The sequence below is a fragment of the Streptomyces sp. G45 genome (assembly GCF_049542095.1).
Taxonomy (GTDB): domain Bacteria; phylum Actinomycetota; class Actinomycetes; order Streptomycetales; family Streptomycetaceae; genus Streptomyces.
Genome location: NZ_JBMUZU010000001.1, coordinates 630,195 through 687,865, shown reverse-complemented (window position 1 = coordinate 687,865; position 57,671 = coordinate 630,195). Strand labels below are relative to the sequence as shown.

The following is a 57,671-nucleotide window of genomic DNA, read 5'->3' as shown; positions in this document are numbered from 1 at the left end:
GCCAACGACGCCCTGCTCGCGGCGCTGTCCGCCGCGCTGTGACGCCCATCGCCCGCCTACTCCCGCCCTGCTCGAAGGAGCCGCCCCGTGGGGCACGACCCGCACCCGAACCCGCCGGTGCGCAGCACGGTGGTCGCCGAGAACTACGACCGCTGGAGCCCGCCGCTGCTGAAGGACTTCGAGGACAACGCCCACAACGGCCGCGTCGGCCGGACGCTGGTCGCGGAGACCGACGCGGTGCGCGTCTGGGAGACGACGCTCCAGCCGGGGGAGCGCGTCCCGATGCACCGGCACGTCCTCGACTACTCCTGGACGGCCCTCACCGACGGCCGGGCCCGCCAGCACGCGGGCGACGGCACGTCCCGGGAGATCAGCTACGCGCGCGGGCAGTCCCTGTTCTTCCGCTTCGACGCGGGCGAACACCACCTCCACGACCTGCGGAACATCGGTGACGAGCCGCTGTCGTTCCTGGTGGTGGAGCTGAAGGAGGGCGCGAACAAGCCGCTTGACTTGCCCTGATCTCAGCAGGGGCCGGGATGGCGGGCGGGAGGCGGGACGCGCGTCGAGGGCGCGGCCCGCCTCCCGCCCGCTGTGGCGCTAGGACTTGTACGGCTTGCGCAGCGCGCAGCTCGCCGTGGCGGTCTTGCGCGGGTCACTCTCCGAGCGGGCCTTCAGGACGACCTTGCCGTGGCGGTCCGCGCCGCGGGCGGCGCTGACGGCGACGTCGACCTCGGTGGTGCGGCCCGCCTTGGCCGTGGCCAGCCGGTTGGGCAGCCAGGCGCTCCAGCCGCGGCCGGAGGCCTTGGCGGACAGGCGGTAGACGTCGGAGTCCAGATAGCGGTCCACGTTCTCGGGGTAGCCGGGCTTGGGCGCCGTACCGCGCCCGGTGTTGGTCAGGTCGAAGCTGCACACGGCCCGCCGCAGTGGGCTGCCCTTGGCGTGGCCGCGGTCGAGGTCCACGCCGCGCCGCTGCGGGCCCGCGCCGTCGAGGGACCGCACGGCGACGGTGTACGACAGGACGCCGCTCGGGCCGCGCTGGATGTCGAGGACGTAGAAGTGCAGCCGGTTGGCGCGGTCGGTGTACTCGTAGACGCTGCCGGAGTCGGCGCCCGCGTGCAGCAGGGCGTCGCTCAGCTGGCGGTAGTCACCCATGGTGATCTTCTGGACGCTCCCGTCGGGGCGCTTGAAGTCGACCATGCCGATGTCTTCGGGGTGGGAGTCGATGACCCAGGCGAACGGGGCCTGGTCCTTGTTCTTGGTCTTGGCCAGGAGCACGCCGCTGTCGGGCGTGAAGGAGTCCATGCCCATGCGGTCGACGACCTCGACGGTGTAGTTGTCGTAGCCGCCGCCGTCGCACAGCGGGTCGGTGCGCACGTCGCAGGACGGCGACAGGTCGCGGCCCATGGCGATGTTGACGCCGCTGAGCCCCTTGGCGCCGGGCGGCGCCGAGCGCGCGGTGACCCGGGCGACGACCGTGCCGGAGTCCTTGAGCGCGTCGCGGTCCAGGCGCAGCACGTTCTTCTCGTCGACGATGCCGAGCTTCAGCTTGTCGCGCAGGATGTGCTGGGAGCCCATCGAGCCGCCGCCGGTGGACGGTATCTGCCAGCGGGTGTGGGGTCCGCCGGGGCCGTTGAAGGAGCCGCGCGAGAGCATGCTCCAGATGCCGGTGTAGGCGCGGCGCAGCGGGGTGCCGTAGGGGTTGTTGTAGTTGTCGGCTATGCCCAGGATGTGGCTCAGCTCATGGGCGTACACCCCCATCCCCGAGCTCTCGGCCTGGGTGGAGGAGCCGGATGTGGCGTTGGGCCAGATGCGGGCCGCGGCCGCCCAGGACGTCCACGGCACATAGCGGGTGTTCGCGGCGTTGCCGCCGTTCGCGGTCGGCGCGGGCGGCCCCCAGGCGGCGGGCACGTCCTGGGGCGAGGCGAACTTCATGGAGCCGAACTCCTGCCAGACCCCGGACTCGTCCTGGCCCGCGGTGAGGAAGAAGACGAAGTCGTACTTGCCGGTCTCGCCGCTGCCCACGTCGGCGACCCAGGCGGCCTTGCCGTCGGCGCGGATGTCCTTGCCGCAGGTGCTGCCGCGCGGACACGCGCCGGGGTTCATCCCCGGCTCGATGCCGTACTGGAAGGACTTGTGCGGCATGCGATAGACGCCGAACGCGGTCAGGTCGACACCGATACGGCCGCCGGAGTCCTCCATCCAGTACTCGTTGATGGTGTGACCGCGGTTCAGCTTGCCCGGCTTGTTGAGGAAGTCCCGGTAGAAGGCGGGCAGTTGGCTGCGGGGTATGTCGGACGCGCCGACCTGGGGGTTGCCGAAGAGGCTGGATCCGGCCGGTTTGCTGACCGTGAACTCCTCGTCGGGGTAGTCGAGCAGGACCAGGGCGCCCTTGAAGGTGCGCTGGGTGGGCTTGAGGTCGGGGTCGGCCCAGTTGGTGCCGGGCACCTGGCGGTGGTCGGCCCAGGTCATGTCGTCGGGGTTCTGCCAGCGCTGCGGGTCGATGGGCTGGACGAGGGGCGGCCGACGGGTGGGCTCGGGGGCAGCCCCGGCGGGCCCGGCGGCGAAGGCGGACGCGACCAGGCCGACCAGCGCGGCGGCGATGCCGAGGCGCCGGGCGTGCACGCGTACGGGTCTGGTGGGGTGGGGGTGCGGACGGCGGGGGTGGGTGCGGCGATGGAACAAGGCTCACCTCTTGTCTGACGAGTATGGACAAGGGCATGACAAGCCGTTCACTGGTAACTGTCCGCCGGAGCCGATGGGGAGTCAATATGCTTTTGGGGCGGGTTTGCCGGGAGTGACGGTGGATTGGCCGCACGTGACGGCGGATTGGCCGCTTGTGGCGGTGAGTTCGTCGTAGGTGGCGGCGGATGCGCAGGAAGCGTCGGCGGGTTCGACGCGTGGGGCGGAGCGGGTCCGTGCCGTCGCGCGGTGCGCGCCCGCACCCTGGGGTGGGGCGCACGCTGCCGGTGTGGAGCGGTGACGAGGGGCGAGGGGTGCGAGGGGCGTGCCCGGCTCACGGATGGTGTGCGGGGCGTGGCCTCTCCTGCGGGGCGCTGAGCGGCAGTTCGGCCCAGACCAGGTGCCCGGGGCCGCGCGCGGCGGTCGTGACGCCCCAGGTGCGGGCGAGCGCGTCCACCAGGATCAGCCCGCGCCCGCACTGGCTGTGCGGGTCCGCCGCCCGCTGCTCGGGGACTCTCCCCGCCTGCGACTGGTCCTCGACCTCGATGCGGAATCCGCGTGTGTCGGCCCGCAGTCGGCAGAGCACGTCCTGGCTCGCCGTGTGGGTGATCGCGTTGGTAACCAGCTCGGAGACGATGAGCAGCACGTCATCGCCGACCTCGGCGGATATCCCCCAGGTGTCGAGCACCGAGCGCGCCCGGGCGCGGGCGGCGCTGACGCAGGACGCGGTCGCGGTCAAGCGGAAGACCGCCTGCCGTGCGTGGGCACACCCGGGTGGGGGAGCGGAGGGCGTGGAGGGGGCGGGGAAGCCACGTCGGTCGCCTTTCGTCTGCCGTCGCTTCGCCGCGCGGTGCCGGTCTCGCACCGCGCGGGAGTGACGATGGCGCGCGCCCCGCCGTCGGGGGGCACGAGGTCCGCCGGAAAGCGACGGAGCGTCACCAGGCGGTCACCAGGCGACGGCTGCGCGCGATCGGCGGGATGGTCATGAAGGAACCTCAACTTCCCGCCGTCAGAGGCCACTTGACGTGCGAAGTGGAGGTAGAGCCACTGTGGCACCCGTGACAACCTCTGTGCAACTGCCGAGATGAAAATTGCAAAATGTGCGACGCAATCTGTCCTGATCGGCCGAAGATCGTGACAGACTGCGACCCTGGAGCGCGGCGGCCCCCCTGCGCGGGGTGCCCAACGGCGCTTCGTACGCAGGGGTGTTGGGCCAGTGGTCCGACGGCCCGGGACAGGTGTGGGAGGAGGCGGGCGTGACGGCGGAGACGGCGTGGGGCGGTGCCCCCTCGGTGCTGCGCATGATCCTCGGCAAGCAGTTGGAGGAGCTGCGCACCCGCGCGGGCCTGACCTTCGAGCAGGCGGGCCAGGCGATCGGCGTCAGCCACTCCACCATCAGGCGCCTGGAGTCCGCCAAGGTGGCCCGGCTGCGCCTCGCCGACGTGGAGAAGCTGCTGCGGACGTACGGCGTCGGGGATCAGCACGAGATCGACACGTTCCTGCAGTCGGTCCGCGAGGCCAACAAGCGCGGCTGGTGGCACACCTACCGCGACGTGATGCCGGACTGGTTCGCCGCGTATCTGAGCCTGGAGCAGGCGGCGCTCCACATCCGGGCGTACGAGGCGCAGTTCGTGCACGGCCTGCTCCAGACCGAGGACTACGCCCGCGCCCTGCTCGGTGCGGGCAATCCGCACGCTCCGGCCGACGCCACCGAACGCCGGGTCGCGCTGCGCATGCGGCGCCAGGAGCTGCTGTCGCGGCCCTCGCCACCGCATCTGTGGGTCATCATGGACGAAACGGTTCTGCGGTGGCCGGTCGGCGGCCGGGCGGTGATGCGCGGCCAGATCGACCATCTGATCGAGGTCACCGCGCTGCCCCATGTGACCCTGCAGATCATGCCGTTCGGCAATGGGCCCCACCCGGCGATGCGCGCCGGAGCCTTCCATGTCTTCCGCTTCCGGGCCCCCGAGCTGCCGGACATCGTCTATGTGAACGGCCTGGTCGGGGCCGTCTACCTCGACAAGCCCGGCGACGTCGTGGTGTACCGCGAGGCGCTCGACCGGCTCGGCGCCCAGGCGACACCAGCGAAAAAGACCGAGGACCTGCTCGGCGAGATCCGCAAGGAGCTGTGAGTGCACCACCCCGAGGACGCCAGTGCCTCCCTGGCCACGGACCCCCAGGCCACGGACCCCCTGGCCACCGCCCTGCCCTCCGCCCGCGAGCTGGGCGCCGAGGGCTGGCGCAAGCCCTGGAGCGACGACGTGGGCGGCGCCTGCGTCGAGGCGAAGCGGCTGCCCGACGGCAGCGTCGCGCTGCGCCAGTCCACCGACCCCCACGGCCCCGCCCTGGTCTTCCCGCACGGAGAGATCGCCCGCTTCCTGGCGGGAGTGAAGGCGGGGAAGCCGACTTCCTCTGCTAGCGGGCCGCCGCGTGGGGCCCGCCAGCGGCCCGGCGGCGACCGGAACCGACGCCCTGTCGCGAGCTGATCGCGACCCGACTCGACGACCTGACAGGAGGGGCCGCGTTGCGCGACAACGGATGGCCTGCCGACCGGATCGACACCGAGAACGCGCACTCCGCGCGCATCTACGACTACATCCTCGGCGGCAAGGACTACTACCCCGCGGACCAGGCCGCGGGCGACGCCATGAGCCGCGAGTGGCCCGCGCTGCCGATCCATATGCGGGCCAACCGCGACTTCATGAACCGGGCCGTGCGCTACCTCGCCGAGGAGGCGGGGATACGCCAGTTCCTCGACATCGGAACCGGCATCCCCACCTCGCCGAACCTCCACGAGATCGCCCAGGAGGTCGCCCCCGAGTCACGCGTGGTGTACGTGGACAACGACCCCATCGTGCTCACCCTCTCCCAGGGCCTGCTCGCCAGCACCCCGCAGGGCATGACCTCGTACATCGAGGCCGACATGCTCGACCCCGCGACCATCCTCGGCGCCCCGGAGCTGCGCGAGACCCTCGACCTCGGGCAGCCCGTCGCCCTCACCGTCATCGCGATCGTCCACTTCGTCCTGGACGAGGACGACGCGCCCGGGATCGTCCGCCGCCTCCTGGAGCCGCTGCCGTCGGGCAGCTACCTCGCGATGTCGATCGGCACCGCCGACTTCGCGCCGGACGACGTGGGCCGGGTGGCCCGCGAGTACGCGGCCCGCAACATGCCCATGCGGCTGCGCACTCGCGCCGAGGCCGAGCGCTTCTTCGACGGCCTCGACCTGGTGGAGCCCGGCGTCACCCAGGTCCACAAGTGGCGCCCGGACGGCAAGGGGGAGCAGGGCATCCGGGACGAGGACATCGCCATGTACGGGGCGGTGGCCCGCAAGCCCTAGGAACCCTAGGGTCGCCCCATGACCGAGCACGCCTACCTCGCCGCGATCCGCGAGTCGTACGACACCATCGCCGTCGACTACGCCCAACAGGTAACGAAACCAGCGGAGTTGGACCCCGTGTCCCGCGCGCTGCTCGCGGCGTTCGCGGAGGTCGTGGCCGAGGCGGGACGCGGTCCCGTCGTGGACGTGGGCTGCGGCCCCGGTCATGTGACGGCCCATCTGGCCGCGCTCGGGGTCCCCGTGTCCGGCGTGGACCTGTCCCCGAAGATGGTCGAACAGGCCCGCCGGGCCTACCCGCACCTGGACTTCGCCGTGGGCACCAACACCGCGCTGGACGCCGCCGACGCCACCCTCGGCGGCGTCCTCGCGTACTACTCCACGCACCACACGCCGCCCGACCACCTGCCCGCCGTCTTCCGGGAGTTCCACCGGGTGCTCGCGCCGGGCGGCTGGCTGATGGTGGCCGGATACGTCGGCGACGGCGGGCAGCGGCGGCCGACGCGCGCGTACGGCGGGCATGAGGTGTCGTACGTGTCGTTCCGCCATCCGCCGAGCCGCGTCGCCGACCTCATCGGCGACGCCGGGCTCACCGTCACGGCCCGCCTGGAGGAAGGGGCGGAGCCGGGGGCGCGCCGCTGGACCGCCACGTTCCTGGCCCGCAGGCCCGAGGCGCCCCCGGGCGCCGGTCAGCGGGCCTCGGCGCCCCACGCCGGGCGGTAGCGCACGAAGCTGGTCCGCCCGATGCCGGGGAAGTCGAGGGCCTCGCGCCACCGGTCGTGGATCGGGCGGCTCCCCTGCCGCGCCGACCCCAGGGCGTCGACATGGGCCCGGACGCTGGTCCACTCCGCGACGTTCAGGGCGTGGGTGCCGTCGTGGCTGGTGTGGAAGTGCGCCTGCACCAGGCCCGGCAGGGGCGCGTCGGCGTCCTCGTCGACCGCCACCATCCCGTCGACCCAGGCCCGAAGCCGCGCCACGTCCGGCCCGTCGAACGGGATGCGTACGGCGACGACGGCGCCGACCGGCTCGGCGGAGGCGTTGCGCCCGGTGCTGCGGTAGTGCGCGTACCGGGTCGGGCCGACGCGCTCGATGCCGGGCACCGCCGCGTCGACCTCGTCCACCCGCTCCCGCCGCCCGGCGGCGGCGAACGCCTCGTACGCGGCCTCGTCGGTCCAGTACGAGCCGTGCATGATCGTCTCGCCGTCCTCACCGGCGAACGTGCGGTACGCGAGCAGGTCAGGGGTCGGCCAGGGCTCGCGCTCCCACACCCGGGCGATGGCGTCGACCGTGGCCCGCTGCCGCTCGGGGGTGCCCACGCGCCAGGTGCTGAACAGGGTGACGCCCGCGTCGGTGCGGACGAGAGGGAGGTGGCCATGGTGCGGACTCCTTGTCGACGAGTGCGGGGTGCCGCCGGGCGGCGGCACCCCGCATCCTGGAAGATCAACCTTGATTGAGGTCAACAGGAGTCGCGCGGTCAGTAGTCCCAGACAGCCGGTACGAAGCGGAAGGAGTTCCCGGCGGACGCCACATGGCAGACGGACGGGAACGGCAGGTGGGTGGCGACCAGTCGCTCGCCGCTCGCCGCCAGGTCCGTCAGCAGGCGGACCCGGACGCGGGCTGATTCCTCGGGGTCGTGGTCGAATCCGTTGTGCCACTGGGGGAAGTCGAAGCCGCACTGGAACACGGCGTCGCCAGCGAACGTCAGCGCCTCGCCGCCGGACTCCAGGCGGACGACGCTGTGCCCCGGAGTGTGCCCGCCGGTACGCCGGATGATCACGCCCGGCGCCACCTCGTACTCCTTCTCGAACGGCCGCAGCCGGTCGCGGTACACGTCCAGGAACCGCGCGGCGGTCGTGCGCAGCACATCCGGCACCGGGCCGGGCATGGCCGTGCGGGAGAAGTCGGGCGCCGCCCAGAACTCGGCCTCGGCGGAGGCCAGATGGACCCGCAGGTCCGCGCGCAACCGCCCCCGCAGGCCCTCGACGAGCAGCCCGCCGATGTGGTCCATGTGCAAGTGCGTGAGCACCACGTCGGTCACCGACGAGGGATCGATGCCCGCGGCGTCGAGGCGCAGCGCCAGCTGCCCGGCCCGCGGGAAGTCGGGGAACTCCGTCCCCAGGCCGGAATCGACCAGGACGGTCCGCTCGCCGCTGCGCACCACGGCCACGTTCAGCGGCCAGTCGATCACCTCCGGCGGCAGGAACATGTCCTTGAGCCAGGCCGAGAGCTCGGCCGTGGCGGCGTTGGTGGCCAGCGTCGCCGGAGCGATCGGCAGCACGCCGTCGCTGATCAGCATGACATCGATGGCGCCTACCTTCAGCGCGTAGCGCGACGGAACCAGTTCGTCGTACCCCTGAGCGTCGGGGCGGGCGAAGGTGATCCGGCTCATGGTGTTCTCCTCGTGAGGCGTCGAGCGAAGACAGCGGTGACCTGGGCGGCGCGACGGGCCGCGCCGTGCGGTCACCCGCTCTGACCGGACGGCCCTGGAATCTGTGACAACCGCCCCGCTCCCCGGCGGCGGTCGCCGCCGTCCCGCGGGCACCGCACCGTGAGCGCGTGGTGTCGAAGCCTGACCGGTCCCGATCGCCTCCGGGGCGCCTCCCGGCCGCCTGCGGTCGCTTGGCGACGGGGCGGGGCGCTCCGTGGCGAAGCGCCGGACCCCTGTCCTCAAGGGGGCTACCGTACGCAGCATGCCGCGCTGCATGCTGCGGTCACATGAGGAGGAATCCTGTGTCATCGCCCTGCGACCCCGAGTACGCCCCCGCTGGCGACGTGGGGGCAGCACTCATGCTGATCGATTCCCGGCTCAGGGCCGTTCACGACGGCCGGACCCAACCCGACGGCGAACAAGAGCAGTTGATCGACCAGATCACGGCGTCCATGGGACCCCGCGGAGCGGAATCCGTGCTCGACGGGGCCTGCACCCTCATCTTCATGTACATGAAGTGGCTGCGGACGGCGTACGAGCGCCACGACAAGGACGTCATCGAGTGCGTGGTGCCCCACCTCGTCGCCACGATGCGCATGATGCCGAGGAGCATCCGCCCGGAGACCATCCCCACCATGGCCGGGCTCGTCGTCGCGGCGGGCACCGGACTGAGCCCCAGCCTCTGGCGCAAGCAGTACGGGGACTGGACCAAGGAGGAGATGAACCCCCTGGAAGCGACCGCGTTCCTGCTCGCGGAGCACATCAACCGCATCACCGACGACCGCGAGTTCGCCTCCCGCATGATCACCCAGGCCCTGGCCAGCGCGTACGAGTAGGGGCGCCGCCCCGGCGCGCGGGGTGATGTTGCCAGCACATTGCGGTCGCGTGGCCGGACCCGCCCGGACCTTCCCGGGGGTCCCTCGCTGTCACTACGGTGCGGGCGACCGGAGTGCCGCAGAAGCCAGGAGGCGATGGGCCCGTGTCCGTGACCGACGAGTATCTGGCCAACAACGCCGCGTACGCCGCGTCGTTCCAGGGACCGCTGCCGCTTCCGCCGTCCCGGCAGGTGGCGGTCGTCGCCTGCATGGACGCGCGGCTGAACGTGTACGGGGCGCTGGGGCTCAAGGAAGGCGAGGCCCATGTGATCCGCAACGCGGGCGGGGCGGTCACCGACGACGAGATCCGTTCCCTCGCCATCAGCCAACGCCTGCTCGGCACCCGGGAGATCATCCTCATCCACCACACGGACTGCGGGATGCTCACCTTCACCGACGACGACTTCAAGCGGAGCGTGCAGCAGGACACCGGCATCCGCCCGCCCTGGGCCACCGAAGCCTTCACGGACCTGGACGACGACGTGCGCCAGTCCGTGCGGCGCATCACATCGAGCCCGTTCGTGCCGCACACCGGCTCCGTGCGCGGCTTCGTCTTCGACGTCGCCACCGGGCGGCTGAGGGAGGTCGAGCCGTAGGCGGCGCTTGACCTTGACACCGGTGTCAGGCCTTAGCGTTCCCTCGCCTCGACGCGCCGGGCGCCGGGCACCACATCCGCGTACGACGAAGGAGTTCAGCATGCCGGGAGCCGTCATCATCGGAGCGGGGCCGGGGATCGGGCGGTCCGTGGCCCGCCGCTTCGCCCGCGAGGGCCTGCCCGTGGCCCTCGTGGCCCGGTCCGAGCGGAACCTGGAGGGCCTGGCCGACGCCGTCCGCCCCCTGGGCGTGCCGGTGGTCACCGCGACCGCCGACGTCAGCGACGCCCCCGCGCTGCGCGCCGCCCTGGACACCGTCGTCGCGGAACTGGGCGTACCGGACGTCGCCGTGTACAACGCGGCGCTGATCCGCCCGGACACCATCGGCGAGCTGCCCCTGACCGCGCACCTGGACGCCTGGGCGGTCAACGTCGGCGGGGCGCTCACCGCCGCGGCCCACCTGGCGCCCGCCATGGCGCGCCGCGGCAGCGGCTCCCTGCTGCTCACCGGCGGCATGCCCAAGGCCAAGGCGTCCCACGTCAGCCTGTCGCTCGGCAAGGCCGGACTGCGCTCCCTCGCGGAGCTCCTCGACCAGCGGTACGGCCCGGACGGCGTGCACGTCGCCACCGTGACCGTCGCGGGCCCGGTCGCCCCCGGCACCCCCTTCGACCCGGACGACATCGCCGAGCACTACTGGCGGCTGCACACCCAGCCCCGCGACGCCTGGCAGGCCGAGATCGTGCACACCGAGCGCACCACCACCGCGGCCACCGCCACCGGCTGAGCCGGGGCCCGCCCCCACGACCACGGCCCCCACCAGCGAAGATGACCTCATGACTGAGGCAACTGAGGCATGGGGTCACCCCCGCACGGTCCTGGTCGTCGAGGACGACCCGGGTGTGCGCAGCACCCTGGAGCACCTGCTGCGCTTCGAGGGCTACCGCGTCCTGACGGCGCCCGACGGGCTGCGGGGGCTCAGCCTGATCGAGGAGGAGGACCCGGACCTCGCGGTGGTGGACGTGGTCATGCCCGGCCTGGACGGCCTGGCGCTGTGCCGGACGCTGCGCCGCCGCGGCGCGGCGCTGCCCGTCCTCGTCCTCACCGCCCGCGACCAGGTCGGAGACCGGGTCGCGGGCCTCGACGCGGGCGCCGACGACTACCTCGCCAAGCCGTTCGCCACCGAGGAACTCCTCGCCCGCATCCGCGCGTTGCTCCGCCGCGCCGCCCCCGCCGACGACACCCCCGGGACGCTGACCGTCGGCGACCTCACCCTGAACCCCGCCACCCGCGCCGCCCACCGCGGCGCCCTGCCCCTCGACCTCACCAAGACCGAGTTCGACGTGCTGGAACTGCTGCTGCGCAACCCGGGCGTCGTGCTGACCCGCGCGCAGATCTACGAGCGGATCTGGGGCTACGACTTCGACACCGCGTCCCGCTCCCTCGACGTGTACATCGGCTATCTGCGGCGCAAGACCGAACGCGACGGGGCGCCACGCCTGATCCACACCGTGCGCAACGTCGGCTTCACCGTCCGGACCGCGTGATGGCGCGCGCCACGGGTTCCAGGGCACTGTCCCTGCGCACGAAGGTCACCCTCGTCGTCATCGCGGCGGTCACGCTCGCCATCACCGGCACCGTCGTCGCCTCGTACCGCCACGTGGGCGGTCTGGTCGGCGACGAACTGGAGCGGGGCCTCGAGGACCGCGCCGCCACGGTGACCGCCCTGCTCGCCGTGGACCGCACGCCCCCGCGACGGTCCGACATGACCGAGCAGCTGCTGCGCCCCGACGGCACCGTGCGCGCCCTGGGCCCCGGCCGCGAGCGGCTGCCCGTGTCCGCCGCGGACCGGCGCGTGGCCCGCACCGGCAGCGGCTCCAGCCGCCGTGACGTGACCGTCTCCGGCCGTGAGTACGGCGTGCTCACCAAGCCGCTGGACGGCGGGGGAGCGGTCATGGTCGGCCAGCACTACCAGGGCGTGCTGCGCGTCGAGGAGGCCTTCCTGTGGCGCGTGCCCTGGACCACCGTGGCCGCCACCGGCCTGTCGGCGCTGCTGAGCTGGCTGGTCCTCGGCCGGATCCTGCGGCCCGTGCGCCGCCTGGCCCGCGCCACCGGGCGCATCACCACCACACAGGACCTGTCCACGCCGCTGCCGCCCGCCGGGGGCGACGAGATCGGCCAGCTGACCCGCAGCTTCGACTCCATGCTCACCGCCCTGCGCCGCTCCCGCGCCCAGCAGCAGCAACTCGTCCAGGACGCCAGCCACGAGCTGCGCACCCCGCTGACGTCGGTGCGCGGCAGCGCCGAACTCCTGCACCGCGCCCGCGGCAGGCTCGACCCGAAGGACGAGGAGCAGATCCTCGCCACCCTCGTCAGGGAGACCGCGGCGCTCGACGACCTGGTCCGCGAACTCGTCGACCTCGCCACCGACCGGTACACCGCGGAGGACCCGGCGCGCGTCGACCTGACCGCCGTGGCCGAGGACTGCGCGCGCCGCCACCGCCGGCTCAGCGGCCGTGCCATCGAGGTCACCGCCACCCGGCCCGTCCCCGTGCGGGCCCGCCCCCGGGCGCTCCAGCGGTGCGTCGACAACGTGCTCGGCAACGCCGTGAAGTTCAGCCCCGCCCCGGCGCCCGTCACCGTACGCGTCGAGGGCAACCGGCTGACCGTACGCGACCACGGCCCCGGCATCGCGCCGGACGACCAGCGGGCCGTCTTCGACCGCTTCTACCGTGGCCCGCGCACCCAGGGCATCCCCGGCTCCGGCCTCGGGCTCGCCATCGTGCACGATCTGATCACGGCCGACGACGGCACCGTGTTCGCGCGGGACGCGGCGGGCGGCGGCGCGGAGGTCGGCTTCGAACTGCCCCGCGACCGCGGCTGAACCGGGCCGCCGGACCTGATCCGGGCCGCCGCGTCTGAGTCCCGCCCCCGCGTTCGATCCGGGCCGTCGCGCCCGGCCGCCGTGGCCCGTGGCGCGCCGCCCGGCCGTCAGTGATCGCGCTCGGCGTCCCCGACGTAGGGCCGCAGGAACTCGCCGATCTCCTGCTCCACCTCCGTGATCCGCAGCTCCAGCGCGTACAGCTCGTCGCGCTGGGCCTGCTTGGACTGCTCGTCGAGCCGGGACTCCTCGGAATTGCGCTGCACGCTGCCGATCAGCTCCTGGAGCTGCGCGGACAGCGTGTCGGCGATGCCGCCCCAGACGGCGCGCAGGTCCGTGACGCGGCTGCGGGCGTACTGCCGGGCCGAGGCGTCGGCCGTCTGGCGCAGATGCCCCGCGAACTCCTGCGCGGCGCGCTTGCGCAGCTTGTCGTCCGCGAACAGCACGGCCCCCGCCGCCATCACGGGTCCGACCGCCGCGCCGATGGCCACCGCGACACCGAGCGGCGGCATGGCGAGGCCCAGGCTGATCACCCCGGCGGTCCCGGCGAGCGCCGTGCCGCCGAAGGCCGCCGCGCCCGTGCTGGAGCCGAGCACCATCAGCGAGTTGGGACGGAAGCGCAGCGGCACGTCCTCGCGGTGCGTGCGGCCGCTGGGGCCGCCGTGGCCCGCCGACAGGGCGAGGGTGTAGAGGAGGTGGTCCTGGACGCGGGCGCTGTGCACTCCGGTGATGCCGGTGCGCAGCTGCTCGAAGGAGTCCTCGTGCTCCTTGATCAACGGCTCGATGCGCTCCAGGAGTTCCCGCTGCCGGTGCATGATGACCGTCTCCAGCTCGTTGGCGCAGAACAGCTGCATGTCCCGCTGGAGGGTGCTGGTGTACGCCGCGAGGGTCTCCTGCTGGAGGGCGTCACGGCCGCTGCGCGTGAAGGCCTGGGTGGCCCTGCGGACGCGCCCGGCGTGCTTGACCTCCCAGCTCGGCACCGACTTGCTCAGGTCCTTGAGGAAGGCGGCGAAGCGGTCCTGGACGCGCTGCTCCACGTCCGAGAGCCAGTCCTCCACGATCTCGCGGATGCGGTTGACGATGTCCCGCAGCTGCACCTGCGTCGACTGGCTGCGGTCGAGCAGGTCCCGCAGCTCGGCCGTGGACTTCACGAGGATGCCGCCCTCGTCCTGGAGCCGCCTGCGCAGGCTGACGGCGTTGCTGCGCAGGAACTCCGCGAGCCGGACGAACTTGACGCGGGCCGCGTCCCGCATGCAGAAGACCTCAAGCGCCGACTCCAGGTCGCCGAGTCCGGCCGCGCGGACGCCGTCCTCGTCGCCGTCCATCCGGGCGCGCAGGGCGTTGAGCGCGCTGACGAAGAACAGGTGCTCACCGGCGACGGCCCCCGACTGGCCGGTGAGCTGGGAGACGGCGTTGCGGCAGCGGCTCATCACCTCCGCCCGCTCGTCCTCGTCGATGCGGTCGAACTGGTTGACCACGAAGAAGACGTCGCGGTGGCCGAGGCGCTGGACGTGGTCCAGGTAGTTCTGGGTCTCGTGGAGCGTGAAGGGGCGGCCCGCGTCCGTGACGAAGATGACGGCGTCCACCTGCTCCAGGAAGTTCAGGGTGACCAGCTCCCGCTCGGGGCTCTCGTTCACCCCCGCCGAGTCGATGATCTCCACGGACTTGCGCAGCAGTTCCAGGGGCTGGGCCACCTCGGCGAGCGCGAAGGACGGCTCGCGGGGCGCGCCGTCCGCGTCGATCTGGAGGGCGACCTCCTTCTTGAACTCCTCCGTGGTGACCACGACGGGACCGCCCTTGCGGTCCACCGTGCGGTACAGCTCGGCGCGCTCGTCCTCGCCCCAGCGCAGCAGCGTGGTGAACGCCGTCGCCGGATTGGCCTTGGTGGGCAGCAGCTTCTTGCCCAGCATGGCGTTGATCAGGGTGCTCTTGCCGCTGCTGAACTCGCCGAGCACCATGATCCGGAACGTCTCGCGCTCGAACACGCCCCCGGTGATCTCCAGGCGCAGCGCGTCGCCGTCCGCGCCGGGCCCGCTGAGGGTGGCCGCCGCCTCCCGGGCCACCTGCTGGATGCGCAGGTACAGCCCGCGCAGCTCGCCGATGTTGTCGCTCCAGCCGTCGAAGTGCGCGACGGGTTCCTGGCCGGGGGTCCGGCCCTCGCTGGTGTTCATTACGCCCCTTCGAGGCCTGAGAGATGGGTGCGGGCAAGGCCGCGCAGATGCCGCGCCTCGTCCCGCAGCGTCCGCCAGTGGTCGAGGGAACCGGGCCGCGCGGTGAGGGCGGCGGTGTGCAGCCGCCACCACTGCTCGTCGCGGTCCCGGGCCTGCGCGGCCAGCCGCCCGTAGACCTGGCCGACGCGTTCCTCGGTGCGGGCCGTGTGCTCGGTGAAGGCGGCCGCCACCACCCGTTCGAGGGCGGCGATGGTGCGCTCCAGGCGCTGCGCCTGGCCGTGTTCGAGGGCCTCGGTGACCAGCGCGGAACCGGCGGCCCCAGCGATCCGCGCGACCGTGCCGGTGGCGACCGGGGCCAGGACGCCCTCGATGGCCGTGGCCACGAACTCCGGCAGCCAGGAGGCGTCCCACCCCGCCGCCTCGTCGGCCTCGGCGGCGCGCGCGGCCGTGGCGGCACCCGGCAGCGACACCGGCGGCAGCGCCTCGCCGGCGCGCGGAGCCACCAGGTCGCGGAAGAGGTCCTCGCCGGGCCGGTTGTCCAGCAGGGCGGCGCGCAGCCACCGGGTGTCCTCGGCCAGGGCCCGGTCCACCGCCTCGCCGCACCAGGCCTCGAAGTCGTGCAGGGCCAGCTCGGTCTGCGGGACCACCCGCAGCCGGACGAACCCCTGGTCCTCCGGCGACCCCGCCAACTCGGCCAGCTCCTTGGCCAGTTCGGCGCCGAGCCGGGCCCTGCGGCGGCCCGCCTCGGCGGCGATCGCGGCGGTCAGCGCGGCCCGCCGGTCGTCCAGGTCGGAGGCGATGACGACCCAGTGGAAGCGGGCGCCCTCGTGGGCCGCGTGCCAGGTCCGCGCCGCCCGGTCCCGCACCGGGTCGCTCCAGCGCACGTCGGCGAGGGCGCGCTCGCTGGCCTCGGCGACCAGGTCGCAGGTCGCCACCAGGGACCGCAGACGGCGCCCGGCGCGCAGCACGGCCCGCTGGTGGGCGCCGGTGAGCCGGGTCAGCGCGGCGCGGCACTGCTCGACGTGGTCCGAGCGCTCCGGCGTGGGCAGCGGGCCCGGCAGGACCTGCGCCTCGGGGGCCGCCTCCCGCACCGCGTGGCGCACCCGGCGCAGCACGTCACCGGCCTCGTCGCCGACCTCGTCGAGCTTGGCGACGACCACGGCGAGCGGCGGGCTGTGCGGGGCGGCGGCCAGGGCCCGCACCCGGGCCCGCTCGGTGGCGAGCAGGGCGCGGCGGGCCTCGGTGACCACCACCACGGCGTCGCAGTCGGTGACGATCCGCGCCAGCGGATGCCGGTCCTGCCCGTCGGCGCCCTGGGCGGCCCGCCAGTCCTCCCAGCCGGGGGTGTCCACCAGCTCGACGGCGGCGCGCGCCAGCCAGGAGTCGGCGGGCACGTCGGCCAGGACGGTGTGCGGGTCCTCGGCGCCCGCACGCACGGGCCCGGTACCGGCCGCCCGGACGGCGACCGGCGGCGCCAGCACCGGATGCACCGACACCGGCACGCAGTCCACGCCCACCAGCGCGTTGACCAGGCGTGACTTGCCGACGTTGGCGCCGCCCACCACGCAGATCCGGGCCAGCGGCGCACCGGCACGCCGGTAGGCGCGGCGGACGGCGGCCGCCGCCGAGTCGGCACCGGCCCGGTCGGCGAGCAGCGCGACCTGCTCGGCCAGGTCGTGCTGCGCGGCGTGCGTGACGTACGACGAACTCACCCTGCGGCCACCCCACCCTGACGGCATGCGAAGTCGGTCCGGGCTGATCCGCTCCCCGGCGCGGCCCTCATGATGTCAACACGGCGTGGCTTTGACAGCCCGTTCGACGCACTGGGCCCGGTCTCGTGAGGCAGCGCCGGGCGCGGTCTCCTGAAGGCCGCCGGGTCAGCGCGACGCGATGACGGTGACCAGGGTGAAGCACGCGAAGAACGGCCCCTCGAACAGGGAGGTGAACCAGGCGCGGCCGCGCGCCCGGTCGATGTGGCCCTCCCGGATCGCGCGCTCGGTGTTCCGGCCGAGACCCAGCGTGTGGTCGGCGTCGTGGGGGTCGCGGAACACCGGTGCCGTGGTCCGCACGGCGCCGACGGTGAAGCCCGCCTCCTCGGCCAGGCGGGCCAGGCTCCGCCCGACACGCGCGTTGCGCACCGCGTGCGCCGCTGCCTCCCGGCGTACGAGAGCAGGTTCGGACGCACCGCGGAGCTGCCCGTGGGGGAGTGGGGGGCCGCGATCCGCGGCTGCTGACGGCCGAGGAGTTCGAGGCGGTCTGGAGCGCCGCCCGGCGCGCGCTGGCCGCCCGGCGGCCGTGACGTGGCGGGGCGCGGGCCGCAAGGGGCCGGTGTCGGGCACGCGGCTTGTGGAGGGCTTGCGCCCGCGCCCCGGGCTGTAGTCGGGTGACTGCCATGACACGTATGAGGAACAGGAGAAGGACGAGAAGGCCGATAAGGACGAGGAGGACGAGCCTCGCCGCGGTGGCCACGGCCATGGTCGCGGGCGCCCTCTACGCGGGCGTGCCGCAGGCGCAGGCCACTGGCGGCGACACCGCCGTGCCGTCGTCCCCGGGCGACCCGGTGTCGAGGCTCGGCGTCGACCTCGACACCGTGACGATCCCCCAGCTACAGGTCCGCATGCTGAAGGGCTCGCTGACCTCGTCCCAGCTGACCGCCGCTTATCTGCACCGGATCAAGACCGTCGACCCCAAGGTCAACGCGGTGCTGCGCACCGACCCGACCGCGCTGCGCCAGGCCGCCGCCAGCGACGAACGGCACCGCCTCGGCCGCGTCCGGGGCCCCCTCGACGGCATCCCCGTCCTGATCAAGGACAACGTGGACACCCGTGACCTGCCCACCACGGCCGGGTCGCTCGCCCTGGCCGGAAGCCCACCGGCGACCGACGCCGCCCTGGTGGCCCGGCTGCGCAAGGCCGGTGCGGTCATCCTGGGCAAGACCAACCTGTCGGAGTGGGCCAACTTCCGCGCGGCCAAGCCCACATCGGGCTGGTCGGCCGTCGGCGGCCAGACCCGCAACCCCTACGTCCTGGACCGCAACCCGTGCGGCTCGTCCGCCGGTTCGGGCGCCGCCCTCGCCGCGTCCCTCGCTCAGGTGGCGATCGGCACCGAGACGGACGGGTCCATCGTGTGCCCGGCCGGGATGAACGGCGTCGTCGGCCACAAGCCCACCCTCGGCCGCGTCAGCCAGGCCGGGGTGGTCCCGATCTCCGCCGAACAGGACACCGCGGGTCCCATGGCCCGCAACGTGACCGACACCGCCCTCACCTTCGCCGTGCTCAGCGGCGAGGCACGCCCCGGCGCCGCGACCCGGCCGCCCGCCTATCTGAAGAACCCCGGCTCCCTGCGCGGCAAGCGGATCGGCCTGTGGCGGCTGCCCTCGCTCGGCCCCGAGGTCGACCGGGTGATGTCCCGCACCGCCGACAGCCTGCGCGGTGCGGGCGCCGTGGTCGTCGAGGTGACGCCGCCCTACCAGCAGCGCCTCGCCGAACTCGAATTCCCGGCCCTGCTCAGCGAGTTCCACCGCGACATCGACACCTACCTCGCCACCCGCCAGGGCCCCAAGGACCTCGCCGGACTCATCGAGTTCAACCGCACGCACCCTGAGGAGCGGACCTGCTTCGCGGGCCAGGAGCTGTTCGAGCAGGCCCTGGCAGCGCCCCCCACCACCGACCCCGCGTACAAGGCCATGCGCGCCGAGCTGAACGACCTGTCGCGCCGCTCCATCGACGAGACCCTGGCCGCCCACGACCTCGACGCCATCGCCGCGCCCACGAACCCGCCCGCCTGGACCACGGACTGCGCGCGCGGCGACAACGACGTCATCCCGTCCTCGACGCCCGCCGCCGTGTCCGGCTACCCGTCCCTGTCCGTGCCCGCCGGATCCGTGGGCGAACTGCCCGTCGGAGTGCTCCTGACGGCCGGACACGACCAGGACGCCAAGCTGCTGGCCCTGGGCGCCGCGGTGGAGGACCGCCTGCACGCCTGGAAGGCACCGCGCTACCTGCCCACGACCGGCCCCGGCACGACACCCGCCGCTGACCGAAGGGACTGACCGAAGGGGCTGACCGAACGGACTGACCGTACGGACCGACCGACAGGTCGACCGAGTGGACTGATCGAAGGGGCTGGTCGAACGGGCTGATCGAACGGCGCCGTTGGCGCACACCGGCCTGTCCGCGACGACGAACGCGCCTTACGATTTCGGTGCGTTGGACCAACTACGGGCGGGTTCCCGCTCCATACGGTAGGGGGCGTGCTCCTTCCGGTGACCACTCATCCCCGCGCCAGCCTGCGCCGGGTCCTGGAGGACCTCGGCCCCACCCTCCTGGACCTGGTGTACGGCGACGCCGACGGCGCCGTCGACATCGGCGGCGTGGTCATCCACGACCCGCGCGACGCGCCCGTGCCGCCGCCGCGGGCGCTCGTCCTCGGCGTCGCCGTGCACGGCCCGCGGGAGATCGCGGACCTCCTCGACGCCGTCGGCGGGCACCGGGCCGCGGGCCTCGTGGTCCGCGCTCCCGTCGCCCCCGACGAGCGGATCGCAGCCGCGGTGCGCCGCTCGGGTGTGGCGCTGCTCGGGCTGACCCGCGGCGCGTCGTGGGCGCAGCTCGCCGCGATGCTGCGCTCCCTCATCGCGGAGGGCGACGTGGGGGAGGCGGGGCAGGAGACGCTGGGCGGGGTGTCGTCCGGGGACCTGTTCGCCCTGGCCAACGCCATCGGGGCGCTGCTCGACGCGCCCGTCACCATCGAGGACCGCAGCTGGCGGGTGCTGGCCTTCTCCGGGCGGCAGGACGAGGCCGACTCCTCCCGCGTGGAGACCATCCTCGGCCGCCAGGTCCCCGAGCGCTTCACTCGCGTCCTGGAGGAGCGCGGCGTCTTCCAGGCCATGTACCGCAGCGACCAGCCGGTGTACGTGGAGCCGCTGGTGGAGTGCGACACCGGCCGGATGAGCCTGCCGCGCGTGGCGCTCGCCGTGCGGGCCGGGGACGAGATCCTCGGCTCCATCTGGGCCGCCGTGCGCGGACCGCTCAGCGCCGAGCGCGCCCAGGCCCTGCGGGACGCCGCCAAACTGGTCGCCCTGCACCTGCTGCGCCAGCGCGCGGGCGCCGACGTCGAACGCAGGCTGCGCGCCGACCTGGTGGGCACGGCCCTGGAGGGCGGGGCGGGCGCCGCCGACGCCGTGGCGCGGCTCGGCCTCGCCGGGCAGCCGGGCGTGGTCCTCGCCCTGGCCGCCGCCGACCGCCCCGACGGGGACCGGTCCGCCGCGGGCCACGCCCGGTACGTGGCCGAACGCCAGCGCCTCGCCGACGCGTTCGCCATGCACCTCACGGCCGTCCACCCCCGCTCGGCGTCCGCTCCCGTCGGCGACGTCGTGTACGGCATCGTCCCGGTCCCCGCCGAGCGGCCCGACGGCCGCGCCTCCCGGGACGGCCACGAGCGTACGGATGCCGAGGCACGGGCGGCCCGGGTCGCCGCGGAGTTCCTCGAACGCGTCGGCGACCGGCAGGAACTCCTCGTCGGCGTCGGGCCGCTGGCGCGCGACAGCGCCGCCCTGCCCGCGTCCCGGGCGGGCGCCGACCGCGCGCTGCGGGTGCTGCGCGCGGGCCGCGGCCCCCGCTCGGTGGCCCGCATCCACGACGTGGTCGTCGAGTCACTGCTGCTCGAACTCGCCGACGTCATCGCCGAGCGCGGCGACCCGCCGTCCGGCCCGGTGGCCCGCCTCATCGCGTACGACGCCGCGCACCACACCTGCCTGGTGCGCACCCTGCGGGCGTGGCTGGACGCGTTCGGCGACGTCATCGCCGCGTCCGCCGCCGTCCACGTCCACCCCAACACCTTCCGCTACCGGCTGCGCAGGCTGGCGGAGGTGGGCGGCCTCGACCTCGGCGACGCCGACGCGCGGTTCGCGGCGATGCTGCAACTGCGGTTGTGGCCGGGCGCCGGAGAGCCCTGAGCCGCCGTCACCCCCACCGCTCCGTGTACGCCTCGGTGGGTGGGTACGGGGCGGGGCTCGTCATGCCCGCCGACCAGAAGCCGCCGGTGCCGGGGATCGGGGCGACGTCGTTGAGGTACGGCGCCGTCGCCCCGCCCGCCGGGCCCCGGACGACGGTCCAGGCGTCGCCGTCCCGGCGCAGGTAGGTGCTGCGGCTCTGGTCCTGGTAGTTCCAGCCCGCGATCCAGGCCGCGCGCCCGTCCGCGTCGCCCGCGATGCCGCTCAACGCCCCGACGGTGAACCCCGGTTGCACCCGCGTCCAGGCCGAGCCGTCCCAGTGGGCGAGGGCCGGGTTGCCGGGCCGCCCCGGCGGACCGCCGACCCCGGCCTCGGTGCCCACCGCCCAGACGTCGTCCGCGGCGGCCACGTGCAGGTCGCCGATGCCCAGGCGCAGCCCGGTGATCAGCGGCAGCACCGTCCACGCCCCGTTCCAGCGGGCCACGAGCCCCGACCAGCCGCCGCCGGTCGCCTGGTCGCCGCCCACCCACACGTCCCCGGACGGGCCGGGCACCACCCGGTACAGGTTCGCCGTCGTGACCGGCAGCGGGTCGAGCCACCGCCACCGCTTCCCGTCCCCGCACAGCAGCCGGGCCGCGCCGCCGCGCGTGCCGCAGGCCCACACCCGCCCGTCCGATCCGACGGTCACCGCGTCCAGGCGGACGCCCGTCTCGCCCCGGCCCGGGAACGACGCCTCGCGCCAGGCGCTCCCGTCCCAGCGCAGCAGCGGACTCGCGTCGCCGCTGGGCAGGCCCACGCTCCACGCGGCGGTCGCGCACACCCCCGCGACGTCGCTGAGGCGTCCGGTGTAACCCAGCGACGCCAGGTCGGACTTCGTCCAGGAGGTGCCGTTCCAGTACAGAGCGAGCGCCAGGCCCTGCGACGGGCCGCCGCGGCCCTCCTCACCCACGGCCCAGGCGGCCCCCGGCCCGGCCGCCGCGATCCGGCGGAGCTGCGCGGCCGGGGTGCTGCCGGGCGCGGGCACGGCCCGCCAGTCCTGCGTACGGGGCGTCGGCGCGGCGGCCCGCGCCGCGGCCGAGCCGAGCACGACACCGGACGCGGTGCCGAGCGCCCCTGCCACGAATCGTCTGCGTCTCATCGCTGCCTTCCCTCCACGGATGCCGGGCGGACGCCCGGCGGGTGCCGGACAGAAGCCGAGCGGTCCCAAATGGCCCCAAACGGTCCTGAACGGTCCTGAACGGTCCCGAACGGATACGGGCGGACACGAGCGGATACGGGGACCACCCTGGGCCGAGGCGGCCCGCCGGTCTAGGGAGCCGCGTGACAAACCCGGCCCGCCCCGGCTTCGTACCGAGCGATGGAACGTGGGCCTCCTCCTCGTCGGCCCGCACGAATCGCCCCGACGACCTGCGGTCCTACTCTCCTTGACAGCCGACGGAACCACCCGTGGACGAGGGGGTACACATGTCGCAGGAAACACAGCAGTCGGGCACACCCGCCCCGCCCGTGCCGTCGAGGGAGGAGGCGCGGGCGCGCCTCGACACGCTCAAGGAGTGGCTCGACGCACGCCTGGAGCCGCTCCTCGAGGAGAACGAGGTGCCGGGCGCGGCCGTCGCCGTGTGCGTGGGCGACAAGGTGATCGACGCCGCCGCGGGCGTCCTCAGCACGGAGACGAAGGTCGAGGCGACCACGGACTCGGTGTTCCAGATCGGATCGGTCACCAAGGTCTGGACGGCGACCCTGGCGATGCAGCTCGTCGACGAGGGCGTCCTGGACCTCGACGCGCCGGTACGCACCTACCTGCCGGACTTCGAACTCGCCGACGACAAGGCCGCGGCCACCGTCACCACCCAGCACCTGATGTCCCACACCGCCGGGTTCGAGGGCGACTTCATGACCGACACCGGGCTGAGCGACGACTGCCTGGAGAAGTTCGTCGCCACCTTCGGCACCATCCCCCAGCTGTTCCCGCCGGGCGAGCGGTTCTCGTACAACAACGCCGCCTACTGCCTGATGGGCCGCCTCGTCGAGGTGCTGCGCGGCCAGCCGTACGACGTGTGCCTGCGCCGGTACCTGTGCGAGCCGCTCGGGCTCACGCACACGGCGACCGGCCCGTACGAGGCGCTGATGTACCGGGCGGCCGTCGGACACGTCCGGCACGAGCCGGGGGCCCCGCCCCGGCCCGCCGCGATCTGGGCCACGGTCCGCTCGAACGCCGCCGCGGGCTCGCTGCTCGCGATGCGCCCGCGCGACCTGCTGGCCTTCGCCCGGATGCACCTCGCCGACGGCGTCGCGCCCGACGGCACGCGCGTGCTCAGCGCCGAGAGCGCCCGCGCCATGCGTGAACCCCACGTGGACCTGCCCTACTTGGGGTTCATGGGTGACCACTGGGCGCTCGGCTGGGAGACCTTCGACCTGCCGGGCGGCACCGTCGTCGGCCACGACGGCGGCACGGTCGGGCAGGGCGCGTTCCTGCGCGTAGTCCCGGGCCGCGACGTCGCGGTGGCCCTCCAGATCAACGGCGGCGACCCCCTCGGCCTGTACGTCGAGATCGTCGGCCGCGTCCTGCGGGACCTCGCCGGGATCGAGCTGCGCCCCCTGCCGAAGCCGGACCCCGACGCGCCCCGCATCGACGCCTCCCGCTACGTGGGGACGTACACCGCGACGGCGGGCGACACCGTGGTCAGCCAGGACGCCGACGGCCGGATCTGGGTCGAGCGCAGGCCCAAGGGGGTCTTCGCCCAGCTCGACCGCCAGGCGGAGAGGGTCGAGCTGCTGCCCGACCGGGAGGGCACCCTGATCGCCGCCGTGCCCGAGATGGGGATCCACCGCCTGTTCACCTTCGTCGGCGACGACGGCGCCGGGCGCGCGCGGTTCCTGCACACCGGACGCGCCGACCGCAGGGCCGACGCGTGAGCGAGGGCGCCGGGCGCGTCGCGGGGGTCTTCGAAGAGGCGGGCGCGCGGGGGCTTCCCGCACACCCGTGAGGCGCGCGCCTCGGCCTTCGAGACCCGCGTGGCGCTCCCGTACGCCCGCGACGTGACCGCCGGGCGCATCGCGCACGCACGGCTCCGGCCCGGGACCCCTCCCGCGACCGGAGCGCTACAGATGCCCCATGACGACATCCCGACCGCTGGCCGGACCGGGTCGTTCCGCCGTGATCACGGGCCTGATGGCGCTCGCCGCGCTGGGCGCGCCGACCGTCTCGGCGTGCGACTCGTCCGAACCGGAACCCCCGTCCCTGACCTCACTCTTCCGCGACTACGTCGAGTCGACCGACGTCAAGAACGACCCGTACCCCGCCGAGGGCGGCTCGGTGGCGGACCGGAAGGCTGCCTTCGCCGCTCAGGGCGACCCGCAGCAACTGCTCAACAGGCTGCTGTCCGCGTACCCGTGCCACACCGCCGAGGACAAGCGCTGTCCGCACTCGGACGGCACGTTCTACCGGCGCAACGTGCTGGTCAAGCACGGGGACGGAACCCTGGAGGTCATCGCCCTGTACGTGACGGACCGCCCCGGGCGGCGGGACCTGCTGACCGACTCCAGCGACAGGACCTACACGGGCGGCCTTGAGGACTTCCGGCGCCACAACGACCTGCTGGACTCCGACGACATGATGCTCGCGCCCACCGACCTGACCAACACCAAGGGCGGCAAGCTGACCGTGGTGTCCGGCCACACCGACGACGACCCCTCGCGGGCCTGGCTGATCGGCGGCGCCGTCACGCTCGGCGGCCTCGTGCTGGTGGGGGTGGCCGCGCGCTTCGTCGCCCTGCGGGAGGAGGCGCGCGAGGCCTCCGAAGCGCGGGAAGGCGCGGGGGCGGAACCCGCGGGGGCGGAATCCGAAGGAACGGAATCCGAAGGAAGGGAAACGGCTGGGGACCCAAGAGCGGCGGACCCAAGGGAGCGGAATCCAGCGGCGAGTGAGGAGTGACATAGTAATGTGAAATTGCACTGACTCTGTCGGTGCCTTCCTCGCCCATCACTCACCCGTGTCCAAGGGGGCCGCCATGGACGACTCCAGCCGAGCCGGTACGTCAACCCGCGCCCAGGCCGCCGGAATCCGCACCGCGAGCCACGACCTGCCGATCTCACCGGACCTCGCCGCGTTCCTGTCGGGCGGCTGGGCGCCGACGCCGCTGACCGGCGACATCCGGCTCCCCGTAGCGGAGTTGACGCCCGCGCGCCGCGCCCGCCTCTCCGCGCGCTTCCCCGGCGAGCGCCTGATCGTCCCGGCGGGCGAGCTGCGCGTCCGCTCCAACGACTGCGACCACCGCTTCCGCCCGCACAGCGCCTACGCCTGGCTCACCGGCCTGACCGGCGAGGACCAGGCGGGGCACGTGCTGGTCCTGGAGCCGAACGGGCCCGCCGCCCACGACGCGGTCCTGTTCGTGCGCCCGCGCTCCCCGCGCGACGGCGGCGGCGAGTTCCACCGCGACCGCCGCTACGGGGAGTTCTGGGTCGGACGCCGCCCCGACCTGGACGAGGCCGAGCGGATGACCGGCATCCCATGCGCCCACCTGGAGCGCTACGGCCGCCTCCCGCCCGGCCGCGACGCCGCGACCGACCCCGAACTCGCCGCGGCGCTCAGCGAGTTGCGCCTGGTCAAGGACCCCTGGGAGGTGGCGCAGCTGCAGAGCGCCGTCGACCACACCGCGTCCGGATTCGAGGACGTCGTACGGGCGCTGCCCCGGGCGCTGGCCCATCCGCGCGGCGAGCGCTGGATCGAGGGCGTCTTCAACCTGCGCGCCCGCGCCGAGGGCAACGGCACCGGCTACGAGACCATCGCCGCGTCCGGCGCCCACGCCTGCGTCCTGCACTGGATCCGCAACGACGGCCCCCTGGACCCGGGCCAGCTGCTCCTGCTCGACGCGGGCGTGGAGACCGACACCCTCTACACCGCCGACATCACCCGCACCCTGCCGCTGTCCGGCCGCTTCACGCCCGTACAGCGCCTGGTGTACGAACTCGTCCTCGCCGCACAGGAGGCGGGCATCGCCGCGCTGCGCCCCGGCGCCCGCTTCCGCGACTTCCACCACGCCTGCATGAAGGTGATCGCCGAAGGGCTCGCCGAGTGGGGCGTGCTGAAGAACGCCGACGGCGACCGCCACCGCCGCTACACCCTGTTCGGCAGCGGGCACATGCTCGGCCTGGACGTCCACGACTGCGCGCAGGCGCGCGCCGAGTCCTATCTCGAAGGCGCCCTGGAGGAGGGGCAGGTGCTCACGGTCGAGCCCGGCCTCTACCTCCAGCCGGACGACGAGACGCTCCCGGCCGAACTGCGCGGGATCGGCGTGCGCATCGAGGACGACCTGGTCATCACGGCGGACGGGGCACGGCTGATGTCGGGGGCGCTGCCGCGCACGCCGGACGCGGTCGAGGCGTGGATGGGGGAGCTGCTGGGGAGTTGAGCGCGGCAACGGGCAACGGGCAACGGGCAACGGGCAACGGGCCGCGGGCCGCGGGGCGCGCGGGGGCAGAGGGGTTCGCGGCGGTCGAAAGGGTCCTCGGGAACCCTTGGCACGCTCAATGCAATGTGAAATATTACTGAGGTGCTCACAGCGAACTCCGTGAACTTCGCGAACTCGGTGAACTCCGCAGACGTCATCGTCGTCGGAGCGGGCGTGATCGGCGCCTCCTGCGCCTACTATGCGGCCCGCTCCGGCCTCAGCGTCACCGTGGTCGACCGCGGCCCGGTGGCGGGCGGCACCACGGGCGCCGGTGAGGGCAACCTCCTGGTGTCCGACAAGGAGCCCGGCCCCGAGCTGGAACTCGCCCTGCTGTCCACGCGGTTGTGGCGCGAGCTGGCCGACGTCCTCCCGCCGGACATCGAGTACGAGGCCAAGGGCGGCCTCGTCGTCGCCGCCACCGGCGGCGGCCTGTGCGCGCTGCGGGACTTCGCGGACCGGCAGCGCGCGGCGGGCGTCACCGCGCGCGAGGTCCCCGCCGACCACCTGCGCGACCTGGAGCCCCACCTCGCCGACGGCCTCGCGGGCGGCGTCTCCTACCCCGACGACGCCCAGGTCATGCCCACGCTCGCCGCCGCGCACCTGCTGCGCGCGGCGGGCGGCCGGGTCCGGCTGCGGCTCGGCGAGGAGGTCACCGCGCTGCTGACGGGAGCCGCGGGCGAGATCAGGGGCGTACGGACGACGCGCGGCGAACTCCACGCCCCGCACGTGGTGAACGCGGCCGGGACCTGGGGCGGCGACCTCGCCCGGCTCGCCCGCGTCGACCTGCCCGTGCGGCCGCGCAGGGGCTTCGTCCTGGTCACCGAACCGCTGCCGCGCGTGGTGCGCCGCAAGGTGTACGCCGCCGACTACGTCGCCGACGTGGCCAGCGGCTCTGCCGCGCTCCAGAGCTCCGCCGTGGTGGAGGGCACCCCGGCCGGTCCCGTCCTCATCGGCGCCAGCCGCGAGCGCGTCGGCTTCGACCGGAGCCTGTCGGTGGAGGTGCTGCGCCGCCTCGCGGCCCAGGCCACCGCGCTGTTCCCGGTCCTGTCCGGGGTGCGGGCGACGCGTACGTACGCCGGGTTCCGGCCGTACCTGCCGGACCACCTGCCCGCCATCGGGTCCGACCCGCGCGTGCCGGGGCTGCTGCACGCCTGCGGCCACGAGGGCGCGGGCATCGGGCTCGCCCCCGCCACCGGCCTGGCCGTCGCCCGCGCCCTGACCGGCGGCGCACCCCCGCTCGACCTCACCCCGTTCCGGCCGGAGCGCTTCACCCCGGCCGCCTGAGCCCCGCCCCCGGACCGCCATGAGAGGAGGGCCCGTGGCCCGCACCCCCGCCGACCTGGTCGGCGCCCGACCCGGCCCGCCGTTCGAGATCACCTTCGACGGCCGCGCCGTGACCGCCCTGCCCGGCCAGTCCGTCGCCGCCGCGCTGTGGGGAGCCGGAATCCTCGCCTGGCGCACCACCCGCCACGGCGGGCGCCCGCGCGGCGCGTTCTGCGGCATCGGCCAGTGCCACGACTGCCTCGCCACCATCAACGGCGAGCCCAACCGGCGGGCCTGCCTCGTCCCCGCCCGGCCGGGTGACGCCGTCACGACCCAGGAAGGACACGGCCGTGCCGGACTCGGCGTCTGACCCCGCACGCCTCGGCGCGCCCTACGACCTGGCGGTGGTCGGCGCGGGCCCCGCCGGGCTCGCCGGGGCCGTCGCCGCCGCCGAACTCGGCCTGTCCGTCGCCCTCCTCGACGCCGCCGCGGACACCGGCGGCCAGTTCTACCGCACCCCGGACCCCGCCCTGGGCGCCGCCCGCCCCGAGGTCCTGCACCACGACTGGCCCGCCTACGCCGCCCTGCGCCGCCGCCTGGACCGCGTCCACCACCTGCCCGGCCACCACGTGTGGAGCGTGACCCGGGACGGCGCCGACGGGCCGTGGGCGGTGCACGCCGTCACCGGGGCCGACGGCTCCGCGGAACGGCCGGTGCGGGTGCGCGCCCGTGCCGTGCTGCTCGCCACCGGCGCCTATGAGCGCCAACTGCCCTTCCCCGGCTGGACGCTGCCCGGCGTGGTGGCCGCCGGGGGAGCGCAGGCCATGCTCAAGTCCGGCCTGGTGCTGCCCGGCCGCCGGATCGTCGTGGCGGGCAGCGGACCGCTGCTGCTCGCCGTCGCCTCCTCGCTGGCCGCGGCCGGGGCGCGGGTGCCCGCCGTCGTCGAGGCCACCGGCTATCTGCGGTACACCCGCCACCCCCGGGCGCTCCTCGCCAACCCGCACAAGGCCGTCGAGGCCCTGGCGCACGGCGCCGGACTGCTGCGGCACCGGGTGCCGGTGCGGACGCGCAGCGCCGTCACCGCCGTCCACGGCACCGACCGCGTGACAGCCGTCACCGTCAGCCGCGTCGACCGCGACTGGCAACCCCTGCCCGGGACGGAGCGGCGCATCGCGTGCGACGCGCTGGCCGTCGGCCACGGCCTCGTCCCGCAGATCGAACTCGCCACGACGCTGGGCTGCGCCACCCGGGCCCTGCCCGACGGCAGCCACGCCCTCGCCCTGACCGGCCTCCAGGAGACCTCGGTGCGCGGGCTGTGGGCCGCGGGCGAGACCGGCGGCGTCGGCGGGGCCCAACTCGCCCGCACCGAGGGCGAGTTGGCCGGGCTCGCCGTCGCCGCCCGCGTCCTCGGCCGCCCCGTCCGCCCGGCCCGGGTGCGGGAGCTGCGGCGCCGCCGGGACCGGCAGCGGGCCTTCGCCGACGCCATGGCCGCCGCGCACGCCCCGGGGCCCGGCTGGCCGCGCTGGCTCACCGACGACACCGACGTGTGCCGCTGCGAGGAGGTCACCGCCGGGCGGATCCGCGCCGCCGTGGACGACCTCGGCGCCCGCGACTCCCGCACCGTCAAGCTGCTCACCCGGGCCGGAATGGGCTGGTGCCAGGGGCGGATGTGCGGCCCGGCGGTGTCCTGCCTCGCGACCGGGGGCACCCGTGCGCACCTCCCGCCGGACCGCCGCCCGTTCGCCGTCCCCGTACCCCTGTCCGCGCTCGCCGGACTGCCCGAGGCGGACGAGCCCGCACAGCCGACCGCCGAGGAACCCGCCCGGCGCCACGAACCCTGACCGCACCCCCACCACCGCACACCCCCACCACCGCACACCCCCACCACCGCACACCCCCACCACCGCACACCCCCACCACCGCACACCTCCACCGCACCACCTGGACCCGCAGACCGGACCGACAGAGAGGCACCACCGGGATGACCACCAACCCCACCCCCACCCCCGCCGCCTGGACCAGCACCCACCCCTGGCGCGGCATCATGGTCGCCACCGCGCTGCCGCTGCGCGACGACCTGTCCGTCGACCACGACGCCTACGCCGAGCACGTGCGCTGGCTGCTCGACAACGGCTGCGACGGCGTCGTACCCAACGGCTCCCTCGGCGAGTACCAGACGCTCACCGACGACGAGCGCGCCCGCGTGGTGCGCACCGCCGTCGAGGCCGCGGGCGACGGGGCCCGCGTCATGCCCGGCGTCTCCGCCTACGGCAGCGCCGAGGCCCGGCGCTGGGCGGAGCACGCGGCCGACGCGGGCTGCGGCTCGGTGCTGCTGCTGCCCCCGAACTCCTACCGCGCCGACGAGGCGTCCGTGCGCGCCCACTACGCCGAGGTCACCCGCGTGGGGCTGCCCGTCGTCGCGTACAACAACCCCCTCGACACCAAGGTCGACCTCACGCCGGGCCTGCTCGCCCAACTGCACCAGGACGGCGGCGTCGTGGCGGTGAAGGAGTTCAGCGGCGACGTCCGCCGGGCGTACGAGATCGCCGAACTCGCCCCGGAACTGGACCTGTTGATCGGCGCCGACGACGTCCTCGTGGAACTCGCCGTCGCCGGTGCCGTCGGCTGGGTCGCCGGGTACCCCAACGCCTTCCCGGCGAGCAGCGCCGCGCTGTACCGGGCGGCCGTCTCCGGGGACCTGGCCACCGCCGTGCCGCTGTACCGGGCGCTGCACTCGTTGCTGCGCTGGGACTCCAAGACGGAGTTCGTGCAGGCCATCAAGGCCTCCATGGACGTCGTCGGCCGTCGGGGCGGGCCCACCCGGCCGCCGCGCGCCCCACTGTCCGAGGCGGACCGGGCCGCGGTGCGCGCCGCCACGGAGAAGGCCCTGGCCGACGGCCACCGCTGACCGTCGCCCCCACCCGTCACCTGCCCCCACCCGTCACCTGCCCCCGTCCGAAAGGAAGCCCGTGCGTACCCGCCATGTCTTCCACGCCGTCGACTCGCACACCGAGGGCATGCCCACCCGCGTGATCACCGGCGGCGTCGGCGTCATCCCCGGTGCCACCATGGCCGAGCGGCGGCTGCACTTCATCGAGCACCTGGACCACCTGCGCACGCTCCTGATGGACGAGCCGCGCGGCCACAGCGCCATGAGCGGCGCCATCCTCCAGCCGCCCACCCGCCCCGACGCCGACGCCGGGGTCCTCTACATCGAGGTGTCCGGCGTCCTGCCGATGTGCGGCCACGGCACCATCGGCGTCGCCACCGTCCTGGTCGAGACCGGCCTGGTGCCGGTCACCGAACCCGTCACCACGGTGCGGCTCGACACCCCGGCCGGGCTCGTGGCCGTCGACGTGGCCGTGCGGGACGGCGCGGCCACGTCGGTGACCTTCACCAACGTGCCCGCGTTCGCGGTCGCCCTGGACCGCGAGGCCAAGGTGCCCGGCTACGGCACGGTCACCTACGACCTGGCCTTCGGCGGGAACTTCTACGCGTTCGTGGAACTCGACGCCCTGGGCCTGCCGTTCGACCGCGCCCACAAGGACGACCTGCTGGCCGCCGGACTCGCCCTCATGGACGCCGTCAACGCCTCGCCCGACCGGCCCGTGCACCCCGAACGGCCGGACGTGGCCGGGCTCAAGCACGTGTACCTGGCCGCGCCCGGCTCCGACGCCCGCCACTCCCGGCACGCCATGGCCATCCACCCCGGCTGGTTCGACCGCTCCCCGTGCGGCACCGGCACCTCGGCCCGCATGGCCCAGCTGCACGCGCGCGGACTGCTGCCCCTCGACCGCGACTTCGTCAACGAGTCCTTCATCGGCACCCGCTTCACCGGCCGCCTCGTCGACGAGACCACCGTCGCCGACCGGCCCGCCGTCGTACCGACCATCACCGGCCGCGCCTGGATCACCGGCACCGCCCAGTACTTCCTCGACCCCGACGACCCCTTCCCCGCGGGCTTCCGCCTGTGACCACCGCCGTGCCCCTGTCCTTGGGCGGCTTCCACCTGCGACCGCCGCCCCCGCCCCACTCCTCGGGAGGCCTCCGCCCGTGACCGCCGCCCCGCCCCTCGTCATCTCCCGCAACCCCGCCGACCCCACCGACGTACTCGTCGAGACCCCGGCGCCCGGCGCCTTCGCGGCCGCCGACCGCGTCGAGCGGGCCCGCTCCGCCCAGGGCGACTGGCTGCGCGCCGGGGCGGCCGCCCGCTCCGCCGCCCTCGGCGCCGTCGCCGCCGCCCTGGACGCCGCCGCGCCCGAACTGGCCGCGCTCGCCGTGCGCGAGGTCGGCAAGCCCGTCACCGAGGCCCGCGCCGAAGTCGCCCGCGCGGTGGCGATCTGGCGCTACTACGCCCAGGCCCCGTACGAACCCGTCGGCGCCGTCCACGAGAGCGCGACCGGCGCGGGCCTGCTGCTCACCCGCCGCCGCCCGCACGGCGTCGCCGGTCTCGTCACGCCCTGGAACTTCCCCTTCGCCATCCCCAGCTGGAAGGCCGCGCCCGCCCTAGCGGTCGGCAACGCCGTCGTCCTCAAGCCCGCACCGGAAGCCACCGCCTGCGCGCTGCGCCTCGCCGACCTCGTCCAAGGCGCCCTGCCCGAGGGCGTGTTCACCGTGCTGCCCGGCGGGGCGCCGGAGGGCAACGCGCTCGTGTCCTGCGCCGACGCCGTCTCCTTCACCGGCTCCACCGCCGTGGGCCAGGCCGTCGTTGCCCGCGCCACCGCGCGGGGCGTGCCCGTGCAGGCCGAGATGGGCGGCCTGAACGCCGCCGTCGTCCTGCCCGACGCCGACATCGGCCGGGCCGCCGCGCACATCGCCGCCGCCGTCGCCGGGTACGCGGGTCAGAAGTGCACCGCCACCAGCCGTGTCATCGCCGTCGGCGCGGCCCTCGACCCGCTGCGCGAGGCCCTGTCCGCCGCGCTGCGGGCGCTGCCGGTCGGCAACCCCGCCGACGCCGCCACCGTCGCCGGACCGCTCATCAGCGAGCACGCCCGCGACCAGGTCGGCGACGCCTGGCAGGGCCTGAGCACGCTGGCCGGGGCACCGTGCCCGACCGGCCCGGCTGGTACGCCGCCCCCACCCTGGTCGAGAAGGTCCCCGCCGGGCACCGACTGCTGCGCGAAGAGGTCTTCGGGCCCCTCGCCGCCCTGCTGCCCGCGACGGACCTGGACCACGCCGTGCGCCTGACCAACTCCGTGCCCTACGGCCTGGTCACCTCCGTGCACACCGCCGACCTGGACCGCGCGCTCGACGCCCTCGACCAGCTCGACACTGGCATGATCCGGATCAACGCGCCGTCCACCGGCGTCGACTTCCACCTGCCGTTCGGCGGCGCCAAGGCCTCCGGCCACGGGCCGCGCGAACAGGGCCGGGCCGCCCTGGAGTTCTACACCGCGGAGCGCACCTACACCCTGTCACCCACGGGCGCAACGTGACATTGTACGGTGGGGGCCCGTACCAGGCCGAAGGGATCAGGACCGCCATGGGGCATCTCAAGCACCGTGACCTCAACGCCACCCGGGAGCGGCTGCGCGACCAGGTGAGCAGCGCCCTGCGGGCGGCCCTGATCTCCGGCGAACTGCGCCCGGGCGTGGTGTACTCCGCGCCCACGCTCGCCGAGGACTTCGGCATCTCCGCCACGCCCGTGCGTGAGGCGATGCTCGACCTGGCCCGCGAGGGCCTGGTCGAGCCGGTCCGCAACAAGGGCTTCCGCGTCACCGAGTTCAGCGAGCGCGACCTCGACCAGTACACGGAGATCCGCGCCCTCATCGAGATCCCCACGGTCGGCCGCGTCACGCGCACCGCCGCGTGCGAGGACCTGGAGGCGCTGCGCCCCGTCGCCGAGGAGATCGTGCGCGCCGCCCGCGACCACGACCTCATCGGCTACCTGGAGGCCGACCGCCGCTTCCACCTGGCGCTGCTCGCCCTGTCCGGCAACGAACGCCTCGTGGAAACCGTCAGCGACCTGCGCAAGCGCTCCCGCCTGTACGGCCTGACGGCCCTGGACGAGCGCGGCGAACTCATCCCGTCTGCCGAGGAGCACGTCGAACTCCTCGACCTGATGCTCGCGGGCGACGCCCGGGGCGCGGAGGCCTGCATGGCCAAGCACCTGGGCCACGTCCGCTCCCTGTGGGCCAGCGAGGACGGGGCGTCGAAGGGCGAGCGGGGAGACCGCTGAGGCGCAGGCCCGTGGAGGCACGTCGCACGCGCCCGGCGTACGCACCGGACCTCCCGGGACGGCGCCGTCACCCGTGCTCCCGTCGGAGCAGACCGGCCACGCGCAGATAGCGCTCCGCTTCCGTTTCCGCGGCCGCGTGGGGACCGGCGTGCGCGCGCAGGTGTTGGCTGGCCGCGACCAGGCGGAAGAGGACGGCGCGTACGACGTACGGGAGGAGGCCGGGGGCGCCGTCGGCCGCGGTGGCGTGGAGCAGGTCCGCGTCGGCCGCGTGCCACAGCAGCGCGTCGCCCACCACGATGGCGTCGGCGAAGGCCGGAGGGCGCCAGTACGGCGAGAAGTCGAGGACCGCGGGGGCCAGTCCCGGCGCGAACAGCACGTTCCCCGTCAGGTCGCCGTGGACGAGCTGCGATCTGCCCCGCGGCCGGGGGCCGAGCAGCGCGGTCAGGTGCTCGTACGGCGCACGCAGGGCCGGATGCGGAACGGCCGCCGCTTCCTGCCAGGCCGCGCGGTCGCCGACGGCCCACGCGTCCGTGCGGCGGTCCAGGAAGCCGGGGCGCGGCACGTCCGCGAGCGCGCGGTGCAGGGCCCGCCCGGCGGCGATGACCTCCCGCCAGCGCGGGGCCGTCGCGTGCGCGGGCTCGGCAGCGGCCAGATGCCGGGAGGCGCTCCAGCCGCCGTGGCTCCAGGCGCCGTCGCGGGTGCGCATGGGGCGGGCGACGCGGAAGCCGTCCTCCACCACCGCCGCCATGAGGTCGGCCAGCCAGTGGGCGAACTCCGCGTCGGGGCCGGTGGGTTTGAGCACCGCGTCACCCACGCGCACGCTGGTGCCCGCTCCGCCGGGCAGGGGCACGGGGCGCCCCGTGAGGCCGAAGGCGTCGAGGACGTCGGGGGAGGGGAGGGACACGGGGGGCCTTCGCTGTCGGGGCGGCATCAGGTGCCGGGCCAGCGTAGGCGGGGGAGCGTGCCGCCGACCACGTGAAGAGCGCGGGGGCCTGCCCGGCTTCCGGCCCGCACCTGCCCGCGCACCGGAGGCCGGGCGACCGGCGCGTGCCGCGAGCCGAGGCGGCCGAAGCGGTCAGTGGGTCAGGGGATGGGACGGCCGCCCCGCGGCCTCGTCGATCTCCGTGTGGGCCTTCCGCAGCATCTGCGACGCGAGGTCCATCAGGGCCCGCGCGCCCGCGATCTCCTCACCGACCCGGAGCTGCCGCGGATCCGTCGGATGCCGCATGGCGTACCCGTGCGCCCGCATCTCGCTGCCGTCCCCGAGCCTGACCAGGGCCGCCGCGGTGGTGCGGTCGCCGTGTTCGGAGAATTCGAGATCCACGTGCCAGCCAACGAGCGTGGTCATATCGGTTCACCTCCTGCGTGCCCTCACCTCCAGGTTCCCTCTTCGCCGCCGGGGACGCCACAAGGGCCCGGCGGACCGAAGGACGGAGGAACGGCCGCCACTGAAGCCCCAGGGCCTCCCCTCTCGACCGGACGCCGGAGACGGGCCCGGCGGAATCTGTGATTCGGGCCACCAGAACGCACGACGCTCGGCACTCGGATGCGTACGAGAGTGAGCGCGCGGCCGGTCCGCACCGTGCCGTCCGTGGTGCACACCGGCGCGACGAACGGCGAATCCGCCACGGGAGGAGAGGGGTGCGGACAAGCCAGATTCAGGGATTCGGCCACGGTGCCCGCTCGGGCACCGCCCCGGGACCGGACCTTGCGAACGCATTCGCACGTGGGGGAGCTGTCGCACGGCACCGGCGGACGTTTGCCCATGGCTTCGCGGGCCGGGGGCTCACTCCATCGGGAGCGTGCGCCCGCGCACGCTGAGTTATCGTGCGCCCCCGTGCGCCCCCCGATGGATCCTGGTCTGGACCACGCTCGCACTCGGTTACCGAGGGTCGTCCGGTCGCTCTCCGTTGACCGGGTGACCGACGAGGGTTCGAACGTGCGCGAGCGGCGGCCGACTTCGATCACTCTGAGTCCGCGTTTGCGCGTTCGCGGCTGGGGTCCGGTTTCCGTCCCTGGTGAGAGGCGTTCTCGCCCGCCAGACCACGGGGGAACGCGCCGTTTCCGGCAGCCGGGCGTTTGACGTTGGGACGTCGGGGCACACGCGGGGAGCGGTGATCCGCTCGGGGCTGCCGGGGCGCTGACGCGCGCCTGAGAAGCTACTCGCCGGTCACTGCGTGCGGCAACCGATGCACCCTCCGTTCAACTTAAGGGGGTTGCTATCGGGTGACGCACCGTGAAGACTGTGGCCGAGTTCGACTGGGACGGGGGGTGTTCTCAGTGCACATGGTGCAAAGCGTCGGACAGGGTCCGCCGGATGCGCGTACCGTCTCATTCTGTCCCTGGGCATCCGGTTCCGGCGGTTCCGCCACTTGTTGTCAGTGCATTGATGAATAGACGCGCACGCGCTGCGCGGAACGTTTCACTGGGGGATTGTGAGATGTCGGCTTGGTTCGCACAACAGGTGCCACGCGTCGTCCAGGGACGGGCGAAAGGCCGAAGTGGCACGCCTTACGCGTGGTGACCGGTCCCGCGCGAGCACGGTGACGGACGGATGACGTCCGGGGAGACGGGGGCCCGCGGCGGCGCCGCGCGACGCCACCGCACGCCCTGAGCTCCGTACCGCGCGGGCTCAACTGGCCGGTCCGGGCGCCGCGTTGGCCCCCGTATCCGGCCTGATGGGGGGTGACCGGCGCGCAGCCGCTCTTCGCCCGTGCCGGGACCGGCCCTGCCCGGGGCCGCCCTACGGGACCGGCTTTCGACGCTCCGCAGACGACTGCGCGCCAGCGGCCGCACACCCGTGCCTCCGCAGCGGCCGCGCGCCCCATCCGAGGGAGGAAACGTGACCAGCAACCCATCCACGCAGGAGCACTTACTCTTCGACACCCTGACCGACCGGTGGCGCGCCCTGCGCGAGAGCGGACCGGTGCGGCACGACGAAGAGCAGGGCGTGTGGCGCGTCGTGGACCACGAGGGGGTGGCCGCCGTCCTCGCGGACCCGGCGACGTACTCCTCCGACATGACCCCGATCGCCCCCACCCAGGAGGACTTCGAGGCCTTCCGGCAGGGCAATTTCGTCGGCATGGACCCGCCCGAGCACCGCAAGTTCCGCACCCTGGTCAGCCAGGCCTTCACGCCCCGCGTGGTGCAGGGACTCGAACCGCGCATCGAGGCCGTGTGCGCCCGCCTCCTCGACGCCGTCGAGGACCGCGACCGCGTCGACCTGGTGGACGCCCTCGCCTACCCGCTGCCCATCATCGTTATCGCCGAACTGCTCGGCATCCCGGCCGAGGACCACCCGCTGTTCCAGGAGTGGGCGGCCACCCTCTTCGGCGGCGACCAGCTCAGCGAGTCCGCCGACATGGCCGACATCGAGCGCGCCCTGCAGGCCATCGCCCCCACCGTGCGCACGATGAACTCCTACGTCCTCGACCACATCCGGCACCGCCGCGCCGACCCCGGCGACGACCTCATCAGCAAGCTCATCGCCGCCGAGGTCGACGGCGTCCGCCTGGAGGACCAGGAGATGGTCGGCTTCGTCGCCCTGCTCCTCGTCGCCGGACACATCACCACCACGGCGCTCCTCGGCAACGCCCTGGTCGCCTTCGACCGCGCCCCCGGCACGCTCACCGCCCTGCGCGCCGACCCCGGACGGCTGCCGGAGGCCATCGAGGAAGCGCTGCGCTGGCTGCCGCCCTTCCCCGAACTGGGCCGCCGCGTCAACAAGCCCGTCGTCCTCGGCGGCCACGAACTGGAGCCCAACACCCTCGTCATGGCCCACCTCGGCGCCGCCAACCGCGACCCCGCCCGCTTCAGCGACCCGGACACCCTCGACATCGCCCGCAACCCCAACCCCCACCTGACGTTCGGGCAGGGCATCCACTTCTGTTTCGGCGCGCCCCTGGCCCGCCTGGAGGCGCGCATCGCCCTGCGCATGCTCCTCGACCGCTACCGCGACCTCAGCGTCCCCTCGTACGACGACGTCACCTACCAGAACCCGGCCGTCCTCGTCGGCGTGCGGCACCTGCCCGTCGACGTCGTCCGGCCGTAGGACGCCCCACCGCGTCCGGCCAGCGCGATCGTCCGGGTGGCCGACGGGCCACCTTCCCAGAGCCACCGTTCACAGGAGTCACCTCGTCATGCCGTACCCCACCGCCGCCCCGATCGCCGAGCGGCAGTCGTCCCCGCTGCACCAGGAGTTACAGGACCGCCTGCACGCACTCGCCCGCACCCACCGGGTGCCCGGCGCCCACCTCGCCGTGGACACCGGGACGGAGGTCGTCAGCGTCCACACCGGCACGGCCGACGCCGCCACCCGCGCCCCCTTCACCGCCGACACGGCCGTGCCCCTCGGCTCCGTCACCAAGGTCTACACGGCCGCCACCGTGATGCTCCTGGCCGACGACGGCGACCTGGAGCCGGACGACCCGGCCGCCGCGTTCCTCCCCGAGCTACGCGCGTTACCAGAGGTAACGATCCGTCATCTGCTCAGCCACACCGCGGGCCTGCCCACCGGGCCCGACTCCGACACCGCCGCCAGAACCCCCGCCTCCCGATATCTGTCACAGGTCTGCACCGCTGACAACACCCTGTTCCCGCCAGGAACCGGTTTCTCGTACTCCAACGCGGGATACGTCGCCGCCGGGCGACTCATCGAGGCGGTCACCGGCATGACCTGGCAGGAAGCCGTGCGGGCCCTGCTCCTCGAACCCCTCGGCACCGCCCCCGCGTTCCTCGACGACCCCGCCCCCGCGCGCCCGGTCGCCGCGGGCCACGCCCTGAACACGGTGACGGGACAGCCCCGCCCGGCCCGGCAGAACCTGGCCCCGGTCGAGGCCCCCGCCGGATCCCTGCTGGCCGGTGCGCTCGACCTGACCGCCCTCGGCAGAGCCCTGACGGGCCGCTCCAGCGTGCTCCCGGACGACTTCGCCGCCCTCATGCGCAGCCCCCAGCAGGGCGCCGACTCAGGAGGGCTGGCCGACGCCTGGGGGCTCGGGGTCGCGCTGTTCCAGGAGGACGGCCGCTGGTGGTGCGGCCACGACGGCAACGCCCAGGGCACCTCCTGCCACCTGCGGGCCGAGCCCGAAAGCGGCGTCGTGGTCGCCTTCACCGGCAACGCCAGCGGCGCCACCGCCCTCTGGTACGACCTCGCCGACGACCTCACCCGGATCACGGGACTGCGGGTGCCGACCGCTCCGGCCACCCCGCGGTACGGCGAGCCCGTCGCCCTCCCCGAATGCGCGGGCACCTACCACAACGGCACGACCGAGTACCGGATAACTCTCGGCGCCGACGGCACCCCGGCGCTCTCCGTCGACGGTGACCTCGCCCTTCCGCTCATCTGCCACGCGGACCTGACCTGCGACCTCGTCGACCCCGTCACCGGCCGACGGGAGCCCGGCGGGCGCTTCCACCGCGACCCCGCCACCGGCGTCGTCGACCGCGTGCAGATATCCGGCCGCACCGCCCGCCGCACCGCCTGATCCCCGACCGCGCGACGGCGGGCGCGACCCGCCCGCCGCCGCGGACGTCCCCCACCCACGCCCGCGCACCGTGCCCCGCCGCCGAAGGACATCCCCATGACGGACCCGCAGCACGCGCCCACCACCGCCTCCCCTCCACCGGGGGCCGACGACCCCGCCCCGGCCGCGGGAAGCGACGGAGCCGCCGCGGCGCCGCACCCACCGCTCGACGAACTGTTCGCCGCCTGGGCGGCCCGCACGCCCGAGGCGCCCGCCCTCACCGACGGCAGGCGCACCTGGTCCTTCCGGGAACTGGCGGCACGGGCCGGGAGGCTCGCCGCCGACCTCGTCCGCCGCGGCGCGGGCCCCGACCGGACGGTGGCGCTCGTGCTGCCGCGCTCCATGGAACTCGTCGCCGCCGAACTGGCCGTGGCGCGGGCGGGCGCCGCGTTCCTGCCCGTGGACCCCGACTACCCCGCCGAGCGGCGCGGCCTGATGCTCGCCGACGCCACCCCGGCCGTGGTCCTCGACGACCTCGATCACGTCCGCGCCGTCCTGGACGACACGGCGTACGACACAACGCGCACCGCCGCCGCGCCCGCGCCCGCGCGGATCGGCCCCGACCACGCCGCGTACGTCATCTACACCTCCGGATCCACCGGCACCCCCAAGGGCGTGACCGTCACCCACCGCGGCATCGGCGGCTTCGCCGCGGCCGCCGCCGAGCAGTACGCCGTCGGACCCGGCGACCGCGTGCTCCAGTTCTCCTCGCCGAGCTTCGACGCCTCCGTCCTGGAGCTGTGCTCCTCCCTGCTGTCCGGCGCCACCCTCGTCGTGCCGCCCGACGGGCCCTGGCTCGGCGACGACCTCGCCCGCGTACTCGACGAACACCGCGTCAGCCACGCCCTGATCCCGCCCGCCGCCCTCGCCACGCTGCCCCCGCCCGAGCCCGACGGCACCGGGCGCCACCTGCGCACCCTCATCGTGGGCGCCGAGGCCTGCCCGCCCGCCCTCGTCGACCGCTGGGCCCCCGGCCGCCGCATGATCAACTCCTACGGTCCCACCGAGGCCACCGTCGTCGCCTCCTGGACCGGACCGCTCACCGCGGGCAGCGGCGCCCCCACCATCGGCACGCCCCTGCCCGGCACCCGGGCGCACGTCCTCGACGAGGCGCTGCGGCCGGTGCCGCCCGGCACCCCGGGCGAGCTGTACGTCGGCGGCGACGGCGTGGCCCGCGGCTACCACGGCCGCCCCGGCCTCACCGCGACGCGCTTCGTCGCCAGCCCCTTCGGCCCGCCCGGCGCCCGCCTCTACCGCACCGGCGACCGCGCCCGCTGGAGCGCCGACGGCGAGCTTGAGTTCCTCGGCCGCGTCGACCGGCAGCTCAAGGTCCGCGGCTTCCGCATCGAACCCGGCGAGATCGAGGCGGCGCTGCTCGCCCACGGCGACGTCCGCGAGGCCGTGGTCGTGGCCCGCGAGGACGAGCCCGGACACCGGCGGCTCGTCGGCTACGTCACGCCCACCGACCCCGACGCCGCCCCTGACCCCGGCGCGCTGCGCGCCGCGCTCACCGGCGCCCTGCCCGCCCACCTGGTGCCCGCCGCCGTGGTCGTCCTGGCCGAACTGCCCATGACCGCCCACCACAAGGTCGACCTGGACGCCCTGCCCGCCCCCACCCGCACGACCGCCGCGGGCGGCACACCGCCGCGCACCCCCGAGGAGCGGGCCCTCGCCGCCATCTGGGCCCACGTCCTCGGCACCGGCGGCCCCGACGGCGTCAGCGCCGACGACGACTTCCTCGCCCTCGGCGGCGACTCCATCCTCGCCGCCCGCGTCCTGTCCCGGATCCGCGACGAGTTCGGCGTGCGCCTGTCCGTCCGGGACCTGTTCACTGCCCGGACCGTCGCCGCCCTCGCCCCGCTGCTCGCCGACCCGGCCGCCGCCGCGCCCGCGGACCCCATACCGCCCGCCCCGCGCGACCGGCCGCTGCCCCTGTCCAGCGCGCAACGGCGGCTGTGGTTCCTCGACGACCTCACCGACGGCGGCACCGAGTACAACACCGGCCTCGCCCTGCGCCTGCGCGGCACCCCGGACACCGCCGCGCTGCGCCGCGCCCTGCACCGGCTCGCCGCCCGGCACGACTCCCTGCGCACCACGTTCGCCACCGTCGACGGCCAGGGCGTCCAGCGCGTCAGCCAGCACGCCGAACTGCCCCTGGACACCGCCGACGTGACCGATCTGCCCGCCGAGCGGCGCGCCGCGACCGCCGAGGCCCTGCTCACCGCGGAGCTGGGCCGCCCCTTCGACCTGGCGGCGGGACCGCTGACGCGGGCGCTGCTGGTGCGCCGCGCGGACGACGACCACCTGCTGCTCCTGGCCCAGCACCACATCGTCACCGACGGCTGGTCGGTGGGCGTGCTCGCCCGCGACCTGATCGCCCTGTACGAGGCGGAGGTGACCGGCGCCCCGGACGGACTGCCCGCGCCCGGCGTGCAGTACCCGGACTTCGCGGTGTGGGAGCACGAGGGCCGCGACCCCGGGGGCGACGCCAGCGACCTGGCGTACTGGAAGCGGCACCTGACGGGCATGCAGCAGCTCGACCTGCCCACCGACCGGCCCCGGCTCCCGGTGCGCACCACCGCGGGCGCCGCCCACCGGCACCGCCTGGCCCCGGACCTCGTCGCGCGGCTCAGGCACCTGGCGGCGGGCCGCGGCACCACCGTGTTCACCCTGTTCGCCGGGGCGGCGGCCGTGCTGTTCTCCCGGTACTCCGGGCAGCGGGACGTGGCCTTCGGCACCGTCACCAACGGCCGCGGCCGCAGCGACCTGGAGGACGTGACCGGCTTCTTCGCCAACACCGTGGTGCTGCGCGGCGACGTGGACGACACGCTCACCGTCGACCAGTTCGTGGAGCGCATGCGCGCGACCGTGCTCGACGCCTTCGCCCACGACGGGGTGCCCTTCGACCGCGTCGTCGAGGAGCTCGCCCCGCCCCGCGACCCCAGCCGCACCCCCCTGGTCCAGGCGCTCGTGGTCCAGCAGACCGCACCGGCCCACCCCTCGCACGCCGGTGGCATGCGCGTCGAGCCCCACCCGCTGCCGCGCCCGGCCGCCCGCTTCGACCTGGTCCTGGAGTTCGCGCCACACGCGGACGGCGGCTGCGAACTGACCGTCGAGTACAACACGGATCTGTACGACGCGGACATCGTCGCCCGCATGGGCCGCCACCTCAACCGCCTCCTCGACGGCATGGCCGACGGCCCGCAGCGCCCCCTCGCCGACCTGCCGCTGCTCCCGGACGACGAGCTGCGCACCGTCCTCGACACCTGGAACCCGCCCGTGCGCGCCGGACACGAACCGGCCGACCGCACCCTGCCGGTGCTGTTCGAGGCGCAGGTCGCCCGCACCCCCGACCGGACCGCCGTGGTCTGCGGCACCACGCGCCTGGACTACGCGGAGGTGAACCGGCGCGCCGACCGCATCGCCCGGCACCTGCGCGCCCGCGGCGCCGGACCCGAGACCCTGGTGGCGCTGTGCCTGCCGCGCTCCGCCGACCTGCTGCCCGCCCTGTGGGGCGTCCTGAAGTCCGGCGCGGGCTATCTGCCCGTGGACCCCGGCTACCCCGCCGAGCGCGTCCGCTTCATGCTCGCCGACGCCGCCCCCGCCCTCGTCGTGGCCGCCCGCGAGACCGCCGACGCGCTCCCGGGGGACTGCGCGCCGCTGCTCCTGGAGGACTGCCTGGCCGACGGCGCCGACCTGCCCGGAGCCGAGGGCGCCGACCTGCCCGCAGCCGATGAGGCCGCCTCGCCCGCAGCCGATCGGGCCGCCTCGCCCGCAGCCGTGGGCCCGGCCGTGCCGCTGGGGCCCGACCACCCCGCGTACGTCATCTACACCTCCGGGTCGACCGGTCGGCCCAAGGGCGTTGTGATCACCCACCGCAGCGTGGCGGCGCTCGCCGCGTGGGTGGGGGAGCGGTTCGGGCCCGAGCGGCTCGCCCATGTGATCGCCTCGACCTCCCTCAACTTCGACGTGTCGGTGTTCGAGATGATCTGCCCCCTGGTGGCGGGCGGGAGCATCGAGGTGGTCGCGGACCTGGCGGCGCTCTCCGACGCCCCGTCGCCGCGCCGCGCCGGGCTCGTCAGCGGCGTGCCGTCCGTGGTCGGGCGGCTGCTCACCGGCGACGGCGCGGCCCTGTCCGCCGACACGTTCGTCCTGGCCGGGGAGGCGCTGCCCGCACAGACCGTGCGCGACCTGCGCCAGGCCATGCCGTCCTGCGAGGTCGCCAACATCTACGGCCCGACCGAGGCCACCGTCTACGCCACCGCCTGGTTCGCCGACGCCGCCGCCCCTGCCCACGCCCCGCCCATCGGCGGCCCCGTGGGCCGCACCCGCGTCTACGTCCTGGACCGGCTGCTGCGCCCGCAGCCGCCGGGCGTGACGGGCGAGCTGTTCCTCGGCGGCGGCGGACTCGCGCGCGGCTATCTGCGCCGCCCCGCGCTGACCGCCGCCCGCTTCGTCGCCGACCCCTTCGGCGCGCCGGGGGACCGCATGTACCGCACCGGGGACCTGGTGCGCTGGACCGCGGCGGGCGAGCTGGAGTACGTGGGCCGCACCGACCAGCAGGTCAAGGTGCGCGGCTTCCGCATCGAACTCGGCGAGGTGGAGCAGGCGCTGCTGCGCTGCACCGGCGTGGCCCAGGCGGCCGCCGCCGCCCGCGAGAGCGACGGCCACCGGCGCCTGGTCGGCTATGTCGTCCCCGCACCCGGCACCGAGGTCGAACCGGAGGCGGTGCGCCGGGAGCTGGGCCGAACCCTGCCCGACTACCTGGTCCCCGCGGTCGTCGTCCCCCTGGCCGCGCTGCCCCTGAACCCCAACGGCAAGCTGGACCGCGACCGGCTCCCCGACCCCGGGCCCGTCGGCCGCGCCGCCCGGCACGTGCCGCCGCGCACGCCCAGCGAGCGGATCCTCGCCGGGATCTGGGCGGACGTCCTGCACGTGGAGCGGGTCGGCGCGGACGACAACTTCTTCGCGCTCGGCGGCGACTCCATCCTCAGCATCCAGGTCGTCGCCCAGGCCCGGCAGGCGGGCCTCACGGTGACCTCCCGCGACGTCTACCGGCACCAGACGGTCGCCGACCTGGCCCGCTGCGCGGACGCCGCCCGCGGCACCCGCCCCGCCGCCCCGGCCCCCGTCGCGGCCACCGGCCCGGCGCCGCTCACCCCCATCCAGCGCTGGCTGTTCGACAGCGCCGCCGACCGCGCCGGGCACTTCGCGCAGACCCTGTCGGCCGAACTGCCCGAAGCGGTCGACACCGCCGCCCTGGAGGACGCCCTCAACGCCCTCGTCGCCCACCACGACGCGCTGCGCTCCCGCTTCGTCCCCGACGCCACCGCCGAGGGCGGCGTCCGCTGGCACATCGACGACCGCGCCCCGCGCCTGCGCCTGGCCCGCCACACCGGCCCCGACACCGACACCCCGCACCTCGGCCCCTTCGACCTGCGGCACGGCCCGCTGCTGCGCGCCGTCCTGCACGAGCGGGGCGCGGGGCGCGGGCCCGTGCTGCACCTGGCCGTCCACCACCTCGTCGTCGACGGGGTGTCCTGGCGGGTCCTGCTCGAAGACCTCGACCGGGCCTACCGCGCCCGCCGCGCGGGCCGCGACGCGGCGACCGCCCTGCCCGCGAAGTCCGCACCGCTGCGCCACTGGGCGCGACGGCTGTCCGCGCACGCGGCCGACGGCGGCTTCGACGACGAGACCGCCTACTGGACGCGGGCCCTCGCGGGCGCCGACTCCAGCCTGCCGACGGACCGGGCGGGCGCCAACACCTACGCCTCGGCCCGCTCGGTGACCGTACGCCTCACCCCCGAGGACACCGCGGTCCTGCTGCGGACGCTGCCCGACACCTACCGCACCCGCGTCAACGACGTCCTGCTGAGCGCTCTCGGCCGGGTGCTGTGCGCGTGGACCGGCCACGAGCGGGTCCTGGTGGACGTCGAGGGGCACGGCCGCGAGGAGCTGTTCGCCGACGTCGACACGAGCCGGACCGTCGGCTGGTTCACCACCCGCCACCCCGTGGCGCTCGCCGTCGCGCCGGACGCCGACTGGGACCTCGTACTGAAGCAGGTCAAGGAGCAGCTGCGCGCGGTGCCCCGGCACGGCATCGGCCACGACGCGCTGCGCCATCTGGCCGGGCCGGGGGCGCTGCCCGAGGCGCCCGCCGCGCAGGTCAGCTTCAACTACCTGGGCCGGTTCGGGCTTCCGGACGCGCCCGACGGCCTGTACGGCGGCCCGTGCCGACCCCTGGAGCTGGACGCCGACCCGCACGGCGAACGCCCCCACCCCCTGGAGGTGGTGGGCCACCTGGACGGCGACGCCCTGGAGTTCACCTGGTTCTACTCCGAGGGGCTGCACCGGGAGGCGACCGTCGCCGACCTGGCCGACCGGTTCGCGGACGCCCTCGCCGGGATCGCCCGGCACGCCGCCCGGCCCGGCACCGGCGGGCGCACCCCGTCGGACTTCCCGCTGGCCGCGCTCGACCAGGCCGCCGTGGACCGCGTGGTGGGCGCCGACCCGGCCGCGGTCGAGGACGTCCACGCGCTCACGCCCACCCAGGCGGGCATGCTCTTCCACGGCCTGTCCCAGGACAACCAGAGCGTCTACTTCCAGCAGGTGTCCTTCACCTTGGACGGCGTGCCCGACCCGGCCGCCTTCGCGGCGGCCTGGCAGCGCGTCACGGACCGAACCCCGGTGCTCCGGGCCTGCGCGCTGTGGCAGGACGTGCCCGAACCGCTGATGGTGGTGCGGCGGCACGCGGCCGTGCCGGTCACGCACCTGGACTGGCGCGGCCTGGCCGACGACGCGCGCGAGGCGCGGCTGCGGGACCTGCTCGACCGGGACCGCGAGCGCGGCGTCGACCTGGCGAGCGCCCCGCTCCAGCGCCTGGCGCTCATCCGGCTCTCCGACAGCGCCGTGCGTGTGCTGTGGTCCTTCCACCATCTGATCCTGGACGGCTGGAGCCTGTTCCAGGTCCTGTCCGACGTGTTCGCCAGCCACGCCGACGGCGGGAGCGACGCGCTGCCCGCGCGGCGCCCCTTCCGCGACTACGTGGCCTGGCTGCGCGAGCGCGACACCGACCGGGCCGAACGGCACTGGCGCGACCGCCTCGCGGGCCTGACCGGGGCCACCCCGCTGCCCTTCGACCGCGAGCCCCGCGAGACCCACCACGCCGAGTCCACCGCGGCCGTCCGCGCCACGGTGCCCGAGGCCACCACCCGCGCCCTGGAGGAACGGGCCAAGGCCGCGGGCCTGACCCTGAACACCCTGGTCCAGGGCGCCTGGGCACTGCTCCTGAGCCGCCAGGCGGGCAGCGAGGACGTCGTGTTCGGCACCACGGTCTCCGGGCGGCCGCCCGAGCTGCCGGGCGCCGAGTCCATGACCGGCCTGTTCATCACGACCCTGCCCACCCGGGTCAGCGTGCCGCGCGAGGGCACCCTCCTCGACTGGCTCGCCGCCCTCCAGCACGACCAGAGCGAGGACCGCCGCTTCGACCACCTGCCGCTGACCCGGCTGAAGGCCCTCACCGAACTCCCCGAGCGGGCCGCCCTGTTCCACAGCATCGTCGTCTACGAGAACTACCCCGTCGACGGCGACCTCGCCGCCGCCCACGGCCTGCGCCTGAGCGACCTCGACGGCATCGAGACCACCAACTACCCGCTCAGCCTGGTCGCCTACCCGGGCACGGAACTCGGGCTGCGCCTCGGCTACGACCCGGCCCTGTTCGACGCCGACACCGCCGCCCGCATGGCCGAGTACCTCACCGTGCTCCTCGACGCCATGGCCACCGGGCCCGAACGCCCGCCCGCGCGGCTGCCGCTGCTCACGCCCGCCCGCCGCCGCCAGGTGGTCGAGGAGTGGAACGACACCGCCGCCGCCACGCCCGAGGCGACCGTCGCGGACCTGTGGGCCGCGCAGGTGCGGCGCACCCCCGACGCCATCGCCCTGGAAGCCGGGGACGAACGCCTCAGCTACCGCGACCTGGACGCCCGGGCCGCGCGGCTCGCCGCCCTGCTCACCGCCCACGGCGCCACGGCGGAGGCACCGGTCGGCGTCCTCATGGACCGCTCCGCCACCCTGGTCGTCACCCAGCTCGCCCTCGCCCGCACCGGCGGGGTCTACGTCCCCCTCGACGGCCGCGCCCCCAGCGAGCGGCTGCGGCGCATGCTCACCGACGTGGGCGCCCGCCTGCTCCTGACCGACGCCGCGTGGGAGCAGACGGCGCGCGACGCGCTGCCCGAAGGCACCGTGCTGCGGCCCGACCAGGAACCGGAGGGAGCCGTGCCGCCGGGCACGGCGGACGCCCCGGTCGTACGCCCCGACAGCGTCCAGTACGTGATGTTCACCTCCGGCTCCACCGGCACCCCCAAGGGCGTCGCCGTGCGCCACCGGGACGTCGTCGCCCTCGCGTCCGACCGGGCCTTCACCGGGCACGACCGCGTCCTGGTGCACTCCCCGCACGCCTTCGACGCCTCCACGTACGAGCTGTGGGTGCCGCTGCTGCGCGGCGGCACCGCCGTCCTCGCGCCGCCCGGGGACGTCGACGCCGCCGTCGTGCGGCACGCGATCGCCGAGCGCGGCGTGCGCCACCTGTGGCTCACCGCGGGCCTGTTCCGGCTCCTCGCCCAGGAGGACCCCGCCTGCCTGCGCGGCGCCCGGGAGGTGTGGACCGGGGGCGAGGCCGTGCCGGGCGCCGTGGTGCGCCGCGTCCTCGACGCCTGCCCCGACCTGACCGTCGTCGACGGCTACGGCCCCACCGAGACCACCACCTTCGCGACCCGGCGCGCCTTCGCCGCCGGTGACCCGCTGCCCCCGGTCCTGCCCATCGGCCGCCCCCTGGACAACACCCGGGTGTATGTCCTCGACGACGCCCTCCAGCCCCAACCACCGGGCATTCCGGGGGAGTTGTACGTCGCCGGGGCGGGCCTCGCCCGAGGCTACGCCCGGCAGGCGGGCGCGACGGCGGCCCGCTACGTGGCCGACCCGTTCGGCCCGCCCGGCGGCCGCATGTACCGCACCGGTGACGTGGTGCGCTGGAGCGGCGACGGCGAACTGCACTTCGTGGGGCGCGCCGACGACCAGGTCAAGCTGCGCGGCTTCCGCGTCGAGCCCGCCGAGATCGAGGCCCGCGTCACCGCGCACCCCGGCGTCGCCGAGGCCGTGGTGTCCGTGTGCGAGCACGCCGGGCGCAAGCGCCTGGCCGCCCACCTCGTCCCCGCACCCGGGCAGCCCGCGCCGACGGCCGCCGAGCTGCGCGCCCACGTGGCCGCCGAACTGCCCGACTACATGGTGCCCGCCGCGTTCGTCACGGTGCCGGAGCTGCCGCTGACCGCCAACGGCAAGGTGGACCGGGGCAGGCTGCCCGCGCCCGACTGGTCGGCGGCGGGCGAGACCGCGTACCGCCCGCCGCGCACCGACGCCGAGCGCGTCCTGTGCGCGATCTGGGCGGAGCTGCTCGGCGTGGACCGCGTCGGCGCCGACGACCACTTCTTCATGCTGGGCGGTGACTCCATCCTCAGCATCCAGGCGGTGTCCCGCGCCCGCGCCGCCGGGCTCGCGCTCACCCCGCGCGACCTGTTCCGCCACCCCACCGTCGCGGCCCTCGCCGCCGCCACCGGCACGGCGGCACCCGTCGCCGGAACAGCACCGGTCACCGGGGAGGTCCCGCTCACGCCGATCCAGCACTGGTTCCTCGACCCCGGGCCGCGCCGCCCCGAACTCTTCGACCAGTGCCTGCTCGTCGAGACGGACACCGACGTCGACACCGACGCGCTGCGCCGCGCCCTGGCCGCCCTGTGGGCCCACCACGACGCCCTGCGCGCCCAGTTCACCCAGGGCGACGACGGAACCTGGCGCCAGCACTGCCCCGCCCCGGACGAGGCGGCCCCCGACCTCCTGGCGGTCGTCGACCTGACCGGCCTGGACGCGGCGGCCGCCGAAGCCGCCGAGGCCCGGGCCACCGCCGAGGCGCACGCCGCGTTCCGCCTCGCCACCGGCCCGCTGCTGACCGCGCGCCTGTTCACCGGCGCACGGCCGCGGCTGCTCCTGGCCGTCCACCACCTGGTGGTCGACGGGGTGTCCTGGCGCGTCCTCCTGGAGGACCTGGACACCGCCTACCGGCAGGCCCGTGCCGGTGAACCGGTACGCCTGCCCGCGCGCACCACGTCCGTACAGGAGTGGGCGCGGCGCCTGCGCGCGCACACCGCCTCCGGCGGGTTCGCCGACCAGCGCGCCCACTGGGAGGAGGTGTCCCGGCACTGCGCCGCGCCGCTGCCCCTGGACACCGACGCCGCACCGGACGGCACCACCATGGCCGACGTGCGCGCCGTCACCGTACGCCTGGACGCACGGCGCACCGACGAGCTGCTGCGCGAGGTGCCCGGCGCCTACCGCACCCGCGTCGACGACGTCCTGCTGACCGCGCTGGGGCGCACCCTCGCCGACTGGACCGGGCGTTCCACGGTGGCGTTGGCCCTGGAGGGGCACGGCCGCGAGGACCAGCTCTTCGACGACGTCGACCTGTCCCGCACCGTCGGCTGGTTCACCAGCCTGTACCCCGTCGCCCTGGACGTGCCGGACGCGGACTGGGGGACCGCCCTGAAGTCCGTCAAGGAGCGGCTGCGGGCCGTGCCGGACCGGGGCATCGGCCACGGCGCCCTGACGCGCCTCGACCCCGACGGCCTCGGGGACGCGCCGACGCCCGCCGTCAGCTTCAACTACCTGGGCCGCTTCGACTGGTCGGCGGGCCCCGAGGGGGCCCTGGTGCGCGGGGTGCCCGGCGGACTCGACGGCGCCGACGCGCCCGACGCGCGGCGCCCGCACCTCCTCGACGTGATCGCCCGCGTCGAGGACGGGCAGCTGGAGATCACCTGGCACTACAGCCACACCCTGCACCACGAGCGGACCGTGACGGGCCTCGCCGAGGGCATGCTGCGGGCGCTCACCGAGATCGTCGCCCACTGCCGCCGCCCGGACGCCGGGGGCCGCACGCCCTCGGACTTCCCGCTGGCCCGTATCGACCAGGTGGCCCTGGACAGCGTCGTGGGCGACGGCCGGGAGGTCGCGGACCTGTACCCGCTGACGCCGATGCAGGCGGGCATGCTGTTCCACAGCCTCATGGACCCCGACGCCCGCACCTACGTCAACCAGGTCCAGGTCGTGCTGTGCGGCGTCACCGACCCGCACGCCCTGGCCGAGGCCTGGCAGCGCACGGCGGACGCCAACGCGATGCTCCGCACCCACCTGGTGTGGCAGGAGACCCCCGAACCGCTCCAGGCCGTGCGGCACCACGCCACCGTGCCGGTCACCCACCACGACTGGACCGGCTGGCCCGCCGACCGGTGCGCGCGGGAGACGGACCGGCTCATCGCCGAGGACCGGGACGCCGGGATCGACCTGGCGGCGGCGCCCCTGATGCGCCTGGCCCTGATCCGGCTGACGGCGGACCGGGTGCGGATGGTGTGGACGTTCCACCACATCCTGCTCGACGGCTGGAGCGCCGCCCAGCTCTTCGACGAGGTGTGCGAGCGGTACGCGGCGCTGACCGCGGGGCGCCGCCCGCGGACCGTGGACCGCGCGCCGTTCCGCGACTACCTGGAGTGGCTGTCGCGGCAGGACACCGCACGGGCGGAGGCGCACTGGCGCGCGACCCTCGCCGGTTTCGACACCCCCACCGAACTCCCCAGGGACCGGCGGCCCACCGAGGCCCACCGCACCTCGTCCTCGGGCACCGTCGGCGGGACCCTCGACGCCGAGGTGTCGGCGCGGCTGCGCGAGACGGCCCAGCGGGCCGGGCTCACCGTCAACACCCTGGTGCAGGGGGCCTGGGCGCTGCTTCTGTCGCGGTACGGCGGCGGGGACGACGTCGTGTTCGGCACCACGGTCTCCGGGCGCCCCGCCGAACTGCCCGGGGTGACCTCGATGGTCGGCGTGTTCATCAACACCCTGCCCACCCGGGTGCGGATCGACGGCGGCCGCGGCCTCCTGGAGTGGCTGCGGGAGCTGCAGGCCGCGCAGTCGGAGTCCCGCAGACACGACTTCGTCTCGCTGGCCCAGATCCAGACCTGGAGCGAGGTGCCCGGCGGCACCAACCTGTTCGACAGCATCGTGGTCTTCGAGAACTACCCCTTCGACGAGGGCGCCCTGGCCCGGCACGGCCTGGCCATCGAGCAGGAGCGCGACGTCCAGCCCACCAACTACCCGCTCAACGTGGTGGTGGCCCCCGGGGACCTGCTGTCCGTCGTCCTGGACTACGACCCCGGCCACTTCGAGGAGTCGACCGCCCGGGCCCTGTCGGCCCAGCTCGTGCACACCCTGAGCCTGCTGGCGGAGGCGTCGGACGAGACCCGCGTGGACGCGGTGGACGTCCTGCCGCCGCAGATGCGCGAGAGGTTGCTGCGGGGGTCTGCGCGGCCTGAGGTGGCTCCGGTGCTGCCGGTGGTGTTGCCCGCGTTGGTGGAGGCGGCGGTGGATCGCACGCCTGCGGCGATGGCCTTGACCGGTCCGGGGGTGCGGTTGTCGTTCGCGGAGGTGGAGGTGCGGGCGAACCGTCTCGCGCACCGGCTGATCGCCCGGGGCGTGGGCCCGGGGGACCTGGTGGCACTGGTGCTTCCGCGTTCGGTCGAGATGGTCCTGGCCCAGCTGGGCGTGACCAAGGCGGGAGCGGCGTTCGTGCCGGTCGACCCGGGCTATCCGCAGGAGCGGGTGGCGCTGATGCTGCGGGACGCGGAGCCCGCGTTGACGCTTGACGCCGCCGGGGTCGCCGAGGCGCTGGCGTCGGAGGGCGGTCCGGAGCACCGGCCGACGGACGCGGACCGGGTGCGCACGCTGCGGCTGGATGATCCGGCGTACGTGATCTACACGTCGGGGTCGACGGGGACGCCGAAGGGCGTGGTGGTCACCCACCGGGGCGTGGCGGGCTTTGCTGCCGCTGAGGCCGCGCATTACGAAGTGGTCTCAGGGGATCGGGTGTTGGCGTTCGCCACGCCGAGCTTCGACGCTTCCGTCCTTGAGCTGTGCATGTCGTTGCCGCAGGGGGCGAGTCTGGTGGTGCCCGCGCCGGGCCCGCTGCTGGGCGCGGAACTGGCCGACGTACTCCGTACAGAACGCATCACCCACACCTTGCTGCCTCCGGCGGCGCTGGCCACGCTGCCGCCGGACACCCCGGGCACGCTGCCGGACCTGAAGACGCTGACCGTCGGCGCCGACGCCTGCGGACCCGAACTGGTCGCCCGCTGGGCGCCGCACCACCGCCTCGTCAACTCCTACGGCCCCACCGAGGCCACCGTCGTCGCCACCTGGTCCGGACCACTGGAGCCCGACGGCGGCGCGCCCCCCATCGGCCGCAGACTCCCCGGCACCGGCACCTACGTCCTGGACGAACGGCTGCGACCCGTCCCCCACGGCGTCGCGGGCGAACTGTGGCTCAGCGGACCCGCGTTGGCGCGCGGCTACCTCAACCGGCCCGCGCTGACCGCCGCCCGCTTCACCGCCGACCCGTTCGGCCCGCCCGGTACCCGCATGTACCGCACCGGCGACCTCGTGCGCCGCGACGCCCACGGCGAACTGCACTACCTCGGCCGCACCGACGACCAGGTGAAGGTGCGCGGCATCCGCATCGAACTGGGCGAGCTGGAGGCGGCCCTGGCCGGACACCCGGACGTGGCCGCGGCCGCCGCCCGCGTGGTGGAGCGCGACGGACACCGCCGCCTGGTGGCGTACGCCGTGCCCCGCGGCACCGCCGCGCCGGACCCCGCGGCCCTGCGCGACTTCCTCGCCCGCACCCTCCCCGACCACCTGGTCCCGGCGGCCGTGGTGCCACTGGAGCGGCTGCCGCTCGGCCCCAGCGGCAAGCTCGACCGGCGGGCGCTGCCCGAACCGGTGTGGTCCGCCCCGGCCGACGGCGGCGGCGCCCCGCTGCGCACCGGCACGGAGAAGGCGCTCGCCGCCATCTGGTCCGAGGTGCTCGGCGTGCCCGAGGTGGGCGCGCAGGACAACTACTTCGCCCTCGGCGGGGACTCCATCCTCGGCATCCAGATCGTCGCCGCGGCCCGCCGCGCCGGGCTCGCCCTGACACCACGGCACCTGTTCCGGCACCAGACGGTCGCCGAACTGGCCGCCGCCGTGGAGGACCTGCCCGCCGCGCGGGCCACGGCCGAACAGGGCCCCGTCGTCGACGAGGCCCCCCTCACCCCCGTCCAGCACCTGCTGTTCGACACGCTCACCGGCGACCCGGCGCGCCTGACCCAGGCGGTCTCCTACCAGCTGGCCGCCGACACCGACGAGACCGCGCTGCGCGCCGCCCTCGCCGCGGTGCACGACCACCACGACGCGCTGCGCCTGCGCTTCCCGGCGGACGCCGACGGGACCCGCCGCCAGCACGGCACCGCGCCGGGCGCGCCCGTCCACCTGGAGGTGCGCGACGTGCCGGGCGAGGTGCCCGCCGCGCTCGTCGACGACCTGTGCGCGGGCTTCGACCTGGACAGCGGCCCGCTGCTCAAGGCCGCGCTGTGCCGCCGCGGCGGGGACCGGCGACCGGTCCTGGTGCTCGCCGCGCACCACCTGGTGGTGGACGCCGTGTCCTGGCACCTGATCCTGGACGACCTGGACACCGCCTACCGGGCGCTGCGCGCCGGGAGGGCGCCGGACCTCGGGCCGAAGACGACGTCGTTCCAGGCGTGGGCCCACCGGCTCGCCGCGCACACCGCCGCCGGGGGCTTCGACGGCGAACTCGACCACTGGCTGGCCGTGGCCGCCGACCACGCCCTGCCGACCGACCTGCCCGGGGCGAACACCGCCGCCAGCGAGGAGTCGGTGACGGTGCGCCTCGACAGCGAGGAGACCCGTGGCCTCCTCCACGACGTGGCGGACGTCTACCGCACCCGCGTCAACGACGTGCTGCTGTGCGCCCTGAGCCGGGTCCTGGCGCGCTGGACGGGCCGGGACCGGGTGACCGTGACCCTGGAGGGACACGGCCGCGAGGACCTCTTCGACGACGTCGACCTGTCACGGACCGTCGGCTGGTTCACCAGCGTGTTCCCCGTCGCGCTCGACGTGCCCCGCGACGTCGGCACGGGCGCCGCGCTGAAGTCCGTCAAGGAGAACCTGCGCGCCGTACCCCACGGCGGCCTCGGCCACGGCGCCCTCCGCCACCTGCACCCCACGGCGGGGCCGCGGCTGCCGGAGCTGCCGCAGATCTCCTTCAACTACCTGGGCCAGCAGGACGGGCACGCCACCGGTGGCCTGCTGCACGCCCCGTACGGGGACCTCACGGGCGGCATGGACCTGGCCGCGGACCGCCCGCACCTGCTCGACGTCATCGGGCGCGTGACCGACAAGCGCCTGGAGTTCACCTGGTCGTACTCGCGCGAGGTGCACCGGCGGGACACCGTCGCCCGGCTCGCCGCCGAGATGGCCGACGAACTGCGGGCCATCGTGCGGCACTGCGCCGAACCGGGCGCCGGGGGCCGCACCCCGTCCGACTACCCGCTGGCCCCGCTGGACCAGGCCGCCCTCGACCGCGTCGTGGGCACCGGCCGCGACGTGGTGGACCTCTACCCGCTCACCCCCACCCAGGCGGGCATGGTCGTCCACGGCATGGACGAGCCCGGCGAGGGCCTGTACGTCGAGCAGATCACGTTCGTCATGGACGGCGTGCCCGACACCCGGCCGCTGGCCGCCGCCTGGCAGCACGTCGTCGACCGCACCCCCGTGCTGCGCACCGCCGTCGTCCTGGACGGGGTGCCCGTGCCGCTCCAGGCCGTGCGGCGCGCCGTCACCGTGCCCGTCACCGAGCACGACTGGAGCGCCCTCGCGCCCGCCGAGCGGGACGGCGCGCTGGAGCGCCTGCTCGCCGCCGACAAGGCCCGCGGCATCGACCTGGACCGCGTGCCGCTGCTGCGCGTCGCCCTCATCCGGCTCGCCCCGGAGCAGGTGCGCGTGGTGTGGACGTTCCACCACGCCCTCCTCGACGGGTGGAGCGTCTTCCACGTCCTCGGGGACGTCGTGGCCGCGCACGAGGCCCTGGCACGCGGGCAGGAGCCGCGGCTGCCGGAGCGGCGGCCGTTCGCGGACTACGCCGCCTGGCTTGCCGCCCGCGACGTGACGCGGGCCCAGGAGTACTGGACGGGCGCGCTCGCCGACCTGACCGCCCCCACGGCCCTGCCCTACGACCGCAGGCCCGCGCAGGGCGCCCCGGCCCGCTCCGGGACCTGGCAGGCCCGCTACCTGGAGCAGGCCGAGACGGACCGCCTGGCGGACTTCGCGCGGCGGCACCGGCTGACCCTGAACACCGTGGTGCAGGGCGCCTGGGCGCTGCTGCTCTCGCGCTGGAGCGGCGACCGGGACGTGTGCTTCGGCACGACGGTGTCCGGGCGGCCCGCGGACATGCCGGGCGCCGACACCATCACCGGCCTGTTCATCACCACGCTGCCCGCGCGGGTCACCGTGGACGGCGACGCCGCGTGCGGCCCCTGGCTGCGCGAGACACAGGCCGCGCGGGCGGAGGACCGCCGCTTCGACCACGTGCCGCTCACCGACCTCCAGGCCGTCAGCGGGCTGCCCGCCGGGACACCGCTCTTCGACAGCCTGCTGGTCTTCGAGAACTACCCGGTCGGCGACGCCACCGCGGGCGCCCACGGCGTGCGGGTGCACGACCTCGACGCCCACGAGGCCACCAACTACCCGCTGACCGTGGTGATCCTGCCGGGCGACCGCCTCGGCGTCGTCGTCGGCCACGACCCCCGCTACTTCGACGAGGCCACCGCCCAGTCCCTGTCCGCCCAGCTCGTGCACACCCTGCGCGCCCTGACCGAGGCACCGGACGGGACACGCCTGGACGCGGTGGACGTCCTGCCGCCGCAGATGCGTGAGGAGTTGCTGCGGGGGTCTGCGCGGCCTGAGGTGGCTCCGGTGCTGCCGGTGGTGTTGCCCGTGCTGGTGGAGGCGGCGGTGGATCGCACGCCTGCGGCGATGGCCCTGACCGGTCCGGGGGTGCGGTTGTCGTTCGCGGAGGTGGAGGTGCGGGCGAACCGTCTCGCGCACCGGCTGATCGCCCAAGGCGTGGGCCCCGGCGACCTCGTGGCACTGCTTCTGCCCCGCTCGGCCGAGATGGTCCTCGCCCAACTCGCCGTCACCAAGGCGGGAGCGGCGTTCGTGCCGGTCGACCCGGGCTATCCGCAGGAGCGCGTCGCGTTCATGCTCCAGGACGCGGCGCCCGTCGCCACGCTCGACGCCGAACAGGTCGCCGAGGGGCTGGCGTCGGAGGGCGGTCCGGAGCACCGGCCGACGGACGCGGACCGGGTGCGCACGCTGCGGCTGGATGATCCGGCGTACGTGATCTACACGTCGGGGTCGACGGGGACGCCGAAGGGCGTGGTGGTCACCCACCGGGGCGTGGCGGGCTTTGCTGCCGCTGAGGCCGCGCATTACGAAGTGGCTTCGGGGGATCGGGTGTTGGCGTTCGCCACGCCGAGCTTCGACGCTTCCGTCCTTGAGCTGTGCATGTCGTTGCCGCAGGGGGCGAGTCTGGTGGTGCCCGCGCCGGGCCCGTTGCTGGGCGCGGAACTGGCCGACGTACTGCGCGGCGAGCGCATCACCCACACCTTGCTGCCTCCGGCGGCGCTGGCCACGCTGCCGCCGGACACCCCGGGCACGCTGCCGGACCTGAAGACGCTGACCGTCGGCGCCGACGCCTGCGGACCCGAACTGGTCGCCCGCTGGGCGCCGCACCACCGCCTCGTCAACTCCTACGGCCCCACCGAGGCCACCGTCGTCGCCACCTGGTCCGGACCACTGGAGCCCGACGGCGGCGCGCCCCCCATCGGCCGCAGACTCCCCGGCACCGGCACCTACGTCCTGGACGAACGGCTGCGACCCGTCCCCCACGGCGTCGCGGGCGAACTGTGGCTCAGCGGACCCGCGTTGGCGCGCGGCTACCTCAACCGGCCCGCGCTGACCGCCGCCCGCTTCACCGCCGACCCGTTCGGCCCGCCCGGTACCCGCATGTACCGCACCGGCGACCTCGTGCGCCGCGACGCCCACGGCGAACTGCACTACCTCGGCCGCACCGACCACCAGCTCAAACTGCGCGGACACCGCATCGAGGCGGGCGAGGTCGAGGCGGCCCTGGCCCGGCACCCCGCCGTCCTGGACGCGGTGGTCAGCGTGCGCGAGGACGAGCCGGGCCTTCCGCGCCTGGTCGCCCACGTGCTCGCCGCGCCCGACGCGCAGCCGCCCACCGCCGCCGAGCTGCGGGCGCTCGCCGCGCGCGGCCTGCCCGGGCCCATGGTCCCCTCGGCGTACGCCGTCCTCGACCGCTTCCCGCTCACCGAGAACGGCAAGACCGACCGGGCCGC

The 57,671-nt window shown here is 74.9% G+C and carries 35 protein-coding genes and 1 pseudogene (2 of these 36 cut by a window edge); 26 read left to right on the top strand and 10 right to left on the bottom strand.

Annotated features, from left to right (window positions below; all coding sequences use genetic code 11):
* Positions 1-42: the 3' portion of an aminotransferase class I/II-fold pyridoxal phosphate-dependent enzyme gene (locus ACOBQU_RS02800; RefSeq protein WP_423624280.1), read on the top strand. Its footprint begins 1,803 nt before the window's first position; the window shows 42 of its 1,845 coding nt (coding positions 1,804-1,845); the start codon falls outside the window, past its left edge; its stop codon occupies positions 40-42.
* Positions 43-87: 45 nt separating this feature from the next.
* On the top strand, positions 88-519 hold the full coding sequence (locus ACOBQU_RS02795) for a cupin domain-containing protein (RefSeq protein ID WP_423624279.1): 432 nt from the start codon (positions 88-90) through the stop codon (positions 517-519).
* A 78-nt stretch (positions 520-597) separates the two neighbouring features.
* Here ACOBQU_RS02795 and ACOBQU_RS02790 read toward each other — a convergent pair whose 3' ends face one another.
* Together ACOBQU_RS02790 and ACOBQU_RS02785 are read right to left on the bottom strand one after the other, a co-directional pair.
* Complete coding sequence (locus ACOBQU_RS02790; protein ID WP_423624277.1) at positions 598-2,622, bottom strand: M6 family metalloprotease domain-containing protein; 2,025 nt, start codon at positions 2,620-2,622, stop codon at positions 598-600.
* A 391-nt stretch (positions 2,623-3,013) separates the two neighbouring features.
* Positions 3,014-3,418, bottom strand: coding sequence for an ATP-binding protein (locus ACOBQU_RS02785; RefSeq protein ID WP_423624276.1), 405 nt, complete (start codon positions 3,416-3,418; stop codon positions 3,014-3,016).
* Between the two features lie 517 nt (positions 3,419-3,935).
* On the opposite strand from ACOBQU_RS02785, the gene ACOBQU_RS02780 reads away from it, so the two are divergent.
* From ACOBQU_RS02780 to ACOBQU_RS02765, 4 genes are read left to right on the top strand one after another with little or no spacing between them, the layout of a single operon-like run.
* Positions 3,936-4,811, top strand: coding sequence for a helix-turn-helix domain-containing protein (locus ACOBQU_RS02780; RefSeq protein WP_423624274.1), 876 nt, complete (start codon positions 3,936-3,938; stop codon positions 4,809-4,811).
* Positions 4,812-4,871: 60 nt separating this feature from the next.
* The gene (locus ACOBQU_RS02775; protein ID WP_423634208.1) at positions 4,872-5,165 is read left to right on the top strand and encodes a DUF397 domain-containing protein; all 294 of its coding nucleotides are present in this window, start codon (positions 4,872-4,874) and stop codon (positions 5,163-5,165) included.
* A gap of 38 nt (positions 5,166-5,203) precedes the next feature.
* Positions 5,204-6,019: an SAM-dependent methyltransferase gene (locus tag ACOBQU_RS02770; RefSeq protein ID WP_423624272.1), complete on the top strand. Its 816-nt coding sequence runs from the start codon at positions 5,204-5,206 to the stop codon at positions 6,017-6,019.
* Positions 6,020-6,037: 18 nt separating this feature from the next.
* Complete coding sequence (locus tag ACOBQU_RS02765; RefSeq protein ID WP_423624270.1) at positions 6,038-6,739, top strand: methyltransferase domain-containing protein; 702 nt, start codon at positions 6,038-6,040, stop codon at positions 6,737-6,739.
* On the opposite strand, the gene ACOBQU_RS02760 is transcribed toward ACOBQU_RS02765, so the two are convergent.
* Both ACOBQU_RS02760 and ACOBQU_RS02755 read right to left on the bottom strand, forming a co-directional pair.
* Positions 6,706-7,440, bottom strand: coding sequence for an antibiotic biosynthesis monooxygenase (locus tag ACOBQU_RS02760; protein ID WP_423624268.1), 735 nt, complete (start codon positions 7,438-7,440; stop codon positions 6,706-6,708). The genes ACOBQU_RS02765 and ACOBQU_RS02760 overlap by 34 nt on opposite strands.
* Positions 7,441-7,490: 50 nt before the next feature.
* Positions 7,491-8,405, bottom strand: a complete 915-nt coding sequence (locus tag ACOBQU_RS02755; protein ID WP_423624266.1) for an MBL fold metallo-hydrolase — start codon at positions 8,403-8,405, stop codon at positions 7,491-7,493.
* Positions 8,406-8,746: 341 nt separating this feature from the next.
* Here ACOBQU_RS02755 and ACOBQU_RS02750 point away from each other — a divergent pair, with 341 nt between their 5' ends.
* From ACOBQU_RS02750 to ACOBQU_RS02730, 5 genes are all read left to right on the top strand, one after another.
* Positions 8,747-9,280: a hypothetical protein gene (locus ACOBQU_RS02750; protein WP_423624264.1), complete on the top strand. Its 534-nt coding sequence runs from the start codon at positions 8,747-8,749 to the stop codon at positions 9,278-9,280.
* 143 nt (positions 9,281-9,423) lie between these two features.
* Entirely contained in the window at positions 9,424-9,915 is a 492-nt protein-coding gene (locus ACOBQU_RS02745; RefSeq protein WP_423624262.1) for a beta-class carbonic anhydrase, read from the top strand.
* Between the two features lie 100 nt (positions 9,916-10,015).
* Entirely contained in the window at positions 10,016-10,696 is a 681-nt protein-coding gene (locus ACOBQU_RS02740) for an SDR family NAD(P)-dependent oxidoreductase (protein ID WP_423624260.1), read from the top strand.
* Between the two features lie 49 nt (positions 10,697-10,745).
* Entirely contained in the window at positions 10,746-11,456 is a 711-nt protein-coding gene (locus ACOBQU_RS02735) for a response regulator transcription factor (protein ID WP_423624258.1), read from the top strand.
* A complete protein-coding gene (locus ACOBQU_RS02730) occupies positions 11,456-12,793 on the top strand; it encodes a HAMP domain-containing sensor histidine kinase (RefSeq protein WP_423624256.1) in 1,338 nt (445 codons plus the stop codon). Before ACOBQU_RS02735 ends, ACOBQU_RS02730 begins: the two co-directional genes overlap by 1 nt.
* Positions 12,794-12,900: 107 nt before the next feature.
* Here the strand turns inward: ACOBQU_RS02730 and ACOBQU_RS02725 are convergent, their stop codons facing one another.
* From ACOBQU_RS02725 to ACOBQU_RS02715, 3 genes are all read right to left on the bottom strand, one after another.
* Positions 12,901-14,961, bottom strand: coding sequence for a dynamin family protein (locus ACOBQU_RS02725; RefSeq protein WP_423624254.1), 2,061 nt, complete (start codon positions 14,959-14,961; stop codon positions 12,901-12,903).
* A complete protein-coding gene (locus ACOBQU_RS02720) occupies positions 14,961-16,673 on the bottom strand; it encodes a GTPase (protein ID WP_423624252.1) in 1,713 nt (570 codons plus the stop codon). Before ACOBQU_RS02720 ends, ACOBQU_RS02725 begins: the two co-directional genes overlap by 1 nt.
* 165 nt (positions 16,674-16,838) lie before the next feature.
* Positions 16,839-17,099 (bottom strand): hypothetical protein, encoded by a 261-nt coding sequence (locus tag ACOBQU_RS02715; protein ID WP_423624250.1) that lies wholly within the window; start codon positions 17,097-17,099, stop codon positions 16,839-16,841.
* Between the two features lie 335 nt (positions 17,100-17,434).
* Between ACOBQU_RS02715 and ACOBQU_RS02710 the strand changes: the two genes are divergently transcribed.
* Both ACOBQU_RS02710 and ACOBQU_RS02705 read left to right on the top strand, forming a co-directional pair.
* Positions 17,435-19,012, top strand: coding sequence for an amidase (locus ACOBQU_RS02710; protein WP_423634206.1), 1,578 nt, complete (start codon positions 17,435-17,437; stop codon positions 19,010-19,012).
* A 201-nt stretch (positions 19,013-19,213) separates the two neighbouring features.
* Positions 19,214-20,914: a helix-turn-helix domain-containing protein gene (locus ACOBQU_RS02705; protein WP_423624248.1), complete on the top strand. Its 1,701-nt coding sequence runs from the start codon at positions 19,214-19,216 to the stop codon at positions 20,912-20,914.
* Positions 20,915-20,921: 7 nt separating this feature from the next.
* On the opposite strand, the gene ACOBQU_RS02700 is transcribed toward ACOBQU_RS02705, so the two are convergent.
* A complete protein-coding gene (locus ACOBQU_RS02700) occupies positions 20,922-22,049 on the bottom strand; it encodes a hypothetical protein (RefSeq protein ID WP_423624246.1) in 1,128 nt (375 codons plus the stop codon).
* Positions 22,050-22,375: 326 nt separating this feature from the next.
* On the opposite strand from ACOBQU_RS02700, the gene ACOBQU_RS02695 reads away from it, so the two are divergent.
* The 10 genes and pseudogenes from ACOBQU_RS02695 to ACOBQU_RS02650 all read left to right on the top strand — a co-directional run bounded on the left by ACOBQU_RS02695 (position 22,376) and on the right by ACOBQU_RS02650 (position 33,802).
* On the top strand, positions 22,376-23,827 hold the full coding sequence (locus ACOBQU_RS02695) for a serine hydrolase domain-containing protein (RefSeq protein ID WP_423624244.1): 1,452 nt from the start codon (positions 22,376-22,378) through the stop codon (positions 23,825-23,827).
* Between the two features lie 199 nt (positions 23,828-24,026).
* Positions 24,027-24,845, top strand: a complete 819-nt coding sequence (locus ACOBQU_RS02690; RefSeq protein ID WP_423624242.1) for a hypothetical protein — start codon at positions 24,027-24,029, stop codon at positions 24,843-24,845.
* Positions 24,846-24,921: 76 nt separating this feature from the next.
* Positions 24,922-26,322, top strand: a complete 1,401-nt coding sequence (locus ACOBQU_RS02685) for an aminopeptidase P family protein (protein ID WP_423624240.1) — start codon at positions 24,922-24,924, stop codon at positions 26,320-26,322.
* Positions 26,323-26,463: 141 nt separating this feature from the next.
* Positions 26,464-27,645, top strand: a complete 1,182-nt coding sequence (locus ACOBQU_RS02680) for an NAD(P)/FAD-dependent oxidoreductase (RefSeq protein ID WP_423624239.1) — start codon at positions 26,464-26,466, stop codon at positions 27,643-27,645.
* Between the two features lie 34 nt (positions 27,646-27,679).
* Positions 27,680-27,994, top strand: a complete 315-nt coding sequence (locus ACOBQU_RS02675; RefSeq protein ID WP_423624237.1) for a (2Fe-2S)-binding protein — start codon at positions 27,680-27,682, stop codon at positions 27,992-27,994.
* Positions 27,975-29,465, top strand: a complete 1,491-nt coding sequence (locus ACOBQU_RS02670) for an NAD(P)/FAD-dependent oxidoreductase (protein WP_423624236.1) — start codon at positions 27,975-27,977, stop codon at positions 29,463-29,465. Before ACOBQU_RS02675 ends, ACOBQU_RS02670 begins: the two co-directional genes overlap by 20 nt.
* A 140-nt stretch (positions 29,466-29,605) precedes the next feature.
* Positions 29,606-30,532: a dihydrodipicolinate synthase family protein gene (locus ACOBQU_RS02665; protein WP_423624234.1), complete on the top strand. Its 927-nt coding sequence runs from the start codon at positions 29,606-29,608 to the stop codon at positions 30,530-30,532.
* Between the two features lie 61 nt (positions 30,533-30,593).
* Positions 30,594-31,598 carry a proline racemase family protein gene (locus ACOBQU_RS02660; RefSeq protein WP_423624233.1) on the top strand — a complete coding sequence of 335 codons (1,005 nt, stop codon included), beginning with the start codon at positions 30,594-30,596 and terminating at the stop codon, positions 31,596-31,598.
* 79 nt (positions 31,599-31,677) lie between these two features.
* Positions 31,678-33,059: pseudogene (locus tag ACOBQU_RS02655) on the top strand (aldehyde dehydrogenase family protein).
* A 47-nt stretch (positions 33,060-33,106) separates the two neighbouring features.
* Entirely contained in the window at positions 33,107-33,802 is a 696-nt protein-coding gene (locus ACOBQU_RS02650; protein WP_423624232.1) for a GntR family transcriptional regulator, read from the top strand.
* A 67-nt stretch (positions 33,803-33,869) separates the two neighbouring features.
* On the opposite strand, the gene ACOBQU_RS02645 is transcribed toward ACOBQU_RS02650, so the two are convergent.
* Together ACOBQU_RS02645 and ACOBQU_RS02640 are read right to left on the bottom strand one after the other, a co-directional pair.
* Positions 33,870-34,706: an aminoglycoside phosphotransferase gene (locus tag ACOBQU_RS02645; RefSeq protein ID WP_423624230.1), complete on the bottom strand. Its 837-nt coding sequence runs from the start codon at positions 34,704-34,706 to the stop codon at positions 33,870-33,872.
* Between the two features lie 171 nt (positions 34,707-34,877).
* A complete protein-coding gene (locus tag ACOBQU_RS02640; protein WP_423624229.1) occupies positions 34,878-35,150 on the bottom strand; it encodes a DUF1876 domain-containing protein in 273 nt (90 codons plus the stop codon).
* A gap of 1,494 nt (positions 35,151-36,644) precedes the next feature.
* Here ACOBQU_RS02640 and ACOBQU_RS02635 point away from each other — a divergent pair.
* The 3 genes from ACOBQU_RS02635 to ACOBQU_RS02625 form a co-directional block, all read left to right on the top strand.
* On the top strand, positions 36,645-37,853 hold the full coding sequence (locus ACOBQU_RS02635) for a cytochrome P450 (RefSeq protein ID WP_423624228.1): 1,209 nt from the start codon (positions 36,645-36,647) through the stop codon (positions 37,851-37,853).
* A gap of 88 nt (positions 37,854-37,941) precedes the next feature.
* On the top strand, positions 37,942-39,285 hold the full coding sequence (locus ACOBQU_RS02630) for a serine hydrolase domain-containing protein (protein ID WP_423624226.1): 1,344 nt from the start codon (positions 37,942-37,944) through the stop codon (positions 39,283-39,285).
* 96 nt (positions 39,286-39,381) lie between these two features.
* Positions 39,382-57,671 carry the 5' portion of a non-ribosomal peptide synthase/polyketide synthase gene (locus tag ACOBQU_RS02625; RefSeq protein WP_423624225.1) on the top strand. 325 nt of this gene lie beyond the right edge of the window, so only the first 18,290 of its 18,615 coding nucleotides appear in the window; it begins with the start codon at positions 39,382-39,384; the stop codon falls past the right edge of the window.

What these genes read in the sequence shown, in the direction of transcription:
- ACOBQU_RS02765 (WP_423624270.1), top strand. Translation starts at nt 6,038, where the DNA reads ATGACCGAGCACGCCTACCTCGCCGCGATCCGCGAGTCGTACGACACC.
- ACOBQU_RS02755 (WP_423624266.1), bottom strand. Translation starts at nt 8,405, where the DNA reads ATGAGCCGGATCACCTTCGCCCGCCCCGACGCTCAGGGGTACGACGAA.
- ACOBQU_RS02740 (WP_423624260.1), top strand. Translation starts at nt 10,016, where the DNA reads ATGCCGGGAGCCGTCATCATCGGAGCGGGGCCGGGGATCGGGCGGTCC.
- ACOBQU_RS02735 (WP_423624258.1), top strand. Translation starts at nt 10,746, where the DNA reads ATGACTGAGGCAACTGAGGCATGGGGTCACCCCCGCACGGTCCTGGTC.
- ACOBQU_RS02730 (WP_423624256.1), top strand. Translation starts at nt 11,456, where the DNA reads ATGGCGCGCGCCACGGGTTCCAGGGCACTGTCCCTGCGCACGAAGGTC.
- ACOBQU_RS02725 (WP_423624254.1), bottom strand. Translation starts at nt 14,961, where the DNA reads ATGAACACCAGCGAGGGCCGGACCCCCGGCCAGGAACCCGTCGCGCAC.
- ACOBQU_RS02710 (WP_423634206.1), top strand. Translation starts at nt 17,435, where the DNA reads ATGGTCGCGGGCGCCCTCTACGCGGGCGTGCCGCAGGCGCAGGCCACT.
- ACOBQU_RS02700 (WP_423624246.1), bottom strand. Translation starts at nt 22,049, where the DNA reads ATGAGACGCAGACGATTCGTGGCAGGGGCGCTCGGCACCGCGTCCGGT.
- ACOBQU_RS02695 (WP_423624244.1), top strand. Translation starts at nt 22,376, where the DNA reads ATGTCGCAGGAAACACAGCAGTCGGGCACACCCGCCCCGCCCGTGCCG.
- ACOBQU_RS02690 (WP_423624242.1), top strand. Translation starts at nt 24,027, where the DNA reads ATGACGACATCCCGACCGCTGGCCGGACCGGGTCGTTCCGCCGTGATC.
- ACOBQU_RS02685 (WP_423624240.1), top strand. Translation starts at nt 24,922, where the DNA reads ATGGACGACTCCAGCCGAGCCGGTACGTCAACCCGCGCCCAGGCCGCC.
- ACOBQU_RS02665 (WP_423624234.1), top strand. Translation starts at nt 29,606, where the DNA reads ATGACCACCAACCCCACCCCCACCCCCGCCGCCTGGACCAGCACCCAC.
- ACOBQU_RS02650 (WP_423624232.1), top strand. Translation starts at nt 33,107, where the DNA reads ATGGGGCATCTCAAGCACCGTGACCTCAACGCCACCCGGGAGCGGCTG.
- ACOBQU_RS02640 (WP_423624229.1), bottom strand. Translation starts at nt 35,150, where the DNA reads ATGACCACGCTCGTTGGCTGGCACGTGGATCTCGAATTCTCCGAACAC.
- ACOBQU_RS02630 (WP_423624226.1), top strand. Translation starts at nt 37,942, where the DNA reads ATGCCGTACCCCACCGCCGCCCCGATCGCCGAGCGGCAGTCGTCCCCG.